Source organism: Emticicia fluvialis (assembly GCF_024793945.1).
GTDB classification, from domain to species: domain Bacteria; phylum Bacteroidota; class Bacteroidia; order Cytophagales; family Spirosomataceae; genus Emticicia; species Emticicia fluvialis.
Genome location: NZ_JANUSD010000004.1, coordinates 56,534 through 114,204 on the forward strand (window position 1 = coordinate 56,534; position 57,671 = coordinate 114,204).

45 protein-coding genes (2 of these 45 running past the window's edge) are annotated in these 57,671 nt (G+C 40.9%); 27 read left to right on the plus strand and 18 right to left on the minus strand.

The window, feature by feature from the left end; translation table 11 throughout:
• A protein-coding gene (locus NZ848_RS05785; protein ID WP_259014724.1) for an IMPACT family protein crosses the window boundary here: on the minus strand, nucleotides 1-433 show its 5' portion. Its footprint begins 182 nt before the window's first position; 433 of the gene's 615 nt are visible here — the first part of the coding sequence; the start codon lies at nucleotides 431-433; the stop codon falls past the left edge of the window.
• A gap of 169 nt (nucleotides 434-602) precedes the next feature.
• Between NZ848_RS05785 and clpB the strand changes: the two genes are divergently transcribed.
• On the plus strand, nucleotides 603-3,221 hold the full coding sequence (gene clpB, locus NZ848_RS05790) for an ATP-dependent chaperone ClpB (RefSeq protein WP_259014725.1): 2,619 nt from the start codon (nucleotides 603-605) through the stop codon (nucleotides 3,219-3,221).
• Between the two features lie 74 nt (nucleotides 3,222-3,295).
• Here clpB and NZ848_RS05795 read toward each other — a convergent pair whose 3' ends face one another.
• Entirely contained in the window at nucleotides 3,296-4,273 is a 978-nt protein-coding gene (locus NZ848_RS05795) for a bifunctional helix-turn-helix transcriptional regulator/GNAT family N-acetyltransferase (RefSeq protein ID WP_259014726.1), read from the minus strand.
• Between the two features lie 85 nt (nucleotides 4,274-4,358).
• On the opposite strand from NZ848_RS05795, the gene NZ848_RS05800 reads away from it, so the two are divergent.
• Entirely contained in the window at nucleotides 4,359-4,874 is a 516-nt protein-coding gene (locus tag NZ848_RS05800; protein WP_259014727.1) for a GNAT family N-acetyltransferase, read from the plus strand.
• Here the strand turns inward: NZ848_RS05800 and NZ848_RS05805 are convergent.
• Both NZ848_RS05805 and NZ848_RS05810 read right to left on the minus strand, forming a co-directional pair.
• Complete coding sequence (locus NZ848_RS05805) at nucleotides 4,871-5,443, minus strand: pentapeptide repeat-containing protein (protein WP_259014728.1); 573 nt, start codon at nucleotides 5,441-5,443, stop codon at nucleotides 4,871-4,873. The genes NZ848_RS05800 and NZ848_RS05805 overlap by 4 nt on opposite strands.
• Before the next feature lie 8 nt (nucleotides 5,444-5,451).
• The gene (locus NZ848_RS05810) at nucleotides 5,452-6,201 is read right to left on the minus strand and encodes a TrmH family RNA methyltransferase (protein ID WP_259014729.1); all 750 of its coding nucleotides are present in this window, start codon (nucleotides 6,199-6,201) and stop codon (nucleotides 5,452-5,454) included.
• Between the two features lie 13 nt (nucleotides 6,202-6,214).
• Between NZ848_RS05810 and tamL the strand changes: the two genes are divergently transcribed.
• Nucleotides 6,215-8,722 (plus strand): translocation and assembly module lipoprotein TamL, encoded by a 2,508-nt coding sequence (gene tamL, locus NZ848_RS05815; RefSeq protein ID WP_259014730.1) that lies wholly within the window; start codon nucleotides 6,215-6,217, stop codon nucleotides 8,720-8,722.
• Here tamL and NZ848_RS05820 read toward each other — a convergent pair whose 3' ends face one another.
• Nucleotides 8,723-10,039 carry a GntP family permease gene (locus NZ848_RS05820; RefSeq protein WP_259014731.1) on the minus strand — a complete coding sequence of 439 codons (1,317 nt, stop codon included), beginning with the start codon at nucleotides 10,037-10,039 and terminating at the stop codon, nucleotides 8,723-8,725.
• 225 nt (nucleotides 10,040-10,264) lie between these two features.
• Here NZ848_RS05820 and miaB point away from each other — a divergent pair, with 225 nt between their 5' ends.
• The 8 genes from miaB to NZ848_RS05860 all read left to right on the plus strand — a co-directional run bounded on the left by miaB (nucleotide 10,265) and on the right by NZ848_RS05860 (nucleotide 21,521).
• Complete coding sequence (gene miaB, locus NZ848_RS05825) at nucleotides 10,265-11,713, plus strand: tRNA (N6-isopentenyl adenosine(37)-C2)-methylthiotransferase MiaB (protein WP_259014732.1); 1,449 nt, start codon at nucleotides 10,265-10,267, stop codon at nucleotides 11,711-11,713.
• 8 nt (nucleotides 11,714-11,721) lie between these two features.
• Nucleotides 11,722-13,035, plus strand: a complete 1,314-nt coding sequence (locus tag NZ848_RS05830) for a sigma-54 interaction domain-containing protein (protein WP_101728462.1) — start codon at nucleotides 11,722-11,724, stop codon at nucleotides 13,033-13,035.
• Nucleotides 13,028-13,576, plus strand: coding sequence for an LptE family protein (locus tag NZ848_RS05835; protein ID WP_259014733.1), 549 nt, complete (start codon nucleotides 13,028-13,030; stop codon nucleotides 13,574-13,576). Before NZ848_RS05830 ends, NZ848_RS05835 begins: the two co-directional genes overlap by 8 nt.
• 173 nt (nucleotides 13,577-13,749) lie before the next feature.
• Nucleotides 13,750-16,593 (plus strand): carbamoyl-phosphate synthase large subunit, encoded by a 2,844-nt coding sequence (gene carB / locus NZ848_RS05840; protein ID WP_259014734.1) that lies wholly within the window; start codon nucleotides 13,750-13,752, stop codon nucleotides 16,591-16,593.
• 185 nt (nucleotides 16,594-16,778) lie between these two features.
• Nucleotides 16,779-17,768 (plus strand): aminopeptidase, encoded by a 990-nt coding sequence (locus NZ848_RS05845; protein WP_259014735.1) that lies wholly within the window; start codon nucleotides 16,779-16,781, stop codon nucleotides 17,766-17,768.
• Between the two features lie 31 nt (nucleotides 17,769-17,799).
• Nucleotides 17,800-18,591: a DUF3108 domain-containing protein gene (locus NZ848_RS05850; RefSeq protein WP_253534427.1), complete on the plus strand. Its 792-nt coding sequence runs from the start codon at nucleotides 17,800-17,802 to the stop codon at nucleotides 18,589-18,591.
• A gap of 63 nt (nucleotides 18,592-18,654) precedes the next feature.
• Nucleotides 18,655-20,577, plus strand: coding sequence for an acetoacetate--CoA ligase (locus NZ848_RS05855; protein ID WP_259014736.1), 1,923 nt, complete (start codon nucleotides 18,655-18,657; stop codon nucleotides 20,575-20,577).
• Nucleotides 20,578-20,960: 383 nt separating this feature from the next.
• Nucleotides 20,961-21,521 (plus strand): thioredoxin family protein, encoded by a 561-nt coding sequence (locus NZ848_RS05860; RefSeq protein WP_259014737.1) that lies wholly within the window; start codon nucleotides 20,961-20,963, stop codon nucleotides 21,519-21,521.
• A gap of 67 nt (nucleotides 21,522-21,588) precedes the next feature.
• Here NZ848_RS05860 and NZ848_RS05865 read toward each other — a convergent pair whose 3' ends face one another.
• The 4 genes from NZ848_RS05865 to NZ848_RS05880 form a co-directional block, all read right to left on the minus strand.
• On the minus strand, nucleotides 21,589-22,956 hold the full coding sequence (locus NZ848_RS05865; RefSeq protein WP_259014738.1) for a Gfo/Idh/MocA family protein: 1,368 nt from the start codon (nucleotides 22,954-22,956) through the stop codon (nucleotides 21,589-21,591).
• Nucleotides 22,957-23,234: 278 nt separating this feature from the next.
• On the minus strand, nucleotides 23,235-24,605 hold the full coding sequence (locus tag NZ848_RS05870; RefSeq protein WP_259014739.1) for an HmuY family protein: 1,371 nt from the start codon (nucleotides 24,603-24,605) through the stop codon (nucleotides 23,235-23,237).
• Nucleotides 24,606-24,644: 39 nt separating this feature from the next.
• Nucleotides 24,645-26,927, minus strand: coding sequence for a TonB-dependent receptor (locus NZ848_RS05875; protein ID WP_259014740.1), 2,283 nt, complete (start codon nucleotides 26,925-26,927; stop codon nucleotides 24,645-24,647).
• Between the two features lie 275 nt (nucleotides 26,928-27,202).
• A complete protein-coding gene (locus NZ848_RS05880) occupies nucleotides 27,203-27,586 on the minus strand; it encodes a hypothetical protein (RefSeq protein ID WP_101728472.1) in 384 nt (127 codons plus the stop codon).
• A gap of 430 nt (nucleotides 27,587-28,016) precedes the next feature.
• On the opposite strand from NZ848_RS05880, the gene NZ848_RS05885 reads away from it, so the two are divergent.
• From NZ848_RS05885 to NZ848_RS05895, 3 genes are read left to right on the plus strand one after another with little or no spacing between them, the layout of a single operon-like run.
• Nucleotides 28,017-28,646 (plus strand): ABC transporter ATP-binding protein, encoded by a 630-nt coding sequence (locus tag NZ848_RS05885; protein WP_259014741.1) that lies wholly within the window; start codon nucleotides 28,017-28,019, stop codon nucleotides 28,644-28,646.
• Nucleotides 28,643-29,743, plus strand: a complete 1,101-nt coding sequence (locus tag NZ848_RS05890; protein WP_259014742.1) for a hypothetical protein — start codon at nucleotides 28,643-28,645, stop codon at nucleotides 29,741-29,743. The genes NZ848_RS05885 and NZ848_RS05890 overlap by 4 nt, the downstream gene beginning before the upstream one ends.
• Nucleotides 29,744-29,748: 5 nt before the next feature.
• A complete protein-coding gene (locus NZ848_RS05895) occupies nucleotides 29,749-31,146 on the plus strand; it encodes a TlpA family protein disulfide reductase (protein WP_259014743.1) in 1,398 nt (465 codons plus the stop codon).
• Nucleotides 31,147-31,148: 2 nt separating this feature from the next.
• On the opposite strand, the gene NZ848_RS05900 is transcribed toward NZ848_RS05895, so the two are convergent.
• Nucleotides 31,149-31,898 (minus strand): LytR/AlgR family response regulator transcription factor, encoded by a 750-nt coding sequence (locus NZ848_RS05900; RefSeq protein ID WP_259014744.1) that lies wholly within the window; start codon nucleotides 31,896-31,898, stop codon nucleotides 31,149-31,151.
• A gap of 1 nt (nucleotide 31,899) precedes the next feature.
• A complete protein-coding gene (locus NZ848_RS05905; RefSeq protein WP_259014745.1) occupies nucleotides 31,900-32,928 on the minus strand; it encodes a sensor histidine kinase in 1,029 nt (342 codons plus the stop codon).
• Between the two features lie 231 nt (nucleotides 32,929-33,159).
• Here NZ848_RS05905 and NZ848_RS05910 point away from each other — a divergent pair, with 231 nt between their 5' ends.
• The 4 genes from NZ848_RS05910 (at nucleotide 33,160) to NZ848_RS05925 (ending at nucleotide 37,252) form a co-directional block, all read left to right on the plus strand.
• On the plus strand, nucleotides 33,160-34,260 hold the full coding sequence (locus NZ848_RS05910) for a DUF5694 domain-containing protein (RefSeq protein ID WP_259014746.1): 1,101 nt from the start codon (nucleotides 33,160-33,162) through the stop codon (nucleotides 34,258-34,260).
• A gap of 240 nt (nucleotides 34,261-34,500) precedes the next feature.
• On the plus strand, nucleotides 34,501-35,385 hold the full coding sequence (locus tag NZ848_RS05915; RefSeq protein WP_253534448.1) for a YicC/YloC family endoribonuclease: 885 nt from the start codon (nucleotides 34,501-34,503) through the stop codon (nucleotides 35,383-35,385).
• Between the two features lie 91 nt (nucleotides 35,386-35,476).
• Nucleotides 35,477-36,754, plus strand: coding sequence for a phosphopyruvate hydratase (gene eno / locus NZ848_RS05920; RefSeq protein WP_253534450.1), 1,278 nt, complete (start codon nucleotides 35,477-35,479; stop codon nucleotides 36,752-36,754).
• 168 nt (nucleotides 36,755-36,922) lie between these two features.
• Nucleotides 36,923-37,252 (plus strand): FtsB family cell division protein, encoded by a 330-nt coding sequence (locus NZ848_RS05925; RefSeq protein ID WP_259014747.1) that lies wholly within the window; start codon nucleotides 36,923-36,925, stop codon nucleotides 37,250-37,252.
• Between the two features lie 43 nt (nucleotides 37,253-37,295).
• On the opposite strand, the gene NZ848_RS05930 is transcribed toward NZ848_RS05925, so the two are convergent.
• From NZ848_RS05930 to NZ848_RS05955, 6 genes are all read right to left on the minus strand, one after another.
• The gene (locus NZ848_RS05930; RefSeq protein ID WP_253534454.1) at nucleotides 37,296-38,399 is read right to left on the minus strand and encodes an Mrp/NBP35 family ATP-binding protein; all 1,104 of its coding nucleotides are present in this window, start codon (nucleotides 38,397-38,399) and stop codon (nucleotides 37,296-37,298) included.
• 394 nt (nucleotides 38,400-38,793) lie between these two features.
• Entirely contained in the window at nucleotides 38,794-39,774 is a 981-nt protein-coding gene (locus NZ848_RS05935) for a GSCFA domain-containing protein (RefSeq protein WP_259014748.1), read from the minus strand.
• A gap of 371 nt (nucleotides 39,775-40,145) precedes the next feature.
• Nucleotides 40,146-40,802, minus strand: coding sequence for a DUF2490 domain-containing protein (locus NZ848_RS05940; protein WP_259014749.1), 657 nt, complete (start codon nucleotides 40,800-40,802; stop codon nucleotides 40,146-40,148).
• 22 nt (nucleotides 40,803-40,824) lie between these two features.
• Complete coding sequence (locus NZ848_RS05945; RefSeq protein WP_253534466.1) at nucleotides 40,825-41,433, minus strand: DUF4956 domain-containing protein; 609 nt, start codon at nucleotides 41,431-41,433, stop codon at nucleotides 40,825-40,827.
• Nucleotides 41,399-42,226, minus strand: coding sequence for a polyphosphate polymerase domain-containing protein (locus NZ848_RS05950; protein ID WP_259014750.1), 828 nt, complete (start codon nucleotides 42,224-42,226; stop codon nucleotides 41,399-41,401). Before NZ848_RS05950 ends, NZ848_RS05945 begins: the two co-directional genes overlap by 35 nt.
• 84 nt (nucleotides 42,227-42,310) lie before the next feature.
• Complete coding sequence (locus tag NZ848_RS05955; RefSeq protein ID WP_259014751.1) at nucleotides 42,311-43,762, minus strand: CotH kinase family protein; 1,452 nt, start codon at nucleotides 43,760-43,762, stop codon at nucleotides 42,311-42,313.
• 368 nt (nucleotides 43,763-44,130) lie between these two features.
• Between NZ848_RS05955 and NZ848_RS05960 the strand changes: the two genes are divergently transcribed.
• The 8 genes from NZ848_RS05960 (at nucleotide 44,131) to NZ848_RS05995 (ending at nucleotide 56,861) form a co-directional block, all read left to right on the plus strand.
• Nucleotides 44,131-45,222 (plus strand): sensor histidine kinase, encoded by a 1,092-nt coding sequence (locus NZ848_RS05960; RefSeq protein ID WP_259014752.1) that lies wholly within the window; start codon nucleotides 44,131-44,133, stop codon nucleotides 45,220-45,222.
• Entirely contained in the window at nucleotides 45,219-45,953 is a 735-nt protein-coding gene (locus tag NZ848_RS05965) for a LytR/AlgR family response regulator transcription factor (RefSeq protein ID WP_259014753.1), read from the plus strand. Before NZ848_RS05960 ends, NZ848_RS05965 begins: the two co-directional genes overlap by 4 nt.
• Before the next feature lie 123 nt (nucleotides 45,954-46,076).
• Entirely contained in the window at nucleotides 46,077-48,830 is a 2,754-nt protein-coding gene (locus NZ848_RS05970; protein WP_259014754.1) for a TonB-dependent receptor domain-containing protein, read from the plus strand.
• Nucleotides 48,831-48,841: 11 nt separating this feature from the next.
• Nucleotides 48,842-49,693, plus strand: coding sequence for a DUF4249 domain-containing protein (locus NZ848_RS05975; RefSeq protein ID WP_259014756.1), 852 nt, complete (start codon nucleotides 48,842-48,844; stop codon nucleotides 49,691-49,693).
• 192 nt (nucleotides 49,694-49,885) lie between these two features.
• Complete coding sequence (locus tag NZ848_RS05980; RefSeq protein ID WP_259014757.1) at nucleotides 49,886-50,728, plus strand: endonuclease/exonuclease/phosphatase family protein; 843 nt, start codon at nucleotides 49,886-49,888, stop codon at nucleotides 50,726-50,728.
• A 312-nt stretch (nucleotides 50,729-51,040) separates the two neighbouring features.
• Nucleotides 51,041-52,924 carry a DUF3857 domain-containing protein gene (locus NZ848_RS05985; RefSeq protein WP_259014758.1) on the plus strand — a complete coding sequence of 628 codons (1,884 nt, stop codon included), beginning with the start codon at nucleotides 51,041-51,043 and terminating at the stop codon, nucleotides 52,922-52,924.
• 64 nt (nucleotides 52,925-52,988) lie between these two features.
• Entirely contained in the window at nucleotides 52,989-54,959 is a 1,971-nt protein-coding gene (locus tag NZ848_RS05990; protein WP_259014759.1) for a DUF3857 domain-containing protein, read from the plus strand.
• A 6-nt stretch (nucleotides 54,960-54,965) separates the two neighbouring features.
• Nucleotides 54,966-56,861: a DUF3857 domain-containing protein gene (locus tag NZ848_RS05995; protein WP_259014760.1), complete on the plus strand. Its 1,896-nt coding sequence runs from the start codon at nucleotides 54,966-54,968 to the stop codon at nucleotides 56,859-56,861.
• Nucleotides 56,862-56,884: 23 nt separating this feature from the next.
• Here the strand turns inward: NZ848_RS05995 and hpt are convergent, their stop codons facing one another.
• Nucleotides 56,885-57,424 carry a hypoxanthine phosphoribosyltransferase gene (gene hpt / locus NZ848_RS06000; RefSeq protein ID WP_253534486.1) on the minus strand — a complete coding sequence of 180 codons (540 nt, stop codon included), beginning with the start codon at nucleotides 57,422-57,424 and terminating at the stop codon, nucleotides 56,885-56,887.
• A 138-nt stretch (nucleotides 57,425-57,562) separates the two neighbouring features.
• Between hpt and NZ848_RS06005 the strand changes: the two genes are divergently transcribed.
• Nucleotides 57,563-57,671 carry the beginning of a tetratricopeptide repeat protein gene (locus NZ848_RS06005; protein WP_259014761.1) on the plus strand. The gene runs 1,106 nt beyond the window's last position, so only the first 109 of its 1,215 coding nucleotides appear in the window; the start codon lies at nucleotides 57,563-57,565; its stop codon lies off the right edge, out of view.

Consider the following 57,671-nt stretch of genomic DNA (forward strand, 5'->3'; position numbering starts at 1 on the left):
CAAAACTTACTTCGTAAATATCATTCACGGTTTTTTCAATGGTTTCGGCATTGTCCAGGGCTTCTGCCGTGGCCGACTTATAGGCATTTATCAGACCTGGTACACCCAGCAAAGTGCCACCAAAATACCGAACCACCACTACCAGTAAATTGGTAAGGTCTTTAGAAAGCAAAACATTCAGTATGGGTCTTCCGGCCGAGCCGGAAGGTTCGCCATCATCATTAACTCTGAACTGATTGCGGTCGGTACCAATTCGGTAAGCATAGCAATGATGATTAGCCTTTGGGTGAAGGCTACGGAGTGTGTCCAGATGTTTCTTTATTTCCTGCTCGCTCGTGATAGGATACGCAAAAGCCAGAAATTTACTTCCGCGGTCTTTATAAAGCCCCTCGGTTGGTTTAGCAATGGTGGTGTAGGTGTCTTCGAAAAGCATACTGTCAGAATGAGACCTCAAAAATGCTAAAAATCTTAAACATAAATATAAAAGCGGTCGTTTTGTCTTTGTTTGAATTGGGTTATTGGTTGTTTTCTGTCAATTTTTCCGGAAATGCAGGGTCTGCATATTTTTTGTGAATTAAGAATTATACAAAATTTGAAAACAAATGAATTTCAATCAATATACCATAAAGGCACAGGAGGTTATCCAGAAAGCGGTGCAGATAGCCCAGGGAAATATGCAGCAGGCTGTAGAAACCGGGCACTTGTTGAAGGCCATTTTAGAAGAAGATGCCGACACTTCATCTTTTATGCTCAACAAACTGAACGTAAATCAGCAATTGCTTGTCAGTCGTTTAGAGGCCATAGTAAACGGTTATCCGAAAGTAAGTGGGGCACAGGCTTATCTGGGTAATGAGCTTTCTGCCGCATTGGCTAAGTCTCAGAACTATCTGAAAGAATTTAACGACCAGTTTGTGAGCGTAGAATTGCTTTATCTGGGCCTGTTGTCGGGTAAAGACCCGGTTGCTGCCTTGATGAAAGAAGCAGGCTTTAAAGAAAAAGAACTAAAATCCACCATACAGGAATTGAGAGGAAAAAATAATCCAGTGAAAGACCAGAACGCAGAAAACACTTATCAAGCCCTTGCTCGTTACAGCAAAAATCTGAATGATTTGGCTCGACAAGGCAAAATTGACCCCGTAATTGGCCGTGACGATGAAATCAGGCGTGTGCTTCAGATTTTATCGCGCCGTACCAAAAACAATCCTATACTTTTAGGTGAGCCGGGCGTTGGTAAAACCGCCATTGTTGAAGGCCTGGCGCAAAGAATAGTGTCTGGCGACGTGCCTGAAAACCTGAAATCAAAAACCATAGTATCGCTTGATATGGGTTTACTGATAGCCGGTGCCAAATATAAAGGCGAGTTTGAAGAACGCCTGAAAGCAGTGATTAAAGAGGTAACGGATTCGGAAGGAGAGATGGTGCTTTTCATTGACGAGATTCACACGCTGATTGGTGCAGGCGCCGGTGGCGAAAGCGCAATGGATGCCGCCAACTTATTGAAACCTGCCTTGTCTCGTGGCGAATTACACACCATTGGTGCAACCACACTGGCCGAGTACCAGAAATATATAGAAAAAGATAAAGCCCTTGAGCGCCGTTTTCAGTCGGTAATGGTTGATGAACCCAATGTGCCTGATGCCATTTCTATTCTAAGGGGTATTAAAGAAAAATATGAATTGCACCACGGCGTGCGCATTCAGGATGATGCCGTTATTGCCGCAGTAGAGTTATCTGACAGATATATATCAGACCGGTTTCTGCCCGACAAGGCCATTGACTTGATGGACGAGGCGGCTTCTAAATTGCGCCTTGAAATGGACTCTATGCCGGAAGAACTGGATGAGCTGAACAGAAAGATTATGCAGCTTGAAATTGAAAGAGAGGCCATCAGGAGAGAGAGCAATAAGGATAAAGAAAGTATTCTGAATAAAGAAATAGCCGATTTGAGCGAAAGACGTAACGAACTAAAAGCCAAATGGGAGAACGAGAAAGGGTCTATTAATGAATTACGTTCATTAAAAGAGCAGATTGAGCAGCTGAAACTGGAAGCTGAGCAGGCCGAACGTGCCGGTGATTATGGTAGGGTAGCGGAGATTCGTTATGGTAAACTGGTAGAAGCAAACAACAGACTTAACCAGATTCAGAAAGAGGCCAACAACGGGCAGGCTACTTTATTGAACGAAGAAGTATCAGCAGAAAACATTGCAGAAGTAGTAGCTAAGTGGACGGGCATACCAGTAACTAAAATGTTGCAGAGCGAACGTGACAAGTTACTGCATCTGGAAACAGAGTTGCATAACAGGGTTGCCGGGCAGGACGAAGCTATAAAAGTGGTGGCCGATGCCGTGCGTCGTTCTCGTGCCGGTTTGCAAGACCCAAAACGGCCAATAGGCAGCTTCTTGTTCTTAGGGCCAACGGGTGTAGGTAAAACAGAATTGGCAAAAGCACTTGCCCAGTATCTTTTCAATGACGATAACGCACTGGTAAGAATAGATATGAGTGAGTATCAGGAACGCCATGCAGTAAGCAGGCTGGTAGGGGCTCCTCCCGGATACGTAGGATACGATGAAGGCGGGCAGTTAACCGAGGCAATACGTAGAAAGCCTTACAGTGTGGTACTTCTTGACGAGATTGAAAAGGCGCACCCGGATGTTTGGAATATTCTGCTGCAGGTATTGGACGAAGGCCGCCTGACAGACAACAAAGGCCGTGTGGCTAACTTCAAGAATACGATTATCATCATGACATCGAACATGGGTAGTAACATTATTCAGGAAAAGTTTGCCGAAAACGAAGGCTGGAATTATCACCTGATTCTGGAAGAGGCCAAAAATGCAGTGCTTGACCAACTGAAGGCCTATGTGAGACCTGAGTTTCTGAACCGAATTGATGAAATTGTTTTGTTTGAGCCATTAAGTAAACTGAATCTGCAAAAAATTATTGGTATTCAGTTTAAACAGATTCAGAGCCGAGTAGCTGAGCAAGGAATAACATTGGAAGCCACCGATGAAGTATTGGCCAAACTAGGTGAAGAAGGGTATGACCCAAGCTTTGGCGCCAGACCTTTGAAACGTGTATTGCAGCGCAAGATTCTGAACGAATTATCTAAAGGTATTCTATCAGGGAAGGTCCACAAAGATTCTGTGATTATGATGGAATTGGGGGATGATGGAGAAATAGTGTTTGAAAACGTTGGAAACAGTGAATTTGAGATTGAATAATAGCTAAATGATTAAGAGCAATTGCCGCCGATTTTTTCAGCGGCAATTTTTTTTACTCTCATGGCTGGCCGGCCCTACAATTTTAGTCGGTATATTTTTAATTCTATTCCCTTCGGAAGTATATAATTTTCCGGCACGGCATCATTGCTGATCAGCTCAAAGCCATTGCGCTCATAAAAGCGATGGGCGGCGTGTGTAACCAGTGGGGTATCCAGCAAAATTTCTTTAAAATGTTGCTTACGGGCTTCAAGTACCAAAATTTCAAAAAGTCTTTGCGCAAGCCCCAGTGCTTTGCCTCGGTATTCCTGCTTAATAAACATCTTTCTTAAAACAGCCTGCGTTTCGTTCAGTCTTTCTAAACCAATGGTGCCTACCACTTCATCTTTGTTGTTTGTTGCCACCCAGAGCAAATTTCCCCTGTCGTTATAGAACGCTTTCAGATTATGTAAATCCGGTTGGCGCTGTGCTGTTAAGCCCAGGTTAAATTCGCCGTTCTGGATACCCAGTACCATATCTTCAACCTGTGTCTGGTATTTTTCATCAAACAATTGAATGTCAATCTTCGACTGTCTCATTTCTTCAAAAGTTTCATAATACTGGCGTTTAAAGTCATTCTTGTCCAGAAAATCTTCTATCTCCTGCATAGCCATAAGAATGTTATGTTGAGAGGCGCGAATGATTTTTTCATTGTTTTCCTTAAAGCTTACCCACATTTCTTCTAGTTGAGGCAAATTCTGGTAGGCTTTCACAGTAAGTTTCAAGTGCCTTTTGCGGCCGTCTGTTCCTGATTTTACTGATGTTATCCAGCCCGCCTTTTCCATCTCCCGGGCTATCTGTATAACACCCGGGTGCGTAATATTTAATATTTCAGCAATTTCCATAATGCCCTTTTCTCCTTCTTTACTTAAAACGTAGAAAATAGGAAACCACTTCGACTCAAAATCAACACCTGAACTTTTATAGATTTCTGAAACCGATTTCATCATGCGGTCGCTTAATCTTTTTAACCGGCTTCCTAGTGCCAGTGCACCCAAATCAGATATTAAATCCATTTTATGTAAGTAGTTACGTAATTAGTTACGCAAATATTTGGATAATAATTTTTCTTTGCAAATTTTTACAAAAAAATAGATACACATGCAGATAGTAAATGCCGGAATAAACGATTTGGACACCTTAATGAATTTTTATGATAATGCCATTGCACATCAGAAAGCCGTTAGTAATCTGGTTTGGAAAGGCTTTGACAAGCAAGTAGTGGTAAAGGAAATTGAAGATGGCAGACAATGGAAAATAATGATTGATGGCCAGATAGCCTGTGTGTTTATGACCGCCTTTAATGACCCCGACATCTGGGATGAAAAAGACAAAGATGCAGCCATTTACATCCATCGTATTTGTACCAGTCCGGATTTCAGAGGTAAAGGATTCGTTAAAATTATTACTGACTGGGCAATTAATACAGCAAAAAATAAAAACTTAGACTTTGTAAGACTTGATACCTGGCAAGACAACGCCCGCCTGCATCAGTTGTATTTACATGCTGGCTTTCATTATGCAGGCATGAAACTGATTGACGCCTCCGGTAATCTGCCAAAACACTATTGGGGTGTTACACTGGGTTTATTCGAAATCAGCATAAATGAACTTTAACTGATAACAATACCATACTTATCTAACAACCCGCCTAAGCCTTGCAGTGAAAATCTAGCCTTTTTCAATTTGTTGCGTTCAGGGTCTATGGAGTAATTATAGGCAGACCGAAAGTCAGCTTTTTCCAGGTTAGTATTACTGAAAACGGCACGGGTTAAATCGCAATTATCAAAAATAGCCGTGCTTAAATCAGCATCAGAGAAGTCAACCTCGTGTAGTGTAGTATCTTTAAAAGTGGTTTTCTTAAGATTTAAACCCAGAAACGTTGAAAGATTAAGCTGGCAATTCTGAAATCCTACTTCAAAAAGAAAAGGATTACACTGGTCAAAGTGCACGCCTAAAAGTTTGCAGTCTAAGAATTTAACGTTTTTTAGCGATGTCCCCCTTGTGTGAGCCATACTCAGGTTACAATCTTTAAAAACGCAATCAGAGAAGATACAGGTTGAGAGGTGCAATTCAGCAAAATTGCAGTTACTGAAAGTACAGTCTTCATATTCGCCTTTTGGTAAAGGGTTAACTCTAAAATCAATTTTTTCGAAGGTTTTGCCTTCAAAGTACCTGATACTCATAAAATCAGTTATTGGGTTCGCATTAAATTATCTAAAACAATGGCGGTGGCAATGCCTACATTTAAAGACTCCGCATGGCCAAACCGCGGTATAGTAACCTTGTTAGTTACAAATTGCTCAACACCCGCGCCAATACCGTTCGATTCGTTACCCAAAACAATATAGCCTGACGCAGGAAATGCAAATTGATGCAGGTTAGCACTGTTCAGAAAAGTGCCAATAACGGCAACTTTATTATTATGCTGGTTTTCTTTAAAATATTCTGTTAGGTTTGTATAAAAGGCTTTAATACGGGTAAAAGAACCCATTGAAGCGGCAATTACTTTTGGGTTGTACAAATCAACGGTGGTTTCAGAGCATATCAATTTTTTTATACCATACCAGTCGGCAATGCGGATAATGGTACCCAGATTACCGGGGTCACGGATATCATCCAGAACCAGAACAAATTCATTCTCAGCAGCACGTAATGATTCATTGGGTTTCATTTGTGCCACTGCAACGGCGGCATCATTACTTTGCAGGGTACTTATTTTCTCCAGTTCGGTCTGTGAAATTTGCTCAACCGATATTTTTTTTAGTTTTTTTTCGTTTTCATCAAAAAACTTAGTTGTGCATAGCAGCAGCTCAATTTCAAAATCAGAGTTTACCAACTCTAAAACACTTTTAGCGCCTTCTACTAAAAAAGACTGGTGTTCTTGCCGATATTTTTTGATTTGTAAGGATTGAACGTATTTTTGTTGCTGCTTTGAAAACATACCCTTAATATTTATGCGTTTTAATTATTTTTCGTCAGGACATACACCAGATAAAAAAAAGCCAGGGATTGTCTTGTCTGATAAAATAAAATTTCTGCCTTTACTTTTTCTGATTTTTACTGCTTGTTCAAGAAAGGTACAGTTAGCGCCAGACGAATACCGTTTGCATAGTCTGACCATCAAAGGTAATAAACAAATTCCAACTGAGGAATTAGAGTATCTCATTCCTCCGGCACAAAAGCCGAACCGACGCCCATTCAATTTACCGGTTACTCCTTATGTGGGCCTGTATAACTTTGGTAAAAATTTTTATAGCCAACAGAAAATCAAGGCACGACGCGACCGCTGGGACAGCAAACTGAAAGCTTTGCCAAGCCCGGTTAATTTTGATGCTGAGATTGAGAAAAAAAGAAAGCGATACCAAAAAAAAGTAGCGGTTTATCAGGACAGGCTGGATACCGGTGAAAACTGGTGGATGAAAAACGTCGGCGAACCCCCGGCAAAAATTACCGAGGCGGCTATTAAACATACCACAGATAACATACAAAAATATATCTATAACAAAGGCTTTTTTGACAACACCGTTGTATATGACATTGACTCAGCTGCCAGCAAAAGGGGTATAAAACTAACCTACCACGTAGAGGAAAAGAATGCCTACTACATTGACACCGTCAATTATGCCATTGAAGACCCACGTATTGATAGTATTCTGCGCCTTAATACGAACGCCAGATTAATAAAAAGTGGCCAAAGGTTAGATATGAACAACATAACCCTTGAAAAAGCCAGAATAGAGCTGACTTTAAAAGACGAAGGTTATTACAACTTTGTAGCCAAAAACTCAATTGCTGCCGAAATTGACACCACAGACTACATCAAACGTAATTACAGGGTTAATGTTAAAATGCTGGTTAGTAACCCGCCTTTCAGAAGCCGGCATGAGCAGTTCAGAATTGAATCAGTTTATTTTGTTTCAGCAGACCCGTCGGGCGAAGCCATCAGCAAAGGCGATACCACCCGCGTAAGCTACAACAACATTGATTATTCATTTATAGGGAAGCGCTTTCCGTCCAGGCTGCTCGATAAAAAGATTCTGATACGGCAGGGCCAGCTTTTCAGGATTTCAAAGGTAAACGAAACAAACAGGCAATTATATGGGCTTGACCAGTTTGCTTTTGCCAATATCAGGTTTACTCAATTGCCCGATAACAAGCTAAGAACAGAAATAATTGCGCCAACTAACCCAAAGTACACGGCATCCTATAATTTTGATGTAAACAATATAAACGGAATTTTAGGTGGCGGGGCCAATGTGTCTTTAAGAGCCAGAAATTTACTAAGTGCGCTTGAAACCACAGAGCTCGGCCTGCGTGCTAACCTTGAAGGCCAGCCGGGGCTTGATACCACCGTGCAGCGCAGCCGTGAGCTAGGCGCCAACCTTGCTTTTAATTTCCCGAAAATTATTTTTCTGAACAAAGTTGCCAATTTACTAAGCCTGAAAAGCCCACGCACGCAGGTGGCATTGAGCTATAATAACTCTTCGCAGCAGTTATATCGCCGGCAGGTATTCAGGTTAACAGGTAACTACTCATGGCTGAAATCAAAATATGAAACCATTCAGATATCTCCATTTGATATCAACCTTATCAATACGCCCTATAAAAGCAGAGCATTTGACTCTATCCTTACCTCAGAGGCCTTGCGGGGCAACAACCTGAAAGTATTGTTTGACCCCCAGTTTGTGTCCAGCATCAGCGGTAGTTATATCTACAACAATCAGGTACAAGGCAAAAATATCAGAGCTAAATTTCTGAGAATTTTTGTTGAATCCGGTGGTACGGCCATCAACTTTTTCCCGGATAAAAATAAAATCAGATTCATAGACCGGTTGTTTCCTATTGATACCAACCAGCGGGCTTATTTCAGATTTGTGAAAATTAACATAGATTTCAGACGGTATATCCCGATTAACTCCCGTGATTCATGGGCTTACCGGATTAATGTAGGAGTAGCCCATCCGTATGGCGATAATCAGGCGTTGCCTTTCGAAAAGAACTTCTTTATCGGTGGGCCCAACAGTATCAGAGCCTGGCGACCCAGAGCTTTAGGGCCGGGGTCGGCACAGGGTGTAACCGTGGGTAACCGTTTCTTTCAGCAGCCGGGTGATATTCTGATGGAAGGCAGTTTAGAGTACCGCAAATTTATGTTCAGGTTTATTGGCAACTGGAACGCCGGATTCTTTATAGATGCCGGAAACGTCTGGAAGTGGTACCAGATTAACTCTAAATTCAATGAAGCTAATTTTAACTGGGAGCGTTTCTATAAAGAATTCGCTGTTGGCACCGGTGCGGGTATCCGACTGGACCTTGACTATTTCATTGCAAGATTTGACTGGGGTGTAAAAGTAATTGACCCGTCAAGAAAAGAAGGCGACAGGTTTGTACTCGACAAAACACGCCTGGGCCGTAGCAATGAGTATTATCCGGTATTTCACTTTGCTATTGGTTATCCGTTTTAATCAGCCAATAAAAGCATTTAAAGCCATTACCCCGGCCAGCCCCGATACTGAAACCAATGTTTCCATAACCGACCAGGTTTTCAGGGTATCTGCCATTGACAGCTGAAAATACTCTCTGAAAAGCCAGAATCCGGCATCATTCACATGCGAGAACATCATACTACCTGCGCCAATACTTAACACCATTAAATGGGGTTCAGTGTGGGTGGCGGCAAGCAATGGCGTCACAAAGCCAGCAGTAGTGATGCCCGAAACAGTTGATGAACCAACGGCCACCCTGATAATAGCCGCCATGCCCCAGGCAAGCACCAGCGGGTGCATTGAAGATGCCTGCATCATACCGGCTATTGACTGGCTGACACCGCCTTCTGTCAAAACCTGCTTTAGGGCACCTGCCCCACCAAAAATAAGAAACAGCATGGCCACTTCTTTTACCGAATCACCCATCAGAACCGTTACTTCTGCCATTTTCTTATGCTGTTTTATGCCCAGAAAGTATGCCGCAAACAGAACAGAAATAAACATACTTACAATAGGGTCGCCAACAAATGTGATGGCATGAGCGCTAAAAGAATTTTCCGGAAAATAAGGAATTAGCAGGGTTGAAATACCGATTAACAATATTGGTAACAAAACAGAAGCAAAACTGATAAAGGTGGATGGCATCACTTTTTCTGCCAGATCAGGGGCAATAAATGCTTTATTGGGCAGGGTAATATACTTTTTTACTGTTGCGCCAAATAGCGCTCCGGAAATCAGAATGGCAGGTATGGCTACAATAATACCATAGAAAAGCGTGATGCCCATGTCAACATTAAACTGTTTTACCAAAGCCAATGGGGCAGGGTGGGGCGGCAGATAACCCTGCGTAACAGAAAGCGAAGCCAGCATGGGTAAAGCAATATAAACCGCAGGTAGCTTGTAACGATATGACACCGTAATAACCAGCGGTGCCAGCAACATGAAGCCTACCGAATAAAAAAGCGGCAGGCCTACTATAAAGCCTGTTATCATAAACGCCCAGCGCACATATCCTGTACCGATGATGTTCATCATTTTTACTGATATTCTTTGGGCTGCGCCGCTTTGTGCTACCAGCTTGCCCAGCATAGCACCTAGTGCAATAATAGATACGATTGAGCCCAATGTGCTGCCCATGCCATGTTGTATTGCCTGTAAAATTTGCGAAGGTGCCATTTGCAGGGCCAGGCCTACGCCTAACGAAACAACCAGAAAAGAAAGAAAAGTATGCAGTTTAAAGTAGGATATGAGCAGAATAAGCACCACAAGCCCAATAACGGTAATGAGCAACGGCATAAAGCAATAGTTTTAAGGTTGAAAGTGAAGCAAAATACAAAGGATTATTTAAAATTGATAGGGTTTAAACCGGTATCAGGCCTTTTAACATAAATTATTTCTTTTATTGCTGACAATCTGTCAGTATTATCTTAATTTTGTGTCTGAATTGAGCGGCATTGCTGATATGCAGTAGAACTTTATTTTTATCAGCAGGGTTGTTTTTTATAAATCAAGGTAGCAATCATGGAATTAGTAACAGGCAGATTAGAGATTCTGAAAGAAGAAGATAAGAAAGATTTGGATATAGCCCGCATCAGCGTAGATGAAAATGGCGAAAACAAGCGCAAGCTGTATATAGAAAGCTACGGATGCCAGATGAATTTTGCAGACAGCGAAATTGTGGCGTCTATCTTAAGAGAAAACGGATTTGCCACTACTTCTAAAATTGAAGAGGCAGAACTGATTCTGCTGAACACCTGCGCTATCAGAGAAAACGCCGAACAAAAGGTGCGTAATCGTTTGCAGCACCTGGTGCCTATGAAGAAAAAGCAAAGCAATGTAAAAATTGGTGTGCTGGGTTGTATGGCTGAACGATTGAAAACCAAGTTTCTGGAAGAAGAAAAAATTGTGGATATGGTGGTAGGCCCTGATGCCTACCGGGATCTGCCGAATCTGATAAATGAAGTTGAAGACGGCCACAAGGCTGTTAATGTGTTTCTTTCAAGAGAAGAAACCTATGCTGATATTACCCCTATCAGGCTTGATTCAAATGGCGTTACTGCCTTTATCAGCATTATGCGTGGCTGCGACAACATGTGTAGCTTTTGTGTAGTGCCATTTACCCGTGGCCGTGAGCGCAGCCGTGACCCGTTCTCTATTGTGAAAGAAGCCAGAGAATTGTTTGAACAGGGTTACAGGGAAGTAACGCTACTGGGCCAGAATGTTGACTCTTACAAATGGAAAGGAACAGACGAAAATCAGACTGAAAACACTACCACCTTTGCTAACCTGTTGGAAATGGTAGCGCTGATACATCCTGATTTGCGCGTGCGTTTCTCAACATCGCACCCTAAAGACATCACAGATGAGGTACTATACACCATGAAAAACTATGGCAACATCTGTAAGTACATTCACCTGCCTGCACAAAGCGGTAGCAGCCGGATTCTTGAGCTGATGAACCGTACTTACGACCGTGAGTGGTACATGGGCAAAATTGACAGAATTCGTGAAATACTGGGTGTTGAGTGTGGTATCTCTCAGGATATGATAACCGGTTTTTGCACTGAAACCGAAGAAGACCATCAGGAAACACTCTCTTTGATGGACTACGTGAAATATGACTACGGCTATATGTTTGCCTACTCTGAAAGACCCAACACACCAGCGGCCAAAAAACTGGTTGACGATATCCCGGCCGAGGTTAAGAACCGTCGTCTGACAGAAGTGATAAACAAACAGCAGCAACATTCGCTTGAACGTAACCAGATGGCCATCGGTAAAGTGCACCGCGTGTTGGTAGAAGGCTTCTCGAAACGTTCGGCTGTGCATTTATGCGGTAGAAATGACCAGAACAAGATGATTGTTTTCCCGAAAGAAAACTTTAAAAAAGGTGACTACGTAAATGTGCTGGTAACTGAATGCACCGCAGCTACCTTGATAGGAAAGGCAGTGGAAGAAGTTTTAGCTTAGAATTACAAATGACCAACAACTCAGAAATACAATCAGTTAAAAATCGGTTTGGTATTATTGGCAATGCCCCTGCCTTGAACTATGCCCTGAGCATAGCTATACAGGTAGCTCCTACTGATTTGACTGTACTAATAACCGGAGAGAGCGGAAGCGGGAAAGAATCTTTCTCTAAAATTATTCATGCACTCAGTACCCGTAAACACGGGCCATTCATTGCCATAAACTGTGGCGCTATTCCTGAAGGAACAATAGACTCTGAATTGTTCGGACACGTCAAGGGTTCATTTACAGGCGCTATTGACGACCGCAAAGGTTATTTTGAAACCACCAATTCGGGTACCATATTTCTGGATGAAATTGCCGAGCTGCCAATTGGCACGCAGGCGCGCCTGCTTCGTGTATTAGAGAACGGCGAGTTTATACCGGTGGGGTCGTCTAAAGTCAAGAAAACAGATGTGCGCGTAGTGGCTGCCACCAACGTTAATCTGATTGATGCGGTAGAGAGAGGCAAGTTCAGAGAAGATTTGTATTACCGTTTAAATACGGTACCCATTTATGTGCCGCCGCTGAGAGAACGAGGCTACGACATAGACTTGCTTTTCAGGAAATTCTCTGCCGATTTTGCAGATAAAAACCATATCCAGCCCATTGAGCTCACCGAAAGTGCCACGCAGTTACTCATGAATTTTCGTTTTCCGGGTAATATACGTCAGCTTAAAAACATAGCCGAACAGATTACCATTCTTGAAACAGAAAGACTGGTATCGGCTGAGATTCTGGCCAAATATCTTCCGCGCGAACAGGCGAGTGGTTTACCTGCGCTTCTGCGAGGCATGAATGGTGGCAACGATTCTGGTATTTCTGAAAGAGACCTGCTTTATAAAGTTCTTTTTGATATGCGGAAAGACATGACCGACCTCAAGAAACTGGTTTTGTCGTTAATGCAGGGCGGGCAGGTTAACCCTGAAATGATGAAGCAGCACAGCGAACTGTTTAATGGTATCCATTCAGACGAAAACGTATCGCTGGTGCCGCAGACGTTATACAGCCCCATGCCTGCTGCTCCGTATCAGCCATATCAGCCGGTTGATAAAGACGGGTTTATCAAAATTGATGAAATACAGGACGACAGAAATAATATAGAAGACATATCTCACGAAACCCAGGAAGATTCGTTCTCTTTAGAAAAACAGGAAAAAGAAATGATTATTAAGGCTTTGAAGAAAAACGGCTTTAAACGCAAATATGCCGCTTCAGACCTTGGTATTTCTGAACGAACACTTTACCGGAAAATAAAGCAATACGATATTGAAGATGAATAGGCCTTTTGAGATAAAAAACAGGAAGATTACGGTTTTTAGAAAGCTGATTATGATGCTTTGTATGGTGGGCCTTGCTTTGCTGACAGGCTCTTGCAAAATTTATTCGTTCAGCAGTGCCAAACTGTCTGAAGACCTGAAAACCATTACCATTCAGAATTTTGTGATGAATACCGCAGGTGGCCCTGCTAACCTTACGCTTACCTTTACTGAAAAGCTAAAGGAATACTACCAGCGTAACTCTAATCTGAAACTGAAGCCGGTTGACGGCGATCTTTACCTGGAAGGCTCTATTGTAGGTTATGAATTAACCCCGGTAGGTGCAACCGCCAGCGACAAGGCAGCCCAGAACCGCCTGACGATAAGGGTAGAGGTTAGGTTTGTCAATACCAAAAATGAAGATGAAAGTTTTGAAAAGGAATTTTCTTTCTATCAGGACTTCTCGCAAGAGCAAACCCTCACCCAGGTAGAGTCGGCTTTGGTGCCAAAAATACTTGACCAGCTGGTGCTGAATATCTTCAATGACACCGCCGCACAATGGTAGGGTTCACTGTAATTACTGTTTTTCAGAAACCAAGATTAAAATAGATTTAATAAGATAATTTCGCTTTTCAGTTGTACTTTTTTAAGTTATTTTAGTTAATTCGTCGTTAGAATAAAATTTCTGTACTACCTTTGTTCTTCGATTAACGAATCGAAACCCCTTCACGAAAAAAAATGCCAAAAAATCCCAATCTTAAGTCAGTTCTTATCATAGGCTCTGGGCCAATTATCATAGGTCAGGCGTGCGAATTCGATTACTCAGGTTCACAAGCAGCAAGGTCATTAAAGGAAGAAGGTATTGAGGTAAGTTTGATAAATTCAAACCCGGCCACCATCATGACCGACCCCATTAACGCCGACTATGTTTACCTAAAACCACTCGAGAAAAAATCAATTATTGAAATTCTGGAAAAACACAAGGCAATGGGTAAGCCCATTGACGCGGTTCTACCAACAATGGGTGGTCAGACAGCCCTTAACCTGGCTATTGATTGCGACAAAGGCGGTGTCTGGAAAAAATACAATGTGCAGATAATTGGTGTAGATATCAAAGCCATTGAAACTACCGAAGACCGTGAGAAGTTCCGCCTGAAAATGTTGGAATTAGGCGTAGGTGTTTGTAAGGGCCGCACAGCACGTTCTTTTCTGGAAGGAAAAGAAATTGCACAGGAAATTGGTTTTCCGCTGGTTATACGCCCTTCATTTACGCTTGGTGGTACAGGTGGCGGGTTTGTACATAATCCTGAAGATTTCGACAAGGCGCTTAACCACGGGCTACACGCCTCGCCGGTGCATGAGGTATTGGTTGAACAATCAATTCTTGGCTGGAAAGAATACGAGTTGGAGCTTTTGAGAGACAACAAAGGCAATATTGTAATTATTTGTACCATCGAGAACTTTGATCCGATGGGTATTCATACCGGTGACTCCATCACTGTGGCGCCTGCCATGACACTCCCAGATACAATATATCAGCGTATGCGTGACATGGCCATCAAGATGATGAACGGTATTGGTCAGTTTGCAGGGGGCTGTAATGTGCAGTTCTCGCTTAATCCTGATACAGACGAAATCATCGCCATAGAAATAAACCCTCGCGTAAGCCGTTCATCTGCACTTGCTTCCAAAGCAACGGGCTACCCGATTGCAAAAATTGCAGCCAAAATGGCTATCGGGTACAATCTGGACGAACTGATTAACCCAATAACAGGCAGTACCTCTGCTTTCTTTGAGCCAGCCATTGACTACGTAATTGTAAAAGTGCCAAGATGGAATTTTGATAAATTCCCGGGTTCAGACCGTTCGTTGGGCTTACAGATGAAATCGGTTGGCGAAACCATGGGTATAGGGCGCAACTTTCAGGAAGCGCTTCAGAAGGCCTGCCAGTCGCTTGAAATCCGCAGAAATGGTCTGGGCGCTGACGGTAAAGAATTGAGAGATCAGGAAGCGTTGAAAAAATCGCTGGCCAATCCATCATGGAACCGTCTTTTCCATATTTATGATGCTTTTAAGGCGGGTCTTTCGTTCAAAACCATTCAGAATCTTACCAAAATTGATAAGTGGTTTTTACGTCAGATTGAAGAATTGATTCTTCTTGAAAAAGAAATTGAGAAATTTACAGTTGACGAGATACCAAGAGAATTATTACTGACAGCCAAGCAAAAAGGTTATGTTGACCGCCAGATTGCTCACCTTTTGAATTGCAAAGAAAGTCAGGTTTTCAATAAGAGAAATGAAATGGGTATCAAGCGTGTTTATAAATGCGTTGACACCTGTTCGGCTGAATTTGAAGCCAAAACACCATACTATTACTCAACATTCAATGCCAATCAGGATAATCCTGAAAATGAGTCTGTTAGTTCAGACAGAAAGAAAATTCTTGTTTTGGGCTCAGGGCCAAACCGCATAGGTCAGGGTATAGAGTTTGACTACTCTTGTGTGCATGGTGTATTGGCGGCCAAAGAATGCGGTTATGAAACCATTATGCTTAACTGTAATCCTGAAACGGTTTCTACTGACCCTGATATATCGGATAAGCTATATTTTGAGCCTGTTTTCTGGGAACACGTATATGACCTGATTCTGCATGAAAAACCGGAAGGAGTAATTGTACAGTTGGGTGGCCAAACAGCCCTTAAAATGGCTGAGAAACTAACCAAATACGGCATTAAAATAATTGGTACCTCTTATGATGCCCTTGACCTGGCTGAAGACAGAGGAAGATTCTCTGAGCGTTTGAGAGAATTGAACGTTCCATATCCGTTGTTTGATACCGTACGGTCTGCCGACAGAGCAGTTGAAGTTTCGCGTGAGTTAGGCTTTCCGTTGCTGGTTCGTCCGAGTTATGTATTGGGTGGGCAAAGCATGAAAATTGTAATTAACGAGCAGGAACTGGAACAACACGTGGTGAAAATCCTGAACGATATTCCGGATAACAATATTCTGATTGACCATTTTCTTGAAAATGCCATAGAAGCAGAAGCTGATGCCATTTGCGATGGAAAGGATGTGTACATTATTGGTATTATGGAGCACATAGAGCCTGCGGGTATACACTCAGGCGATTCTTACGCTTTATTACCACCTTTCGACCTAAGTGAAGGTGTAATTGCACAAATTGAAGAATACACCAAGAAAATTGCAGTAGGGCTCAATACAGTAGGTTTAATTAATATTCAGTTTGCTATTAAAGATGAGAAGGTGTACGTAATAGAGGCCAATCCGCGAGCCAGCCGTACGGTGCCATTCATCTGCAAGGCATACCGTGAACCTTACGTAAACTATGCCACCAAGGTAATGTTGGGTGCCAAAAAAGTGAAAGACTTTAAATTTAAGCCTTACAAGAAAGGGTACGCTATCAAGATACCTGTGTTCTCGTTCAATAAATTCCCGAATGTGAACAAAGAGCTTGGGCCTGAAATGAAATCAACCGGAGAAGGGATTTACTTCATTAAGGATTTAACAGATGATTTCTTCCTGAAAGTTTATGCAGAAAGAAACCTGTACCTAAGCAGATAATATTTAATAATTGTTAATGATAAAGCCATTCTGAACAGAGTGGCTTTTATTTTTGTTACAAATCAAACAAAAGGTAATATTTTGAGGGAGTCTTGCTGAACAGATCTAATTATATGTGGTTGAAAATCAAAAGGTTGTTAAAATACTTTTTTCTTGTAGTTGTCGTTCTGGTTGCAGCATTCATTATGCTTAACTTTGATGCAGCTTTGTATGGTTTCAGGCAGGCCAAAGGTCAGATGAAAGTTATTTTCAATACCAGGCCTGTTGCTGAAGTAATGGCTGACAGAAGTTTTCCTGATTCACTCAAAAAACGAATCGAATTAATTCAGGAAATTAAGCAATTTGCAATTGACTCTTTGGGCTTAAATCAGTCTAAGAATTATACCACTTTTTATAACCAGCATAGTAAACCTATTTTATGGGTAATAACAGCCAGCGAACCATTTGCACTGAAAGCAAAAAAATGGCATTTCCCGATTGTAGGCACATTTAGTTATAAAGGATATTTTGAAAAACAGCTGGCTGATACCGAGATTACTGAACTAAAAAAAGAAGGTTTTGATACGCAATTGAATGAGGTATCGGCATGGAGCACACTCGGGTATCTGAAAGACCCCATATTAAGTTCAATGCTTTATTATTCTGATGGCCGGCTTGCGGCTTTGATTATTCATGAGCTGACGCATGGAACACTTTTTGTTAAGGATAATCTGGAGTTTAACGAAAACTTGGCCGATTTTATAGGTGATTACGGCGCAATACGGTTTTTAACATACAAGTATGGTAAAGACGCTCAGCAGTTAAAGGATTATGAGTTTTCAAAGAAATATAATGATGCCTACAGCAGGCACCTGCTTAATGGCGCAAAAAAATTAGACAGTTTGTATAACGGTTTTAGTAAAAAGCTATCTAAAGAACAAAAAACAAGTCTTAAGTCGGGTTTAATACAAAGAATAATATCATCAGCCGATACCTTAATGCACGGCACTTTGAAACCATTAAGAAGAAAACCAAAACCCAATGCCCAAATCAATAATGCCTATTTTGTGGGTTTTATGACATACCAGAGTAAACAAAACCAGTTTGAAGAAGAGTTCAGAGTCAAGTACAACAAAAACTTTAAATTGTATCTGAAATATCTGAAAGAGAAATATTCCGGAAGCCTGGTGTTTTAAAAGCAGGCACGATTTTTTTGCTTAAAGAATTATGATGAAAAACCTTTTTAAAATATTAACTGCCGGTTTTGTGGTGTTAGGGTCATCTTTCATTGTGGGCGACTCCTACCGGTTTGTGCCGAACTCAAGCTTTAAAGCCGGTGAGTACTTTGAGTATAAAGTAAAATTCGGCATTCTGCCGGTTGGCGAAGCAACTGTTGAAGTAAGCCCCCAGATATATTCAGTGAATAGCCGTGCCTGCTACAGGGTTAATGTTTTTGGGCGCACAACCGGCATTACTGATATTTTTCATGTAAGAAACACGTACAGAAGTTATTTGGATACAGCGGCAATGCTTCCTCAGAAATTTCTGATGAGCTTGCAGGAAAACAGTTATAAAAAAGACCAGGTAATTTTATTTGATCATTCCGGCAACTCGGCTCTTCGCGAGCAGAACAATGATAAAAAATCTTTTAACCTGCCCAATAATATTCAGGATGTGGTGTCGGGATATTATTTTCTGCGTACACTTGATTTCTCAAAAATGAAGGTGGGCGATGTGGTGGAAGCGCCAATGTTTTTTGATGACGAAATTTACAAAATGAAGGTTAAATATACCGGTAGGGGCGTTGTGAAAACAAGATTCGGGAAGATTGAAGCTATTAAGCTGAATCCTGTTTTACCCAAAAATGATATGTTTAAAGGAGAAGAAGGAATAAGAATCTGGGTGTCGGATGATAAAAACCATGTGCCTATCAGAATAGAAATTGAGTTTGCCATTGGTAGTGCAAGCATGGAAATTAAAGACTACAAGAATATCAGACATGCTTTTGAGTGGCGTTAAAATAATTGTACTGCCAATTATTTTATAAAATATCTGTTTAATATTGTCTAAAAAAAGACAGTCATGAATTTACCGTTGTGGACTCCACCCGCCAGCTATATTGAGCAATCTAACCTGAAAAAATATGAGTCGTGGCTTTTGAATCGAGAGAATCTGACTTTTAAGGATTATGAAGCACTGTGGAAATGGTCGGTTACTAATATTGAGAAGTTCTGGGAAACGCTATTTCATTTTTTCGACATAAAAACGCACACAGACTACCAGTCTGTGCTACGCCAGCCCAATACCGAAATGATTGGCACCCGCTGGTTTGAAGGGGCAACTTTAAACTATTCAGAGCATATCTTCAGGCACAAAACCTCTGCCAGACCAGCCATTGTTTTTCAATCTGAGACCTATGAATTAACCGAAATAACCTGGCAGGAGCTTGAAACCAAAGTTGCAGCAATACAGAAATACCTTCAAGAAAACGGAATTGAAAAAGGAGACAGGGTTGTTGGGTATCTGCCTAATACCCCCGATACTATTGCCATATTTCTGGCAGTAAATGCTTTAGGGGCGGTGTGGTCTTGCTGCTCGCCGGATTTCGGACTTGAAAGCCTCGTAGACAGATTTCAACAAATTGAACCCAAGGCCTTGTTTGCATGCCACGGCTACCAGTATGGCGGAAAATATTTCGACAAGTCTGATATTACCTTGGCGTTGTCAGAACAACTAAGCTCTCTTAAAACCACCATTGTGGTAGATAGTACCCAGTGGCTTAATATTGTTAACAGTATATCTGAAAATTCCATTTTTTTTACACCGGTTGAATTTAATGACCCTATCTGGATACTGTATTCGTCTGGCACTACCGGAAAACCCAAAGCCATAACGCATAGCACAGGTGGAAACCTGATTGAACACCTGAAAGCATTGGCGCTGCATCAGGACGTACAGCCGGGTGAGCGGTATTTCTGGTATTCCACAACTGGATGGATGATGTGGAATTTTGCACTCTCTTCTTTGGCATGTGGTGCTACACTTTGCCTCTACGATGGCTCGCCTGCCTACCCGGATGCCCATGTATTATGGCAATTTGCACGCGATGCAAAGGTTGACCATTTTGGTGGCGGCGCCGCGTTTTATATTAATTATATGAAGCAGGGTGCAATCTATCTGGCCGAAAATCCTGTAAAAATCAAAACATTAGGTTCTACCGGCTCTCCATTACCTCCGCAGGCTTTCGAATGGATATATGAACATGTTTCTAAAACCGTACAATTGATTTCGTTGAGCGGCGGCACCGATGTTTGTAGTGCATTTATGGGTGGCTGCCCGTATCTTCCGGTTTATTCAGGAGAGATTCAATGCCGTATGCTGGGTGCTGCCATAGATGCCTGGAACGATGAGGGGCAGCCCGTATTTAATGAAGTAGGGGAGCTGGTAATTCAACAACCTATGCCTTCTATGCCCTTGTATTTCTGGAACGATATAAATAATGAAAAATACAGAAGTAGTTATTTTGAAAAATACCAGGGTATTTGGTGCCATGGAGATTGGATAAAGATTACTGAAAATGACGGAATTATAATTTATGGCAGGTCTGATGCCACCTTGAACCGGGATGGCGTAAGAATCGGAACAGCAGAAGTTTACAATGCAGTAGAGGCCTTATCTGAAATAAAAGACAGCCTGATTATTTGTGTTGAAAAGGCAGACGGCAGCTTTTTTATGCCGCTTTTTGTGGTTTTGAATGAAGGGCAGATATTGGATGATACCCTGAAAAACAAAGTTAAAGCGCAGCTACGTAAACAATACAGCCCAAGGCATGTGCCGGATATTATCTTTCATGTGCCGGATATACCCTACACCATCAGTGGAAAAAAAATGGAAATGCCCATCAAGAAAATCCTGATGGGCACTCCTGTGGAAAAAGCGGTTTCGCTGGATGCAATGAGAAACCCGCAGTCTATTGAATGGTTTAAGAATCTGGCAGTTGATTAACGATGGCCCCGATGATGGCCATTGTCCCGGTGATGTTTATAATAATGGTGTCTGTGCTTCTCATATCTTGGCACTACCACAACCCTTGGTTGTACCCTCACATAATGCCTGTGTGCGTAAGGTGGTCTGTCATAATAACGAACCGGACGACCAGTGTAAACGCAACTTGAAAGTATTGTTGCTAACAATACAAAAACGCCCAGAAGGGTTAATGTGCGAAATTTCGAGTGTTTTTTCATAAGTTTATGTGATTTTTACTCTTTGATACTTAAAACGAAAAATAGTTTAAACCAATTGCTCTTATGACAACCGAAACCAAGTTTTCCCCTATTGGTTTAATTGTAAGCTGAACAATTTACTACGGTTTAATAATTAAGATAGAAATGGCCCGTACAGAATCAAATATGCTTCCGCTAGGAACAAAAGCGCCTGAATTTACTTTGCCTGATACTGTTTCAGAAACAAATCTGTCTTTGAGAGATTTGCCGTCTGCCAAAGCTACCGTTATTATGTTTATATGTAATCATTGCCCTTATGTGTTGCATGTTAAAGAAGAGCTTGTCAGATTGGCTAAAGATTACCAACCCCTGGGGGTAGCATTTGTGGCAATCAGTTCTAATGACGTGGTCAGTTATCCGCAGGACGGTCCTGATAGAATGAAGGTCTTTGCAGAAGAAAACGGCTTTACCTTCCCTTATTTGTTTGATGAAACACAAGAGGTAGCCAAAGCTTATGATGCTGCCTGCACACCAGATTTTTATGTATTTGATAAAGATTTGCGTTTAAAATACAGAGGTAGACTGGACGAATCTCGCCCGAGAGAAGAAAACCCGAAGCCGGTTACTGGTAGAGATGTAAGAATTGCCTTAGATGCTATTCTTGCAAACCAGCCGGTATCAGAAATGCAATATCCGAGCATGGGTTGCAATATCAAATGGAAGTGATACATGAATAATAAAAAAATGGAAGAGGTAAGCATCAGCCAGCCTCTCCCATTTTTTTATGTTATTTCTAAACGCGGGTTGGGTCCGGGTGTTTCCAGGGTTGGCGATATTGACGCGCCAGAAGTGCGGTGGCTTCGCGGTCGCTAACAACTTCGCGTTTCACCGGGTCATATTTTACAGGTCTGCCTACTTTCATTGATATATTAGCTAATATGCAGCTGGCTGTTGAAATGTGACCTTCCTGAATATCTGCCACAGGTCTGCTTTTATTTTCAATGGCCGACAGGAAGTCGAGCATGTGCAGGCGCGTAGCAGGAGCTGCGTTCAGCTCTATTCGTTCTTCTTTTAAATCTTCAGGGTATTTCTCTTTTTCAAAAACCACATCTTTGTGTATTTTTTCGCCCTTACCCTGCGGAATAAAATCATAAGACATAGTACTTGCCCAGAGTGTTCCCTTTTCTCCATACAGTGTAAAAGACCAGGGGTAGTCTGGGTTATTGGGCGTTCCCCAGCTTCGGTGCTGCCATACACAATTCAGCTCATCATATTCAAAAATCGCCGATTGGGTATCCGGAATGTTAGATTTGCCATCTTTTTGTACATAAATACCACCCGTAGAAGATATTTTGTTGGGCCAGCCCAGTTTCAGCATCCAGCGTACAGTGTCAAACATGTGTATGCACATATCGCCCATAATACCGTTGCCATATTCTTCAAACGTGCGCCACCATCTGATATGCGGCAGGCCGTCATAAGGCCTCATCGGGGCAGGGCCTGTCCACATTTCATAATCAAAATAGTCTGGCACTGCCTGTAACGGAGGGTTACCGTTATTACGCATGTGGTAATAGCAGCACATTTCAACGTGCGATATCTTACCGAGTAATCCGGCATCAACAATATTCTTCTTGGCGTCTATCAGATGAGGTGTGCTTTTGCGTTGCGTACCTACCTGCACCACTTTGTTATATTTACGGGCAGCTGCCACCATGGCCTCTCCTTCAATAACATCTACACTAATGGGTTTCTGTACATAAACGTTGGCTCCTGCTTTTACTGCATCTATCATTTGCAGCGCATGCCAGTGATCGGGTGTTCCAACCAGCACAATATCAAGCTGGTTGTCGGCCAGTAATTTGCGGTAATCAGTATATAGTTTGGGTACTTTGCCAGACTTCTGCCTTTGGCTTACCAGCTTTCCGGCTTCATTAAGCATATTTTTGTCAACGTCGCAGAGCGCTACTACTTCTACCGGCGCTACCTGAATCAGGCGGAACAAGTCGCTTTTACCGTACCAGCCGGTACCAATTAACGCTACTTTATATGCACTTGGCGGATTGATGATGTCCATGCCTCTTGCGCCGAATGTGGACAATGCAAGCGTGGCTGACGCTCCGGTAATAAATTGGCGCCTGTTAATGTTAAAGTTATTCATTAGTAATTGTTGGGGTTGGTTCTGATGGGTTTAAATTCTACCAAGTTTAAGAAAATTTCTAAATATATTGATAGATTTCAGTAGATACTTACAAAACAAGTAGTCAAATATAAACAGTACCCGGGGGTATCCAAGGTCTTAACAGGCAATGAATGACAGAATGTAGACTTACACAAACTATTGCTAGACCAAACCAAGATTATTACTGATAAAGGGTATAAAAAGAAAAAGGCCACAGATGCCCGTGACCTTTTTCTGAACCAATTCTAACTCAGTACTTATTTTTTCTTCACTATCTTGTACTCAATTACAGGTTTGCCCCGCTCACCGCCATCAGCTCCAAGACCCATGCTTACAAACTTCAGTTTATATACATTGCCCAGCGGGTCTTTTATCACATAAAAGCGGTCGCGTTTTATACCTACCGTGCCTGTGGTAGCACGCCATTTGCTGCCTATGGCATCTCTGGTTTTAACAAATGTTGTGGTAGCAATATTTGCTTCAGCGTATGCATCATAGCTTACAGTGCTGGTAAGCACTTCGGCGGCCTCGGCTCCGGCTGCGTAGTTCAGCATTATGAAATCCTGAAACCAATAGGGCGTAGGCGGTACCGTTCCGGCATTTGAAGTACTGTATCCCCAGGCAATGTCCCAGTTAATTTTGCGAGGCTCTACTGACACCAGATTACCGCTTTCTAATGAAAGGAAGCTGAAATTTACATCAGCATTTTTAGGAACATCAATTGTTTTGATACTTGTTTCACCAATTCTGGCATATTGAACTTTGTATCCATCGCCGTTGCGGTTTACTTTTACCTTATACCATTGCTCTTTGCTTTTGTTTCCTTCAAAGCTAACCAGATATACTCTATTGTTGGTTTCAGTAGCCGATACTTCCGCAAATACAGTTTTGGTAAGGTCTCCATCCCATGAATCGGCCAAAGCAGCAGAACCCTCGGCACCGGCAGTGAAGTTGAGGTCTGGTACTAAATCGGCATCTGCCAGGGTTACTGCTGTAATGTCGGTTTTAGCCGTGGCAGTTGCTGAAGATTGATAACCCGGATTAAGAATTACACGGTATTGCCCTCCCTGATAGAAGCCCAGGTTCCAGCTCTTACGATTCACGGCAGTAGTGGCATTAGCGCTTAAATCGGCATAAACCGTGTTGGTATAGTTGGATTCAGACGTTTTACCTTCCAGCGTTAATGTGCTTCCGGCAGACGTAATAGCCGCAAAGCTCAATTTCATTTCGGTGTTTTTGTTAGATAAAACAGGGTTGCCGATTGCAGTAATTTTAAGTGTGAGGGTTTCATCACCATTCAGAAAAACGTTTGACTTTTTCTTTACCTTAAACGATACGCCAGACTGCCCGCTTGGCACAGTTAAGTTCAGTACATTGTTTACGGAGGCAGGTTCGGTAACAAATTCTTTATCATATGTAACCAGTGCTGGTGTAAGCTGAATGGTTATAGGCACTGATACATCAGTGGCACGGCTTAAAGCTATCTGAACAGTGGTTTCGTCTCCTTCAATTCCTTGTTGTGTAGTTGTAAAGCCGGCCAGGTTATCTGGTAATTCTACTTTTTCTTCACATGCGCTTATCACTACAATACTGCATGCAATCAGAAATTTGTTAAAAATTCGATTCATTTTTATTTTGGTTAAACTGTTGTATGTATAAAGAAACTATTAGTGCTGAGTAAGTTGTGCTGTTAAGCCCACAAAATAAGAACGCCCGTAAGACATAGGCACTGCGCCACCGCCTGCGCTATGTGCACCGCCGGTTTCAACAGCAGAGTTATTAACCCGGGTAACATTGAATAGGTTTTTAACCCCGGCCAGTAACGAGAAATTCTTAAACACAATTTTATTAAACGTCAGGTCAGAGGTATGAAAACCAGAAGTTTCTGCCAACCGGGCCTGCGGGCCGTTTTCGGTATTTACTGTCTGATACGCCGGCTGCTTACCTGTGAACTTGTAGAAGAGACTCACACTGGCATTGATTTTCGGGAATGTGTACCGGATGTTTGAATTTACTTCACTTGACCACACAAACGCTGGCAGGCTTTCGGAGGTAGAGAAGCGGTTAAAACGCCCGATGTATGAATATCCCAAGGTAGCCTGAAAATTCTCCCAATAGAAGGTGTTATTCCAGGTGGTTCCTGTGGTTTTATACTTGTCAACATTTATATAGGTAGATACCTGTGGGTCATTCGGGTCAATTCCAATCGAAATAAGGTTATTAAATACGTTATAGAAACCGCCGATTGTTGAGTTTAACCTGAGTTTTGGTTTTTCAATGACCTGATACGACAAAAAAGCATTGAAACTATTGCTGTATTCGGCTTTCAGATTCGTATTCCCTTTGATAGAGTGGTTACTGTCAAAAAAAGTAAAGTATAATTCGCGCAGGGCAGGCGAGCGGAAGCCCCTGGCATAGGCCATGCGTAGGTCAAGGCCTTTGGCCAGTGTAAATTTGGTGTTAACCGAGGGTATAAGCGGAGGCGCATCATAAACCGAATTCTTAATGAAGCGCAGCCCCGGGCGTATGTTTATGTGCGGATTTAGTTTGAATTCAGCCGAAGCAAAATAAGCATACTCGCTAATGGCGGGTGTACCCTGAATACGCGCGCCTGAACTTGAGTTTAGGTTGATTTCAAGCCCATGCTGTAACGAAACCGAAGGTAACAACTTGTGTTGGCCTGTTAGCCGCGCAAAAGCGGTCTGGAAAACGGCTTTATCCTGCCCGCCTTGTGTTAATGACAACGTACGGCGGTTGCGTATCAGGTCAATATCGGTAGTTTCGGTTTTACGGCTGTAATCAGTGTAAGATAAGGCAGCGGTGAAGCTGTTTTTTTCATTTACCTGATACTCACCCTGCGCCTGATGAAACCACCGATTGGTGATATAATACTGGTCGGTGGCCGAAAGGTTACCCGTTTGATTGTTTGTGTAGGTGTTGCCTAAACTTTTTAGGGTTTCGTTAGTACCGTTGAAACGATACCAGCCATTAAATTTTTGTGTCTGGTAGGCAATGCCGGCAGTAGTAAGATACTGTTCTTTGGGCATCCATTCTTTGCTGCGCGTAGTAGATAAACCCTGCCAGCCTCCAAAAAAATTACGGGTAAAATTGCCGTTTATTTGCAGGCCTTTTCTTTGCCAGGCCACACCCAGAAACTCATTATGCGTACCTTTACCCTGAAAAGCCTCATACTCTTTGCCGGCTGATTCTTCCTGCACACGAGCCGATAGTGTCCAGGTAGCATCTGTTTCTGCTTTTTTGGTAATAATATTTATTACGCCCGCCAGTGCGTCGGTGCCGTAACTGACAGACATGGGCCCTTCTACTATTTCTATGCGGTCAATAATGTTAATATCTATTTGGCCTATGCTTTCGCGGGTAGAGCCTCTGTCAACTAACGGAACGCCATCCAGCAATACTTTTACATTCTGGCCCGACATCCCCATCAGCTGTACATCTGTTGTACCCAGGGTAAGGTCGTTTGAAAAACGCATTCCCAGTTCTGTATTTAAAACGGTCTGTATATTGGTTGCCCCTCTTAATCTTATTTGCTCATTTGTAATTGTTCTGACCTGATAAACAGAGTTTCTTACAGATTGCGGCCCGAATTGGCCCGTAATAACCACATCCTGAAGTATGTTGGTTTTTTCAATCAGATGAATGTCTCCGGTATTTAATGTGGCTTTAGGCTGTACCTTCACCCGCTGCTCGGCAGTTTCATGCCCAATAAACTGTATCAGTAAAACCTGATTACCCTCCGGAGCCAATATGCTGAAACTTCCGTCGGCTTGTGTTAGTGTGCCAATGCCCGTGTTTTTTATCAGCACTGACGCTCCTGCCAGCGCGGCACCATTACTGGTAACCCGGCCAGTAATTTTTCCGTTGGTTTGTTGTGCATGTGTTTTATTAAGAATTAGTATCAGAAACAGTGTTAGGTAACAATATCGCATTTTAATTTTTATTTAGACTGAATAAAAATAATGCACAAAGTTAAATCTTTATTTAGACTAATTCCAAATAAATAGTTATATTTCTTAATCTTTTAAATGTAAAAGGAGGTAGTTACAGCCGGTAGGAGCAATAGTTTTGGCAGTGTTTCAGCTTGAGAACCTTATGGAAGGAGCAAAAAAAACAGCATCATCTCAATTTTGAAATGACGCTGCTTATGACAAAGGTTTTTGTGGGGACTGCTAGTTTCTGTGTATTAGACAGCATTTCACAGAGATTAACGATTACTTGCTAAAATAGCGCCACGATTAATTTCTGTGCGGATTACAAAATTCTTCGAAACTTTCTCAGTTGGAGTTTCAACGATAAAAGTATATTCGCCGTCTACCAGATTGTTAAGGTTAAATGCTTTTGAATATTGTGCATCACCTGAGGCGTATTCATTGAAATATACTGTACGGTTGTTGTCTACTAAAATTATCTGCGCTTTTTGTTTAGTCGGATTCTCGAATGACAATTTGAAACGCAGACCACCCAGGTTTTGAACGCTAAGGTTTGCTACTTTCTCTGTTGCACTTACTTTACCATTTGAAGTGCTTTGTGCTAAGCTGATGCTTGCTGATGACGCGATGATTGCGATTGCTACAACTAGTGCTTTCATAATTTTCTTTGTTTTTGTTTTCTGTTGGAGTAATTAATTAAAAGAATAAACTCAAAAAAGTTATACCTGTTATTGTCTCCGTGGAAAACCTTTGTTGATGCAAATTTACGTAACTTATTGAATACAAGTCAATTAGTAATTTAAAAAATTTTAAAAATTGTTTTAATAATATATCCCAATATTTGAATAGTACAACGAATTGAGGAAAATTGCAAGAGAAAGTTTAAAAAATCCTACAAAAAAAGTAGACTAATTTTTGTCCCGAATTTTATAGATGTTGAAATGATGAAAACGTAGCTAAGAATAATACAAGAGGGCAATTCAGCCAAAAAAAAGATGGTTTGTAGTGCCTCTCAGTAAATAAATATTTAATCAGGAATAATTCATAAAAATTTATTTCTTTCGTATAAAAATTGAGTAACAGAAAATCATGCTAACAATCAGTAATTTCCTAAAAAGCTATAACAATCATAAAATTTTAGAAATACAGCATCTGGATATCCCGGAGGGTATACATTGGGTAAAGGGTATTAATGGTTCGGGCAAATCAACACTGTTCAGATCAATTGCAGGTATGGTACCTTTTGAGGGAGAAATCAGTTTCAGGAATTTAAGTTGCAAAAAGGATACGGTCGCCTACCGGCTAATAGTAAACCTTAGTGAAGCCGAACCCATGTACCCCGATTATCTGTCAGGATACGACCTCCTGAAATTTATTGCCAATGCCAAGCAAGATAAACCGGGGAACCTGAACACACTGGCTGAGAGCCTGGGTGTAAGCCAGTATTGGAAAACCCCGTTAAGCACCTATTCAAGTGGTATGCTAAAGAAAATTTCATTGGTATCGGCCTTTTTAGGCAGTCCAAGGTTAATTATGCTTGACGAACCCCTCATTACCATAGACGATAGAAGTGTTGAAATTATATATGAGCTGGTGAAAGACACTTATGAAAACAAGGGAGTTAGTTTTTTAATGTCATCTCATCAGGACTTCCGTTTCGAGAAACTTCCTATAAAAAATGTTTACCTGGTACAAAACCAGGCCGTGAGCCTGTTATGAAAAGCCTTTTCAGAATTTTTAACCAGACCATCGTAAAGGAGTATTACAGGCAGAATGCAGTTTTTGTTTTTGCAGTACTTATGTTTGCTTTTGGGTTTTTAAGAGCCACAGAACATATCACAATCATAAAAAATACCCTCCGACACCCTTCTTTACTGGCATTGGCATTTGCCGTTTGGGCTTTGCATGCCCTGAAAGTAACACTATTTACACTCAGGTTGCTTGAGTCTCGCCAAAACGAATTTCTATACCATGCCCGTTTATACCCGGCCATTCAGAGATTTCTCGCATTTTGTGGCTTACAGTTAAGCCTTATTCAGTTAACATTTTTGTATGCACTGGCTATGGTAAAATTCGGAATTGAAGAACAAAACTGGCAGGCCGTAGTTTATATAGTACTTTTTAATGTTTTTTTGGTGGTTGCAGGGGCAGTTATCTATGAGTACCGCATACAAAGACCCAATGCCGCACAAGTACGTAATAGGGCAGTCTGGAGTTTTTTTGCCGGCTACACAACCCCGCCATATCTGTTTTTTATCAGATATCTTTTTTCAAAACAGCCGGTATTGTTACTGCTTACCAAGCTATTTGCTTGTCTGGTTCTGATGGGTGTGTGTAATTTGTATCCGACAGATGATTATGACGAGCGATTGCTGGCTTTGGGAGGTCTTTTTGCAGCCGCCGGGCATACGGTTATTTGCCAGCAATATCTTGAATTTGAAAACAGATTTATGAGTATTACCAGAAACCTGCCCTTAAGCAACTGGCAAAGGTTGTTTCAGTTCGGCCTATCCTATTTCATTTTGGTAATCCCAGAGTTGGTGGTAGTGTTGCGTAATCTACCGCATGAGGTGAACTACGGGTTTTCTTTGATACTCATTATTTTTATTTGGTCTATCGTATGCCTTAACCATCATGTGCAATACATAAACGGAATCAGCTATGATACCTTCATGCAACGGGTATTTTTTGTAGGTGTTCTATATTTGTTGTTGATTATGTTCAGGGTTCCGTTATTTTTAATAGCTTTGGTAAATACCGCTACCGCCGTTTTAGTTTTCAGGAAACACTACTTCAGGTCAGAATTTAATCCTTAATACCAATGATACGGATTCTATGCTTTTTACTTCTTGTCTCACCGTGTGCATGGGCTCAGGCAAATTTCAGATTAACCGCTGAAGTTGAAAATCCTGTTGAGCGTAAAGCCACGATTGTTTTGTATCGCGATTGGGTAAGCGACGAAGAAGAATATGATCTGGTTTTAAACGACAACAACCAATTTAGTTTTGCCACCGCTTTAAAAGACATTGCTTATATAGATTTCTTCTATGGTAATCAGAGCTTTCATTTCTGGATTGCAGAGCCTGACGACGACATAAAACTAAACTTTGATGCCGCAGATTTCTGGCAATCCCTGCAGGTTTCAGGCAACGGATCTGGAAAATTTGAATATTATATAGATTTCAGGAAGAAATTTGAGGAAACACGCGATTGGCAGCAACAAGCTGAAAAATGGAAAAAACAACCCGCCGGTGTTTATTTTAAAAAACTACAGCAAGAGCAGGAAATTCAACTGGGGTTTCTGAGCAAATATGGCAATGTTTCAGCGGCATTTCGTGATACCCGTAAAGCAGATATTATCGGAGCAATTCAGAACTATAAAATTGAGGCATTGTCTGAATTAAAAATGCCGCTTTGGACCAGTGAAAACATTCGGAAAAATATGCAGACCGATGTTATTCCGCCAATGGCACAGGCGGCATCGCTTGAATACGGTAATGCATTTTTAAACCTTGCTGATTTGTTTATTGCCAGAGAAGGTCAAAGAAGAAAGAAAATGCTTTCAGAAAACCAGGAGTACCAGTACATTAAAACCATGCGGGTTAATAAACTTGTTACAAAGGAAATGGCTGAGCGTCTTCTGGGATCGAAACTAAAAAATAGTATCAATGCCAATGGTCTTACTGCCCAAATAAAACAGAACGCCATCGATTATTTGAAGTTTACCAACCACACCGGATTCAAAAATACCATTAATCAATTGGTTTTTTTGCAACAAACGCTTGTAAAGGGCGCACCTGCCAAACTTTTTTCGCTGGCCGATAGCTCCGGTAAAGTCATAAATCTGCAAGACTTTAAAGGTAAAGTGGTATTGCTTGATTTCTGGACAAGCTGGTGTGGGCCTTGTGTGCGTGATATACAGTTTTCCAGCAGAATAAGAACCCATTTTGAAAACAAAGATGTTGTTTTTATCCAGATTTCGCTGGATGGGGAACATGCTTGGAAAGAAGCGCTTACTATGTATAAAATTGGTGGAATAAATGTGAGAACAGCCGAAAACAATTCTATCTTAAAGGATTACGGCATTTCCGGCGTTCCTGCATATTTTCTGATAGACAAAAAAGGTAACTTTGCATTCACTAAAGTGGCGTATCCGAGCGATAATAACACAAAAACGCTTACAGACCAAATTGAAGAAGCACTGGCAGAGTCACCCTAGTATTATCCGGTGCCTATTTGTTTTATAAAGTCTTTATAATAGCTTTCTCCGATGGGTATGGTGGCGCGGCCAACAAAAATTCGTTGGCGTTCAATTGAGCTGATTTTTTCCAGCGATACAATGTATGACTTATGTACCCTCGCAAACCTGCCAGACGGCAACAGTTCTTCCATTTTTTTCATGGTTTGAAGTGTCAGAATCCTTTCTTCGCCTGTGTAAATGGAAACATAGTCTTTTAAACCCTCTATGTATAGGATATCGGCCAAATCGAGCTTGATTATTTTGTATTCTGTTTTTACAAACAGAAAATTAGGTTGAGGCTCATGTTGTAACAATTGTACCTCAGGCACACTAATTGCTTCGGTATTTGCAATGGCAGAAGTGCCATTTACATGAAACCTGTTAACTGCCTTCTGAACTGCTTTCAGAAATCTTTCGAACGATATTGGTTTTAATAAATAATCTATTACATCCAGTTCATAACCTTCCATAGCATATTCAGAATAAGCAGTGGTAAGAATAGCCTTGCATTTGCCATTCACTACCCGTAAAAATTGTAAGCCGGTGAGTGCAGGCATCTGAATATCCAGAAAAACCAAATCAATTTTTCCCTGCTGTATAAGGCTCAGTGCCTCCAGTGCGTCAGTAGAGGTGGCCACCAGGGTCAGTGAAGGCGTCTGGTTAATGTAATTGGCTAGAATATCTAACGCCAGAGGCTCGTCATCAACCACCAGGCAGCGTATCTTTTCCATGTTAAAGTATCAGATTTAGTTCAGATAAATAGCTATTTGAATTGATTTGTATATCAAGATTATGATTACCGGGGTAAATCAGCATCAGTCTTTTTTTGATGTTCTCTAATCCAACACCGCCGTACGGGTCTTTGTTCTGATTGGCTTGCTGGTTTTGCACCGTAAAGCTCAGTTGATTTTGATTGACCGATAAATGAATCAGCAGTGGGTGTGCGGGGTCTTGTACATTACCATGTTTAAAGGCGTTTTCAACAAACGGAATCAGCATAAGCGGAGCAATCAATTGTGTTTGTACATTGCCACTAACCCTGAAATCAACATAAGTTTGGCCTGAATATCTGAGTTTTTGCAATTCAATAAAATTTTTCAAGTATGCCAGTTCGGTTTCAAGGCTCACTTTATTCTGATTAGACTCATATAGCATATATCGCATCAGCTCAGATAATTTCATAACCGCCTCCGGAGCCTTTGGAGACTGGTTGAGCGTGAGGGAGTAAATATTATTGAGCGTATTGAACAAAAAGTGCGGGTTTAGCTGATTCTTCAGGAAAGCGTTTTCAGCATTTAGTTTTTCGCCAAGAAGCGTGTTTTTCTCTTTTTCGTTTACAAAGAAATCCTCAATCATTTTTAGAAAAACAGCATTGAACAGGTAGCCGATTACATTATACATATTATCAGTAATATAGAAAAGCAAACGCCTTGACTCCTCAGAATAATTATGTTTTCCCAGCCAATGCCAGATTAGTACCTCTTCAACCATGTAGCGTGTAAAAATGTATGTAGCGCTGACTGCTACCAGACCAATGCTCAGCTTCAGGTATTGCTTGGTAGAAAAATACCTGTTCAGCACATAAAGTAACAGATAAGTAAACAGAATGGTAAAAGTAATGGAGGTCCAGACAAATAAGCTCTGGAATCGCTCCCAGGCAAACTGGTAGTTTTTTTTACCAATCAGGCTTAGAATATCTCCATTAAAATAGAAAAAAAGCCAGAAAAGTACGTGAAATATTATCTGCTGACGTCTGCTCATGTTGCGCTCATTAAAATTTGGCTTGAAGGTAGCTGGTAAGTTTAATATCTCAAACATTTACCGACAAACGCCCTTGAAATACCGTCAAACAGTATTTTGAGGCTTCAGGGAGGCTTGTCGAGGCTGTAACCTGTTTGACGGTAAAAAAAGTGTTTGCGACGATTTAAGAATAAAGCTCAGCAGGCAACACTATATTTTTGAGCCATAATCAAAAAAACAAACAATAAAATTATGAAAAAGCTATTCGCAATTTTGTTTCTCAGCGCTGTATGCACCAATTTATTTGCACAAACACCCACCAGTAATTTAGAGGTATTGATGATTGGCGCTTCGCATCAATACAGCCCGCAGCCGGCTCAGGATCTGACGGATATTCATACCAAAATAAGAGTTTTTAAGCCTGATGCAGTTTTTGGCGAATGGTTGTCGCCTGAAGATGAAAAAGCCATTAAAACGTATTGGAACAAACAAAATGTGCAGAACCGTATTGACCGTTTAAAGAAAAAAACTACAATTGCAGAGAAAGATTTACCCGCAATGCTTACCCGTTACGAAAAGGTACTAAGCGATAAACCGGGCGATATGAAAAACCGTATTGATCTGGCGGTGGCTTATTATTTAAACCATGATGCCGGTAACGGATATTTTCAGATGTGGAATGTGGCAAAGCACTTGCAGAAGAACCCCAAAGATACGGCCGTGTTTAATTATGCCCGTCTGAAGTACTTTAGTGCCGCTGTTGATTCTCTGCATGAGGCCATCAACCCCTATATTGATGATGAGTATGATTACGTGGCGCATCCGATGATGGTAGAGTTTGGCATGAAAAAGATATATGCAATGGATTCGCAACGTTGGGATAACGAATGGAGCGAAGCCTGGGGAAAAGCGGATTCTGTTTTTTATGAACGGCTAAAGCTGTTAAAAAAAGATTCACTGTCGGCCGAAGGAAAGAAAGCATTAGAGATAGATAAATACATAAAAAACAGAATGAACTATCTGCAGAATGATGCTGTAAAGATGTATGGTAACGAACATGTAACAGAAATTCTGAATGGTCCACAACTGACAGAATGGCTTTTTAGAATTAATCTGTATTCAGACGAATACCGGCAGTTGTCAATTTTTCCGGCAGATTTATATGCATGGAAATTTCATTGGTGGTGGCATAGAAACAACGATATGTGCAATAACACCATAGAACGCGCCAAAGCCAATGGTTTTAACAAGGTAATGATTGTGGTTGGCGCCAATCATGCGGCCATAATGACAAAGATATTCAGAGAAAAGGGAGTTAAAGTAACCAGCATTCTGGATTCTCCTCTGAAGTAAGCAACATTGCTTAAATATCATTCAGGGTAGATACACTGGTTTAGCCACTGTATCTACCCTTTGTTAATGTGGGCAGGCCAAATCTGAGCATGCCTGTTTTTAAAAACATTTTCAGAAATTAGACATTATGGAAACCCACAGAAATGCTTTTTAATTTTTGAAACAATTTTGCCTGGCAATCATCAATTAATCGCGATTTTTTGTCGTTCTTTGCAACACTATACCCGTAATACCTTTTGTATGCTACAATCAATGACCGGTTTTGGTGCTGCAACTTTAGAAAACACCAAAATATCTGTAACTGTCGAAATTAAATCTCTCAACTCAAAATTTTTTGATATCTATTGCCGGATTCCCAGAGGTTATTCAGAACGTGAGGTAGAAATCAGAAATATTCTTACCCAGGAACTGGAACGGGGCAAGGTTGAGTTTATGATGGCTATTACCCAGAAAGATGAATCAACTGTTTCAACTGCCGTAAACCGGGCACTGGTAAAAGCCTACTTTAAAGACCTTCGGGAAACTTCGCTCGAACTTGGTTTTGAGCCAAGCCCTACTGAACTTCTGAGAATGGCCACCATGATGCCTAATGCTTTTAACACAGATGCGCTGAGCGAGTCTGATGCTGCACAGGAGTGGGACCTCATTAAAAGTGTTATTACACTTGCCATTGGTAAATGCAAGGATTTCAGGATTCAGGAAGGTAAAAATACTGAACTGAAATTCAGAGAATATATTGATAACATTGGGGCATTGCTTGTGCAAATAGAAGAGCAGGCTCCCAAACGTATACCACTGGTTAGAGAACGTATAGAAAAAGCTGTTTCGGAGTGGTCACAAAATGAAAATTTTGATAAAAACCGTTTCGAGCAGGAGCTGATTTATTACGTTGAAAAGTTTGATATTTCAGAAGAAAAAGTACGTCTGAAAAATCACCTTGAATACTTTATCAAAGAGCTTAAAACGGCTTCGAACGGAAAGCGTCTTAATTTTATTGCCCAAGAGATTGGCCGTGAGGTAAACACCATCGGTTCAAAAGCCAACGACTCTGTTATTCAGCGTCTGGTTGTGCAAATGAAAGACGAACTGGAAAAGATAAAAGAACAAACCATGAACATTGTTTAAGATTATCTGTATTTTTGCACAGAATGTTTCAAAACAATCTACTAAAGACTTTATTTTATTACCAATAACTCTAAATTTTTATTTTTGAATTATGAGCCAAATTGTTAGAGTACACGCCAGACAAATTCTTGATTCAAGAGGAAACCCTACCGTAGAAGTAGATATCCTAACCGACAACGGTTATTTGGGACGTGCCGCTGTACCTTCAGGCGCCTCTACAGGTGTACATGAAGCAGTTGAACTAAGAGATGATGATCCTAAAACTTACGTAGGTAAAGGTGTTTTAAAGGCCGTTGCCAATGTAAATAATACAATAGCACCTGAAATTTTGGGCGCCAATGTTTTTGAGCAGGGTTTGATTGACAAAATCATGATTGAGCTTGACGGCACACCAAACAAAGGAAATCTGGGAGCTAACGCTATTCTTGGTGTTTCTTTGGCGGTTGCAAAAGCAGCTGCTTATGAAGCAGGTTTGTCTTTGTTCCGCTACCTGGGTGGTGTTAATGCCAATACATTGCCGGTGCCAATGATGAACATCCTGAACGGTGGTTCGCATGCCGATAACTCAATTGATTTTCAGGAGTTTATGGTTATGCCAGCTAAGGCTGACTCGTTCTCGCAAGCGTTGAGAATGGGAACCGAGATTTTCCATAACCTTAAAAAAGTATTGAAATCGAAAGGATACTCAACAAACGTGGGTGATGAAGGTGGTTTTGCACCAAACATCAAATCGAATGAAGAGGCTATCGAAATCGTATTGCAATCAATTGAAAAAGCCGGCTTCAAACCGGGTGAAGATGTGTTCATTGCTATGGACGCAGCCGCATCTGAGTTCTACAATGCAGAAACCGGTCTTTATACTTTCAAAAAATCTGACGGCAAACAGCTTAATTCTGATGAAATGGCTGCTTACTGGCAAACATGGGTTGATAAATACCCGATTGTTTCAATTGAAGACGGTATGGCAGAAGACGATTGGGCAGGTTGGGCAGAACAAACCAGACTTATCGGCGGCAAATGCCAGTTGGTAGGTGATGACCTTTTTGTTACTAACGTAAACCGCTTGCAGGAAGGTATTGATAAAGGTATTGCCAATGCTATTCTTGTGAAAGTGAATCAGATTGGTTCTTTGACAGAAACTATCAATGCCGTTAACCTGGCGCACAGAAACAAATATAAGAGCATTATGTCGCACCGCTCTGGCGAAACTGAAGATTCAACCATTGCAGACCTTGCAGTTGCGTTGAACACAGGCCAGATAAAAACCGGTTCGGCTTCACGTTCAGACCGTATGGCTAAATACAACCAGTTGCTTCGTATTGAAGAAGAATTGGGTGAGTTGGCTTACTTCCCGGGCTTGAAATTCTGATAAAGAATATTAATTCTATAAAAGGCGCTGCGCATAAAATTGTTGCAGTGCCTTTTTGTTTTTTATTTCATTATTTCTATTTTTGATACATAAACGTGCAATTAACATTCCTGATTGATTGAAATGGCCAAGCTCCGGCCTTCTTTCTTACAAAATTCTGTATAGCCAATGAAAATTTATGTACCTGCTTTTCTGCATAAATATCGTTTTTATGTACTTACCGCAACCGGTTTACTTATTTGGGTTGCTTTTTTTGATGGCAGTAATCTGGTATCTCAATTCAGGCTCTGGCAAAAATACCGCGAGCTTGAAAATCAGAAAGAATATTATGCCGAAGCCCTAAAAAAAGTGAAGCAAGAAGAAAAAGAAGTAATGGGCAACGCTGACGCAATGGAGAAATTTGCCCGCGAAAAATACCTGATGAAAAAAACAGACGAAACCGTTTTTGTGATTGTAGATGAAAACGACCAGTCAATAGAAAAAGAAGAGCAAGAGTAAAAATTAAAGGGCCCTTTGTATTCACTAAAGGCCCTTTGATTTTTTATCTGATTTCTACTCTTGCCGTTTTTTGCCCTGAGGCATTTCTGATGGCTACCTGTTGAGCAAGCGCCTCAGCAGTAGATTTAAACGCTTCGCTGGTAATGGGTTCGTCGTCCATCATAATTGGTCTTCCTTCATCGCCGCCTTCTCTGATACTCTGCACTATCGGAATCTGCCCAAGTAAAGGCACATTATACTTCTCGGCTATGGTTTTTCCGCCATCTTTTCCGAACAGATAATACTTGTTGTCTGGTAGCTCGGCGGGTGTAAAATAGGCCATATTCTCTACAATACCCAAAATTGGCACATTTATCTGAGGCTGACGAAACATGGATATACCCTTGTTTACATCTGCCAGTGCTACTTTTTGTGGGGTAGTAACCACCACGGCTCCGGTTAAAGGCACTGTTTGCACCAGTGTTAAATGAATATCGCCTGTTCCGGGCGGCAGGTCAATAAGTATATAATCCAGTTCACCCCAGTCTACATCACCAAAAAACTGACGCAAAGCCTGGCTGGCCATAGGTCCACGCCACACAACGGCACTATCTGGGGGTGTCAGAAAACCGATAGATATCATCTTTATGCCATACTGCATAATGGGCGAAATCATATTTTTGCCGTTTTTCTGCGAAATCAACGGCTGCATGTTTTCAGCGCCAAACATCAGTGGAATAGACGGCCCTGAAATATCAGCGTCAATAATACCAACCCTGGCTCCGGATTTTTTCAGAGCCATTGCCAGATTAACCGTAACCGTTGATTTACCCACACCACCTTTACCCGACGATATGGCTATTATGTTTTTTACACCATCAAGTAGCGGGGCATTGTTCCTGATTGAGGTAACATCCGCCGTCATGTTAATGTTTACTTCTATGCCATTGCCAAAATGACTATGTATGGCATCTGTACAGTTTTTTTTGATTAACTCTTTAAGTGGGCAGGCAGGTGTAGTTAAAACAACTGTAAAAGTTACCTGATTAACACCTACGGTTATATCTCGTATCATGTTAAGGGTTACCAGGTCTTTCTTTAAATCCGGCTCCTCAACTGTACTCAGGGCTTGAAGTATTTTTTCTTTAGTGATAGTAAATTCTCCCATGCAATGGTATATAGTTCGTAAATACTTTTGTCGTACTTGTAAATGCAACAAGTATAACTACTTTTTAGTTTACTGCTTGGCCATTTATTGAGCCATTTTAAAAGCAGGTTACTGCTGCTTTTAAGGTTGAAATCCTCAATAGCAACGCTGCAAAGTTCACAAAAAAAGCGCTGCAAATCAACTGTCAGAATAGATATTACAAACAGTCGGGCAACGCTTCTTACTTATAATGATATTGCTTTTATGGCTGCTTACTTTCTTTTTCAACTGCCCGGGCAAATACTTTCAAACCTGTAAATGTAGCAGGAATTATAACCGGGGTAAGCAGAATGCAAAAGCAGAATGAATCGAGCAGAACATTAAAAGTGTGGATGTTTCAAACAGAAATTACTTATCAGGCAGCTACTAATTGAGACAAAACTTTTTCTCTTTCACTTGATACATCAAATTTATCACTATAACCATCTATTTTTTTTAATAAATCAGCCAGGAACTTCTGGTGCGCCGGAGTGTCGGTCTGAATCGGCCTGTGATTAAGAGACATTTGTAACTTATGCCATTCCTGCAAAAAATTGTTGAGGTCATCTGTAAAATAAGTCTCAGAAAACTTCTCGAATATATATTTTTCGGCCTGTTCATTCGGGTGAATCATGTCTGCTTTATAAAACCTGTAGTCGCGCAGGTCGTCCATCATGATTTCATAACTCGGAAAATAATGAACATCGTTAAACTCTTCTTCAATGTCATAGCAGGCGGTTCTAAGAATACTTTTGCTTACCGAGTTTAGCTGAAGTGTTTCGCGGGTGTGCCTGACCGGACTAACCGTTAGCAGAATTTTAATTTTATTATTGTACATTTTCAGGGTTTCATACATGGCCCTGAAACGCAGAATAATATCCTTCATATTCAGCATTTCTTTTTTAAAATTCGCGGGAGGTGCTTTGTGGCAATTGGCAACTATTGCGCCGTTTTCTTTTAGCTGATGCACAATGGCTGTACCAAAAGTAATGATCAGCAGATTAGCCTTTTTCAGAAATTGCTGCGATTTGCTGTTTGTTTCATATAAAAGCTCTTCCAGTTCTTCTCTTGATGAGCCAAAAAATCTGGAATGGTAATCATAATGCTGCCAGATACCGGCGTTTTCAACCATTAAATGCTTAAAAATTGGTTTACTTTGAAGGCTATTGCTGATTAATTTAAAGATAGACAATGGGTTGAAAACAGTGCCGTAAGGATTGCACAGGCATTGAATTTTATTTTCCGAGAGCTGACTTCCAATGACATCAGAAAAGCATGAGCCAACAGTCATTATTCTGGAGTCTGTGCCGATACGGAAGCTGGACGGGTTAACTTCTATTTCAGTACGAAAATCCATTTCTTTGGTTTTTAAAATGTTTTTTGGTATTATTGATAAGTTGCTGATAATCAATAATTTGCGAATTTAAACTTTTCAACTGACACTCACAAACTTTTTGTTGAAAATTGATTAAACGTAATGGCTGCACTGCGGTTTTCAGCTTTAGATTTTTGCACTAAACGAAAGTTATCATCCAGGTATTTAGGCCCAGCCAGTACGCATATATTGCTTAAACAACCGCTATATTTACGCACTAATTGTAAATTAAAACGGGCGCTTATTTATTTAATAGCGAGCCAGGAAGTAAAATATTGTATTAAAATCTCTGTTTTAACTAAAATGGCTATTCAAGCAAACCTGAATAGCCATTTTTTACGGTATTTTATTAATCAGAACTTTACTTTGTATGTCAGTAAAAGAGTTAGGTTGTTAGTAGTAGCTTTATCGAATTCGTGCGAAATAAATCCACCGGCACTGAGCGTATTCTTTTTGTTTATTTTGTAATTAACTTCTGCCTTGTAACGCAGTTCATCAAATTTCTCACCCATGCGGTAAAACAAATCGGCCGAGATAGCCGGAGTAAATTTTGTTTTATTGGGGTAGGCAACTTCCAGCTTATTTCTTAGATAGCTTTTGTCGTTTTCAAAGTTGCCATTATCGTCTTTAAACTGATTTTGGTATCTTAAGCGGTAGTCAAATTTCAGAAAACCAATCTTTCGGTCATAGTTCAGGTTGGCATAAAACCTATGATAAGGCTTGTAAACCCACTCCTGGTCTCCTTTATCATATTTTCGACGGCTTATAAATCGGTAATATCCGCTTACCTCCAGATGCTTATTAAATTTATAAGCAAAGCCCAGTTCGCCAATGTAAGCGCCGGCAGTTTTAAGGTTATTGGTTAGCCGCCATTGGGCATCAGCCTCAAGCGATATCTTTTTTGTTATTGACTTACTCAGGCTTAGTCCTGTCCACAGGTTGGTGGTTTTGTCCTGAGCCAGTCCTAAAACGGGCAACATTAAAGCTGCCAAAAAGATTATTTTTTTCATAAGGTGGTTTTCATATTGGCAATCAATAATAATAAATGGTTATAATGGCTGAATCTTTTAGAAAATCAAATTCAATAATCTCAACCCGGTGGACATCCAATCCTGTACGGTTTTTTAAGTCTTCAAGCAGTTCCTGCTTATGATTCGGTGTAACCAACCGGATATTCTCATAGCTTACCTGTTTTGAGTACTCTTTTTTTATCAGCCAGCCGTTTTCAAGCAGAAAAGTTACAAATAACACAAGTGTGGCAAATATAGCCAGCAATGGCCAGTTGTTCTGGCTGATAGCAGCTATAAGGCCAATGGATATTACCAGAAACAGGTAGGTCATGTCTTTGGCCGAAATACCCTCTGTTCGGTATCTTAGCATAGAAAAAACAGCAAATAAACCAAAAGCTGCGCCCATAGACATCTCTACTTTGTTGAGCAGATATGTGATGAGAAAGATAATGAGATTAAAAGCAAAAAAAGTAAGAAGTAGGTCTGTTTTTTTGTAATTGGGTAAATAAATGAATCTTATGAGAATAAAAACGGCAAACAGATTAATGCTCAGCCTTGCCAGTAGTCTGAGTGTGGCATTATCCGGCCATTCCAGCCTAAGCGTATTGATTAATTCCTGAAGCAATGTCATATTGGTTATTTAATTTATGGATTCTTAAAAGATGAGGTTTAAATTGATTACAGGGTATGTTGTCAAAAGTGCTGATAACGGCCAGGCAGTATTTACTGATAGACCCCTGCCTTATTTGAGACTTTTTCATGATGTCAATAAACGCTGAACCTGTTGCCTTGTTTTGTTTTACCTCGGCGATAGCAATCTTGTCAAATGCGCTATGCCTGTCACCGGCCCGGAAACTTAAGTTCAGGTCAATTGTTAGTCGTTCCTGCGATTTTCTGCTCACCAGGGTTATACGGGTATAATCTACCCACACCATGCCTTTAAATGCTGTGGCCATCAGCGGGGTTGAGTGTTTAAGAAAGTTTGCCGATGTTTGGTCAATTTCAGCACCAATGGTTTCTTGCCTGATACGCGTCTTTATTGTTCTGCCTTTGTTGTTACGCAATTTTATTTCAAAAAATTTCAGGTTTGAATCCACATAATTTCGCGACCTGATTTTGTATCTGTTTGCCCTGTTTTTAAGATGCGTGTTATACAATTGCAAATCAGGCGTATCATAATACAGTGTTTCGTAATGGCACAATCTCTTGTTTTCTACTTCCAGAATCCGGTAATGGCTTTGAGCATCTGCTAAAATTTGCGGTAAAGCCTGCAGAGGTAGTATGTACTTTACATCTACGCGGTCCATCAGTTTTACGTTATCCATTTCCGCAAGCGTTATAGGCTCAAAGGTACTGGTCAGGTGTTCTACTTTCTGTAAGATGAAGTCCTGGCTTGTATATTGGCTTTTATTTTTGGGTAGCATTGAAGTCAGAATGGTTTTAAGTTCTTTAAATTGCTATTCAGAATGTGGTATGCCCTTGAGGGCATACACACCCTGGCGGCCGGGTTATTTAAGGTAAGCATTCACTGCCTCCGTTCTGCTGGCTACATGCTGTTTTAACTGGCTGACGGCAGAAGTAAACGCCGAGGCATTTGCAAGAAAAGTATATTTTGTCTGCTCGGGTTCAGCACCAATTACATAAGGCGCAATAAGGTTATAATGCTTGTCTATAATGGTGTTCATTTGCGCGCTGGTAAAGTAGGTAGACGCAAATTCTTTTACATAACTTTTGTATTTAGCCAGGTACACGGGGTCATCGGCCAGATAGCGTATAAGCGGCCAGTTATTGGCTACCTCTGTCATTTCTAATGATACCGCTCTACCGTTTGCGCCGCCACCTTGCTGGCTGCCGGCGCTGGTGGTCATAGATAAGTTAAAGTCCCACGGAATCCAGGTTACTTTTCCTGTACTGGCAGGTGTATACAGGTAATAATTGTGGGCCATTGCACCGTAGGCGTCCCAGTTCACAATTGTATTATTTATAGCCAGATACTTAAGGAAGTGGTCTACATTAAAACTTTTTTCAAGATTAGCCCGCCATTGTGCGGGGCTTGTGGTGCGGTCGGTGCTGTTTAATGCGCTTACTACATTTTTTACGTCTGTATAATCGGCTGCTTCCTCGTTATTTTTCTTTTCAAAACCAGACTGGCTAAAAGACTGGAATGTTGATTCCGGCTTATAGATGTTCCCGCTTTCTTCTCCAAACTGATTGGCTATCATGGTGTCGTCAACTACCTCAATCATGGTATATACCCCGCAATATTTCAGACCTTCGCCAAAGTTGATATAAACCTTGCAAAACGATGTTCGGGCTGCCGGAATACCGGCCGACCTGAATAGGTCTGAGACCAACTTATCGCGCATTAATGAGCTGTCGTTATGCCCCGGCGCCATTGAAAGCTCTTTGAAACCATAAAACCGCTGGTTCTTTATTTCGGGGTAGTCGTCCTCAAACTCATCAAATTGCAATTTGAACGGTAATTTGTATATGCCCTGCGACCACGCCTGCGACAAACTGCTATTACCCTTAAGCCTGAACCCAACCTTATACCATTCTTTTCCGTTATGTTTCAGCGCAACCGGAACGTAAATGGGGTCACCGGGTATAATGTCAAGCCCGCCTCCGCCATTACCACCTGGTGGCGCATTGCCTCCACCGGGCATCTGGCCTCCGCCTGGTTGGCCGTTGCCGCCTGTACCAAAGTCTTTTCCTGCCTTTGCAACCATGTCTGTGCGTATTGCTGCCCAGTTCTCGGCAGTTAATGTAATCTCAACGGTGTTAATTTTGTCTTGCGGAAACACTACCTCATAGTCTGGGCTTACTTTGTTGCCATGCGTTTCAGCGGTCCAGTCAATTAGTCCGGCCTTACTTGGATCAATGTCATCGGCTGATGTTTTGCATGAAACAGTTGCCCAGAGCAAAAAGCCCATGAGCAACCGTGTTATTTGCCTCTTCATATTGGTGGTTCAATTATCTTTGTTTTTCATTGGCATAGACGCAGCGTGCATAGAATTGGAGACATTGTGTATAAAAGTGTAGTGAATGTGTAGACTGTATTAAAAAATTGTTAAATTTTTTGCACTTGTAGCTATCATAAAAGAAATAAACTTTTAGCCTTATACTGTTGTATAGGAGCCACCATCCACCTGTATTAATTAAGTTTCTTTAGCAGAATATTTTATTTTTAAGTGTATGTTCAATCAGTGGCTGGTTAAATTATCTACACAATCAGGTAGAATTTATACAAAGTCAACCATGTTCTCATTAAATTAAATCTTTTGTGAGTAGTTTTTGGTTTGAATTTCAATACCCACAATTAAAATCAATGAATTTTCTTAAACGCTACTCCGTCTGGCTGCATATTATAGGTTGGATTATCTTCATTATTATGCCTTTTCTAACTGCGCCCAGCGGTAACTTCGGTTTCTGGAAACAACCATATTTCAGGTCTTTTGCTTTATCGCAGCTGGTTAGCGATTGTATGCTGATAGCCGTATTCTATGTGAATCTGCACTTTTTAACCCCCAATCTGATTATCCGTAAAAACATACTGGCATTTGTTTTTGTGCTGGCCACTATATTTATTCTGATGCTGCTCCTGAATAAATTTACATTTGATACTTTCAGAAGACCTGATTTAGCCAGAATGTATCCAAAAGACTTTACCAGGTTCAGAAGAGATTTTCCGCCGCCGTTTCCATCTTTTATACCTTTTCCTTTGTTGTTCAGAACCGTGGCTTCTTTTTCGTTGGTTATTCTGGCCAGCTCATTGCTTGCGCTGATTAAAGAAAGGGGTATTCAGAAAGAAGAAAAACAGCAAATGGCACTTGAAAAAACAGCGGCCGAACTGGCAGTGCTAAAGTTGCAGATAAGCCCGCATTTTTTGTTCAACACCCTTAATAATATTCGCTGGCTGGCCAGGCAGAAATCAGATTCAACTGAAGATGCCGTTGTTAAACTTTCTCAATTGCTGAGGTACATGATATATCAGGCCAAGCAAGATAAAGTACCTCTAGAACAAGAAATCGAGCATCTGAAGAATTACATTGAATTGCAAAAAATGCGGCTCTCTGAGCAAAATTCTGTCAGTTTTAATTTTAGTGGCGATATCAGCCGCTGGAGCATTGAGCCATTACTCTTTATTCCGTTTGTTGAGAACGCCTTTAAGTACGGGCTGCATAGCCAGCATGAAAGCCGGATAGAAATTAATCTTTCAACTGATAGCAATAGCCTGAGGTTTTTCGTGAAAAATCCAATATTTACCAATAACTTTCCGGAAAGGGCAGAAGATTCAGGAATCGGCATTCAGAATGTTGAAAAGCGGCTGATGCTGCATTATCCTGACAGACATGAATTGAACATCAGAAATATAGGAGGCTTTTTCAGTGTTGAACTAACCATTAATTTACTTGCATGAGTACCTACCCATCGCGCGACAAAATCAGGTGCATAGCCATTGATGATGAGCCTTTTGCACTGGAAATTATAGCTGATGACATCAGAAAGATTCCATTTCTCGATTTAAAGGCCGTATTCAGCAACGCGCTTGATGCAGCAGCATATCTGGACGAAAATACGATTGACCTTATTTTTCTGGATATTCAGATGCCTACACTTACAGGAACACAGTTTTTAAGAAAACTGGCCGAGCCGCCTCTGGTAATATTTACTACTGCTTATGAGCAATATGCACTGGAAGGATACGACCTTAACATTACAGATTATCTGTTGAAACCCATACCTTTTGAGCGTTTTTTGAGAGCAGCCAACAGGGCTTTCGAACTTTTTATGCTGAGAGCAAAAGGAGCCGATTCTTTACTGCCTGAAAACCGACAGTTTTTCTTTATACATTCAGAATACAAACAGATTAAACTCTTTTATGACGACGTGCTTTATATTGAAGGTCTGAAGGATTACGTCAAAATATATGTCAGAGATACACCTAAGCCTTATTTAACGCGTTTAAATCTGAAAACGATAGAAAGTAAGCTGGCCGACAATCGCTTTTGCCGTGTGCATCAGTCGTTCATTGTGGCATTAGATAAAATTACTTCATTTCAGAAAACCAGGGTGTTAATTAACCGGCAGGAAATACCCATCGGCCGTACATTTCTGGAAGTTTTTAAGTCGAAATATAAAGAAATTTAGATGCTGTTTTCTGCTATATTTCATACATCTACACATAAGCGTTAATTCTCTACACTTGCAAACAGGCCGGCATCCCCTTAAGCAGCAGCCTCGTCATTGACTGTGAACAAATCCTATGCCTGTATGTCAAATAAACATTTCCGTATTATTTTTCTTTTTATACTGATTGGCCTGACGGGGGAAAGCTTTGCCCAAAAGGCTATGAAACCCACACCTGGTAACCCGCTTATAAAAGACGAGTTTTTCAATAACATACCGCTTGTAAATGTGCTTGCCGTTATGGAAAAAAAGTATCAGTTAAAAATAGACTATGACAAAGAAGAAGTGAAACCTTACACTATTACCTACTGGTTTACCAACGAGACCTTTCTTGACGGTCTTAAAGCCGTTTTTAAGAAAGTGCCGCTTAAGTTTTATCTGGACGAAAACGATGTAATACACATAGCAGGTAAGAATAAAAAGATTGAAACCGTTGTTGACAGAAAATTTGACGGGCAACCAACCAGGGCTGATTTTACGCTCACGGGTAGAATTGTTGATGCTACCAGTGGAGAAAACCTCCCATTTGCCACGGTGGCTATTAAAGGCGCTAAGGCTGGCAGCCAGACAAATGTCGACGGGCACTTTACATTGCTAAAGGTGCCGTCAGACACGGTAACGCTGGAAGTAAGTTATGTTGGTTTTGTTACCAGATTATTTCATCTGAACCCCAAATTAAATCTGGAAGACTTAAAAATTGAAATTGAACCTGCCATCGGCACCCTTGAAGAGGTTACTGTAATGGAGAAAAAAACGGAGGTACTTAAAGCAAATGAAATTGTCGGGATGATAAAAATGACACCCCGCAACATTGCCCGGCTACCCAATGTGGGCGAAAGAGACCCTTTCAGGGCATTTCAGCTCATGCCAGGCGTAAGTGCCTCAAATGAGTCGTCATCAGGCTTGTATGTAAGAGGTGGCACGCCCGACCAGACTCTGGTTTTATATGATGGCTTTACAGTATACCATGTCGACCATCTTTTCGGATTTTTCTCAGCTTTTAACTACAATGCCATAAAAGACATTCAGCTTTACAAAGGGGGCTTTGATGCCCGGTTCGGCGGGCGCATCTCTGCAGTGGCTGAAATTACAGGAAAAGAAGGAAACAAAAAGGAATTTAATGCCGGAGTCGACTTAAGCCTGCTAAGTACAAACGCCTACATTGAAACCCCGCTTGGAGAAAAGTTTACATTTTTGGTTGCTGGCCGCCGGTCGTGGAAAGGGCCATTATATAAAAAGCTTTTTGAGCGTTTTACTTCAGAAAACAGCAATCAGAATCAACCCGCTACCGGTTTGCCGGGTGGAAGTGGCAGAAACCCCTTCGGTTCTTTTGGTCAGCAACAGGTAGCCAGCTCGTATTTTTATGATTTAAACTCGAAACTCACTTACCGCCCAACCAAAAACGATATTGTGTCGCTGAGCCTTTATAACGGAACCGATAATATGGATAATTCCAGCAGCTCAAGCCTGACAGGTTTTGGCAGGCCGGGTGGCGGCTTTGGCGGTGGCCGTGGCTTTAATACAGCCACCAATGATGTTTCAAACTGGGGTAATCTGGGTGGAAGCCTGAAGTGGTCTAGGCAATGGGGTGACAAGTTTTACAGCAATGCTTTAATAAGTTATTCTAATTATTACAGTAACCGCGATAACAGCCGCCTGATGACCATAACCAGAGACAGTGTAAACCGGGATGTACGTATAGGCCAGATAGAAGACAACAATTTGTCTGACGTAACAGCCAAAATGGATTTTGAATGGAAACTTCTTCCCAATAATCAGCTTGATTTCGGATGGCAGGCTACCCGCAATAACATTAAATATACATACAGCCAGAATGACACCATCAAGGTGTTAGACAGAAACGATACAGGCAGTACTTACACCGCTTATGTGCAAGACCAGATAAAGATTTTTGGTTCGCGCTTGCATATCAATCCGGGTATTAGAATGACCTATTTTGATGTAACTCAAAAAAACTATTTTGAGCCCAGACTCTCAGCTAATTTTAACGTAACCCAAAAACTGAAACTTAAAGGAGCAGCCGGTATTTATTACCAGTTTGTGAAGCAGATTAACCGCGAGGATATTTCACAGGGTAACCGGAATTTCTGGGTGTTGTCTAATTCTTCAACACTTCCGGTTACCCGCTCCAAACATTTAATTCTGGGAGGTAGCTATGAAACGTCAGACTACCTCATCGATGTAGAGTTCTATCAGAAAAAAAGTACCGATGTTACAGAATATACACTAAGGTTTGTACCGCAGCTTAACCGCATGTTGGCAGCCAGTGAAACATTCTTTAACGGCGACGAAACCATTAATGGTGTGGATGTACTGATTCAGAAGAAATTTGGTGATTTTAATGGCTGGATTGGCTACACCCTGGCCGAGGCAAAGCGCAAAATTTCGGCTTTCTCAGATAAACCGTACTATTCAGATCAGGACGTACGCCATCAGTTCAAGATAGTGGGTTCTTATAAATACAAAAAGTGGGATTTTGCTGCAACCTGGATTTACTCTACCGGCAGGCCATATACCTCTATACTTGGGGCATATCAGGTTACTCTTCTTGATGGCACCGTCAGAAACTTTACGAATCCGTCAGATAAAAACGCCAACCGGTTTCCTGCGTATCACCGCATGGATGTATCGGCCACTTACAATTTTAGCCCGAGGTTTAACGTAGGGTTCTCGGTTTTCAATCTGTATAACCGAACCAATGTCTGGTATAAGCGATTCCAGGTTATTACTGACGACGACCTGACGATTCTTCAGACCACCAATGTAAATTATCTGGGTTTTACGCCTAATGTCACCATAACCTGGAAACTTAAATGAGAAACACAAAGATGAAAAAGATATACCAATTAATAGTGTTTACTACACTGCTTACCACCGTAGTAAGTTGCACCGACACCAATACTGTTGTAAACCCCGGCGAAAAACCAATTGTAGAGGCTTATCTGGCACCGGGACATCGGGTAAGCATGAAAGTATATACCGAGATTCCGTATGCCGAGACCTCTGAGGGTGTCTCGGAGCCTATCAATGACCTAAGCATCAAAATTACAGGTAGTAACGGGAAGGTCTTTATACTTAAATCAGAAGGCAATGGGGTGTACACCTCCGCAGACAATGAATTAATTCAAGAACCCCCCGTTAAGTATAAAATGGAGTTTGATTACAAGGGCAGAACAATAAGTGCAGAAACAGACATACCCGAAAAGCCGGTTGGGATGGCTATCAGTACAAATGAAATTTCCAGAACGCAGATAAACTTATCTGGTGGTGGGTTCCCCGGCGGCGGTGGCTTGGGCGGTGGTTTTAATAACACACCTATAGAGTTATCATGGAGCAACCCCGATAACGTTTATCATTTTATTGCTCTGGAAAACACCGAAACTGAGCCCGTTCAAATTATTATTCCGCCGTCCGGGTCAGAGTTTTCGACTATCCGTTTTAGAATTTCAAATGAACCAGTCCTGGGCACCCATAGCAATATTCAGCCCCAGAGCCTCGAGTACTTCGGCAATTATGATGTAATACTTTACCGTATCAATCCAGATTATTCGGCTTTGTACCAATCAAGCGGAACAACCACTCAGAACCTGAGCACACCGCCTTCAAGTATTACCAACGGGCTGGGCGTATTTACCGGTATAAATGCCGACACCCTTAAGTTATTAGTAAAGAAGAATTAAAATGGTTACAGGTTAGATAGTCTATGAAAGGGTTGGCATTGGTTTTGCCAGCCCTTTATTTTATGTTATTGTTAAGCAATTACTATTTTGGGTTGGTTTGTTGCCTTTTCTGAAAATCTATTATTTACTTTGCGCTGTCAGATATACAATTTCTGAAACATTCAATTTTCAACAAAACCAACACCATTAACTATGAGACTCAGTTGTTTAGTTCTTTTTTTTGGTATGCTTGCCACATCAACAAGCTTATCGCAAAAAAACACCCCGCTTGTAATAGCCACTTATAATCTGCGTTATAATACACCAAACGATGGCGTTAATGCCTGGCCTAACAGAAAAGAGTTTGTTAAGGCGCTTATCGGTTTTCATGAGTTTGATATTTTCGGAACACAGGAAGGTTTAAGAGGACAACTGGATGATATTGCCGAAATGAAGGATTTTGCCTTTATCGGCAAAGGCCGCGATGACGGTGATAAAGCAGGAGAACACTCGGCAATTTTCTATAAAAAATCAAGATTCAAAGTGTTGAAATCTGGTGATTTCTGGTTGAGTGAAACACCTGATAAACCCGGAAAAGGCTGGGATGCCACCTGCTGCAACAGAATATGCTCATGGGCCAAGTTTCAGGATTTAACCACCCGGAAAAGCTTTTATTTCTTTAGTGTACACTTTGACCACCAGGGGGTTGAGGCGCGCAGGCAGTCAGGCAAACTAATGGTTAAAAAAATTAAGGAAATTGCCGCCGACGCACCAGCCATTTGTGTAGGCGACTTTAATTCAACCCCGGAAACGGAACAAATTAAAGAAATACAAACCCTTTTGAACGACGCCCATAATGTAACTATTATGCCTCCGTACGGCCCTGAGGGTACATTTAATGCATTTAAGTTTGATGCCCCAATGAATAACAGAATTGACTACATTTTTGTAGATAAAAAAATAAAGGTGCTGAAATACGGTGTACTTACCGATGCCAAAGAACAACGGTATCCGTCAGACCACCAGCCTGTAGTTATAAAGGCACTTATTGACTGAAAAACCAATATCGTCGGAAAAAGAGGTCATTCCCTGCAAGGGTCAATGACCTCTTTTTTCAATTCCGCGATTAATTTTTCCTGCAATCGTTAGTTTTGTGATGCCTGAAAATAAAAAAATACGGATTCTTTTGATGTCTTTGGATAATTACCTGATATTTGCCGCATGCTAATGACTAACCACCCATTATCCTCAATTTTTATGAAGCGCATTGCTGTTTTACTACTGCTTTCTACTTTTTCACATTTAGTTTTTTCGCAGATCCAGGTGCCCAATGTTAAATTTGGGGTTTATAGTTTACCTGAACTGGAAATGAAAACCTATGCAAAGGACTCAACAGCTGAGGCCGTTGTACTTTATGATTTTGCCGACTATTCCTACACATTTCAGGACAATATACCAGTAGTGGCTTATAATTTTCATAAGCGCATAAAGATTCTAAAGAAGTCAGGGCTTGAAAGAGGCACAATGACAATTCCTTTCAGATTTGAATCATCAATGGAAAGGCAGGAGCTGGTGCGGAATATTAAAGGCATGACCTACAACCTTGAGAACGGCACAGTTCAAATTACAGAATTGACCAGTAAGTCAATCTTTGAGGAAAAAACATCCAACAATACCCGTGAAATGAAAATCATATTTCCACAGGTAAAAGAGGGTTCGGTTATTGACCTCAGCTATTCCATCGAATCTCCTTTATGGTATTTTTTACGTAACTGGTCATTTCAGCAAGACATACCAGTGGCATGGAGTGGTATTAAAGCTACAATACCGGGTTATTTTGATTTCAAACTTACCTACTTTGGTTATCATCCTTTTGCCATTAAAGAAGTAAAAGAGGGTAAGTCAGTCTTTATTACACGAGTTACGCCTTTAGGTGAAGAAATAAAAGACCCTTATCTGGCATATCATTTTGCCATGAAAGACCTGCCTGCCTTAAGACCTGACGATTTCATGACTACCGTAGAAGACTACAGGAGTTCAATTGATTTTGAGCTTGCCCGGACGGTTTTCCCAACCACCGGAGAGCGTGTTTATTCTGTAACCTATAAAGACCTTACAAAAACACTTTTGGAAGAAAGTAATTATGGCGTAGCTATCAGGAAATTTGGTAAAACTGCCAAAAAAATTGCCGCCGAAATAACAGCAAAAGCAGCTTCAAAAGATTCAATGGCAATTATTGGTGCGGCTTATGATTATATTAGAAACACCGTCAATTGGAATGGCGAAAACCGCATTGTTGTTACAGCAAAACTAGACCAGATATATGAAAAAAAACAGGGCACATCAACAGAAATAAATCTTATTCTGGTTGCTGTGTTGAATGAGCTGGGCTACGACAGTAATCCTGTATTGTTAAGCACCAGGGCACATGGTAAAGTGCTTACCGAAATAGCGCTCATAGACCGTTTTAATTATAGCGTTGCTCATATTATGGTTAATGGCAAAGATTTTTTGCTTGATGCCAGCGACAGATACGTAAAAATGAATATGCTGCCTAAACGATGCCTGAACGAACGTGGCTGGCTTGTATCAAAAAATCCAAAATGGGTTTCACTGGCTCCTAACGGACGAAAGCAAAGTACCATTGAATTAGTATTTGATATAGCAGAAGACCAACAGTTGAAAGGTTACTTTACTGAAACTTTTTATGGTTATGGAAGTAGTGAAAAGAAAGCCGAGATTGATGGAGAGGGTAGTGAGAAATACATAGAAAAACTAAAATCTCAATTTACACAGTTTGAGAATCCGGCCTTTTCAGTAAAGGAAAGTGAAAATGGAGACGCCAGAGTACATTGCAAAACCACCGTTAACGAGGCCTACACAATTGCCGGTGATAGGATATTCATGCAGCCACTTTTATGGAAAGCCCAAAGTAAAAACCCGTTTATGCAGTCAGAAAGACGGTATCCTGTTGATTTTGGATACGGTATTCAGGAGACAATTATGGCAAGATATACCATTCCTCAGAATTACACAGTAGAAAGCCTGCCCACTTATTTGAATATCTATCTGCCTAACAATAAGGGAAAATATCTTTTTATGATAAAGGCCGAAAACGGAGTAATTGAATTAACAAGCCAGTTGTTGATTGCAAAGTCAGTTTTTTCTTCGGATGAGTACTTTGAGCTGAAAGAGTTATTTACTAAAATGATGGCTAAACAGGGCGAGCAGATTGTTTTAAAGAAGAAGTAAAACCGGCAGGTTTTTCAAGGGGCTTTATTACATTTTGTTTCATTTTTTATTACCGCAAACTTTTATGAAGAAATTACTATTACTGCTGGTAACTAGCTGTGCAAATCTGGTTTATGCGCAAAAAAATACAGAACCTGTAGTGAAATTCGGCGAGATAAGCAGAGCCGAAGTTGAAATGAATGTGTACCCGGCAGACTCAACGGCCGACGCCGTTTTTCTATATGACCACGGCACAACCACTTTTGATTTGCGCAGTAACATGATTCAAACCAGATTTACCTACCACGGAAGGATAAAAATTCTGAAAAAATCTGCCTTGGATTTAGGAACCATCGCCAGGCAAATCTACAAAGACGGCGCTGATAAAAGCGAGTATATCAACGATATTAAAGGTTATACATATAATCTTGAAAACGGTGAAATTAAAAGAGACAAGCTTACCAAAGAATCTATTTTCTCAGAAAAGCCGGTTGGTAATGTACAGGATGTAAAAATAGTTATGCCTAATGTTAAGGTGGGGTCAGTAATTGAATATTCTTTCAATATTGAAACACCTTTTTCTATATCCAATAACCCTAAGCCCTGGTCTTTTCAGGGGCTGTATCCTGCATTGTGGAGCATTTATGAAATTACTATTCCTTCGTTTTTTCATTACCGCATTCTGATGTCAGGCTATTTAGACCTGACAGATAATCAGACAAAACCTGTGAATGTATCATTCGGGACACAGACGGAAAGTGGTTTGTTTCAAAGGTTTATAATGAAAGACGTGCCTGCTTTCAGGAACGAGGCTTTTATTACCACATCGAGCGACTATGTAACGAAGATGGATTTTGAACTGGCATCTGTCAATTGGCCCGGGTACCTAATAAAAGATTTTTCTTTAGACTACCCTTCGCTTAACAATACAATGCTTGAGGCCTCTATTTTGGGGGGGCAGTTAAAACATACTGGTTTTTTATCTGGGGTAGCCAAAGATATTTCAAAAACCTATGCTGATTCATCAAGCCGAATAAAAGCTGCCTGTGAATATATTCAGAAAAATATTAAGTGGAACAGGATGGACGGTCTGTATTCAAACAGTATCCGGAAAGTATTTGATTCACGGACGGGTGACGCCGGCGACATAAATCTGTTACTGATTGCCTTACTAAGAGAACTCGGGTTTGATGCCAATCCTGTTATTTTAAGTACCAGAAGCCATGGCAAAATTCATGAGCAGTTTGCACTGCGCAAAAGATTTAATTATGTAGTTGCACATATTGAGCGTAATGGTAAAGATCTATTGCTGGATGGCACTGATGAATACCAGAAACCAGGGATGCTACCGGTTCAGTGCCTGAATGGCAAAGGTTGGTTGGTGCATCCAGAAAAGCCGCGGTTTGTTTCATTGGCACCTGCTGAGAAAGAACTTAAATTTAAAAAGGCAGATCTTTCGTTGAGTGAAGACGGCGAATTGCAGGGTGTAATTACGAGGTCTTACGGAGGGTATGGCGATTTAACAGCTAAAAAAGATTTTAACAGACTGGGCGCTGATAATTATCTGGATGAAGTAAAAAAGAAGCAGGAGTCGTGGACAATTGAAAAAGCTGATTATGCCAATACAACCGCAGTCAATGAATCTTTTGAGGCAAAATACCAGGTAACGCTAAATAATTATGCTACCAAGGCGGGTAAAATGCTTCATTTCAAGCCGATGCTATCTGAAGGGTTTGAAGAAAACCCTTTGAAAACCAAAGACCGGGTTTATCCTATTGACATGGCTTACCCGAAAGAAGAAATATTTATTGGTAATTTTGAAATACCGGAAGGTTATTCAGTTGCCGAATTACCCAAAAATACAGTAATAAGCCTGCCCGGAAACGGAGGCAGGTTTATGTATTCAGTTGCAGTAAACGGAAAAAACATGATGGTTTCCAGCCGCGTACAATTTCTGAAACCAGTATATTATGCAGAAGAATACCCGATTCTGCAAGAGTTCTATGACAAAATAGTTGCCAAGCATAATGAGCTAATAACACTCAAGAAAAATTAGTAAGTAATGAAATACCTCATTGTATTTTTGATAAGTTTTCAAGCAATTGCGCAAGACTTTTCTGCTGCATTCATACCGGCAGAGCTAAAAGAAAAAGCCCATGCGGTAGTGCGTAATCATGAAACTGAGTTCTATGTAAAAAATCCCGGAGAAGGCGTTACAAAAGTAAAAGGCACAATTACTATTCTGGACGAAAAAGGTAATGGACATGCCAGCATTGTCATGTACTTTAATAAGTTTACGAAGATAAACAGTATTGAGGCAAGTATATACGACGCCTACGGTAAAACAGTAAAAAAGCTGAAGAAGAGCGACTTTGATAGCTTTAACACTGCATCCGGGCAAAACTCTATTGAAGACAGCTACGTAAAAGTGGCTTCACTTGCGCATACGTCATTTCCATATACCATTGATTATTCTTATCAGATTACAGAGAAGAATATGATGTTTTACCCTGCCTGGGATGCAGTAGTTGACAACGCTGAGTTTACTTCAGTGGTTAAATCATCGTTCAGGGTTTCAATGCCAAAGGATTTAGCGCTAAGATACAAAGAACAGAATATGCCTGGAAAAGTATCCATTACTCAGGACGATAACCGCACAATTTATAGTTGGAGTGTGAATAACCTGCAACCAATAGAACGAGAAACCAATAGCCCTGGATACGCAGAAATAATGCCCAGGGTTTATACCGGCCCGACACAATTTGAAGTAGATGATTATAAAGGCAGTATTAAATCATGGAGCGACATCGCCAGGTTTTATGGTGAGCTTAATTTAGGTAGAGATAAGCTGCCTGCTGATTTTACGTCTAAGTTAATGCTCCATGTAAAAGATGAACAGGATGTAACCAATAAAATTAAGAAAGTGTATGAATACCTGCAGGCAAATACAAGGTATGTTAGCATACAATTAGGTATTGGTGGCTGGCAGTCTATGAAAGCCACTGATGTGGCCACCAAAGGCTATGGCGATTGTAAGGCATTAACCAATTTTACAAAAGGTATGCTGAAAGAACTCGGCATTAACTCTTATGAGGCGCTGGTGCTTGCCGGTGAAAAGAAAGCCGATATTCAGACAGATTTTCCTTCTTTTCAGTTCAATCATGTTATTTTATGTGTACCCATGCCTAAGGATACACTCTGGCTTGAATGTACAAGCCAGAATAACCCGTTTGGCTATCTGGGTAGCTTTACCGGCGACAGGCACGTCCTACTGCTTGCCGAAAACGGCGGCAAGCTGGTAAAAACACCAACTTATAAACCTTCTGATAACCAGCTTTTAAGAACTGCCTTTGTAAATATCAATGAAAACGGCGAGGCTGATGCCGACATAAAAACCGAGTATACCGGCTTACAACATGAGATTTTTGCTGAGGTTGCCAATTCTTTAAATACCAACGACCAGAAAAAGTGGTTGTATAAGAACCTGAGTTTGCCAAGTGTAGAAATTATCAGTTTCTCATTAAAAGAGAAAAAAGATAAACTACCTTCTGTTGAGGAAAAACTGAATCTGCACCTGAGAAACATAGCCAATAAAAGTGGCACACGTACATTTATTACTGCAAATATGTTTAATCAGCAAGGAGGGATTCCTCTGGTTTCGGCAAGCAGAAAAACTGAACTTCAACTCAACAACAACTACCAGGATATCGATAAAATATCTTTTAAAGTACCTAAAGGGTATGCAGTAGAATATTTGCCTGAACCTGTAAAAATTGACACCCGCTTTGGTACCTATATTTCGGAGGCCCGCTTAAAAGGCGATACCATTTACTATGAACGAGACCTGAGCATCATTAAAGGCCGCCATGCGCCGTCGGTATATAATGAATGGGTCAATTTCAGAAAAAAGATTGTTAAGGCCGATAAAAATCAGATTGTGTTAATCATGAAACCGTAAGGGTATTGGTGCTTTGGGCTAAACTATTCGTCTGCTGGTTGTAGAACATAAATGGCGTCCAGGTTTCTGCCCTGGCCGTCATAATCAAGACCGAAGCCCACCACAAATTTGTTTTCAATCTCAAAGCCTGTATAGTCTACCTTTAAAGGTACTTTCAAGGCATCTGGTTTCAGCAGCAAGGTCATTATTTTTAATGAGGCTGGCTTTTGGGCTGCCAATTGCGCCAGCACTTCATGCATAGTAAGACCGGTGTCAACAATATCTTCTACAATTATTACGTGTCTGTATTTTACGTCTTCTGTAAGTCCCAGGATCTGTTTTACCTGCCCGGTCGATTCAGTTTTCTGATAGGAGGCCACCCGTATGAACGTAATTTCGCAATCAATTTCAATAGACTTGAACAAGTCGCTCACAAACATAAAAGAACCATTCAAAACACCGATCAGTAATGGATTCTTTCCTTCATAATCTTTGTTTATCTGATGTGCCAGGGCTTTGATTCTGTTCTGTAATTGTTCTGAATCAATAAACTGAACAAAGTTTTTATCTTTTATATGTTTCATATTATTTGGCGACAGAAGGCCGGAGGTGTATTTTGGCAACAATTTAGTAATTTTGGGTCAGAAAATTAATTTTAAGAAAATTTTAAGTTTTGCAATTTTATTTTTGTTCCTTTCGTTAATCTGGAAAATCTGAATAAAATGAGAGTAAAATATAGCTGGTTGATTCTTTTACTTGTATCGCAGGCTGCTGTTGCGCAGTTTTCGTGGTTTGGTGGCACTACCAAAAAGAAGCAACATGAAATATTAT

What these genes read in the sequence shown, in the direction of transcription:
- clpB (WP_259014725.1), top strand. Translation starts at nt 603, where the DNA reads ATGAATTTCAATCAATATACCATAAAGGCACAGGAGGTTATCCAGAAA.
- NZ848_RS05795 (WP_259014726.1), bottom strand. Translation starts at nt 4,273, where the DNA reads ATGGATTTAATATCTGATTTGGGTGCACTGGCACTAGGAAGCCGGTTA.
- NZ848_RS05800 (WP_259014727.1), top strand. Translation starts at nt 4,359, where the DNA reads ATGCAGATAGTAAATGCCGGAATAAACGATTTGGACACCTTAATGAAT.
- NZ848_RS05805 (WP_259014728.1), bottom strand. Translation starts at nt 5,443, where the DNA reads ATGAGTATCAGGTACTTTGAAGGCAAAACCTTCGAAAAAATTGATTTT.
- NZ848_RS05810 (WP_259014729.1), bottom strand. Translation starts at nt 6,201, where the DNA reads ATGTTTTCAAAGCAGCAACAAAAATACGTTCAATCCTTACAAATCAAA.
- tamL (WP_259014730.1), top strand. Translation starts at nt 6,215, where the DNA reads ATGCGTTTTAATTATTTTTCGTCAGGACATACACCAGATAAAAAAAAG.
- NZ848_RS05820 (WP_259014731.1), bottom strand. Translation starts at nt 10,039, where the DNA reads ATGCCGTTGCTCATTACCGTTATTGGGCTTGTGGTGCTTATTCTGCTC.
- miaB (WP_259014732.1), top strand. Translation starts at nt 10,265, where the DNA reads ATGGAATTAGTAACAGGCAGATTAGAGATTCTGAAAGAAGAAGATAAG.
- NZ848_RS05830 (WP_101728462.1), top strand. Translation starts at nt 11,722, where the DNA reads ATGACCAACAACTCAGAAATACAATCAGTTAAAAATCGGTTTGGTATT.
- NZ848_RS05835 (WP_259014733.1), top strand. Translation starts at nt 13,028, where the DNA reads ATGAATAGGCCTTTTGAGATAAAAAACAGGAAGATTACGGTTTTTAGA.
- carB (WP_259014734.1), top strand. Translation starts at nt 13,750, where the DNA reads ATGCCAAAAAATCCCAATCTTAAGTCAGTTCTTATCATAGGCTCTGGG.
- NZ848_RS05845 (WP_259014735.1), top strand. Translation starts at nt 16,779, where the DNA reads ATGCTTAACTTTGATGCAGCTTTGTATGGTTTCAGGCAGGCCAAAGGT.
- NZ848_RS05850 (WP_253534427.1), top strand. Translation starts at nt 17,800, where the DNA reads ATGATGAAAAACCTTTTTAAAATATTAACTGCCGGTTTTGTGGTGTTA.
- NZ848_RS05855 (WP_259014736.1), top strand. Translation starts at nt 18,655, where the DNA reads ATGAATTTACCGTTGTGGACTCCACCCGCCAGCTATATTGAGCAATCT.
- NZ848_RS05860 (WP_259014737.1), top strand. Translation starts at nt 20,961, where the DNA reads ATGGCCCGTACAGAATCAAATATGCTTCCGCTAGGAACAAAAGCGCCT.
- NZ848_RS05865 (WP_259014738.1), bottom strand. Translation starts at nt 22,956, where the DNA reads ATGAATAACTTTAACATTAACAGGCGCCAATTTATTACCGGAGCGTCA.
- NZ848_RS05870 (WP_259014739.1), bottom strand. Translation starts at nt 24,605, where the DNA reads ATGAATCGAATTTTTAACAAATTTCTGATTGCATGCAGTATTGTAGTG.
- NZ848_RS05875 (WP_259014740.1), bottom strand. Translation starts at nt 26,927, where the DNA reads ATGCGATATTGTTACCTAACACTGTTTCTGATACTAATTCTTAATAAA.
- NZ848_RS05880 (WP_101728472.1), bottom strand. Translation starts at nt 27,586, where the DNA reads ATGAAAGCACTAGTTGTAGCAATCGCAATCATCGCGTCATCAGCAAGC.
- NZ848_RS05885 (WP_259014741.1), top strand. Translation starts at nt 28,017, where the DNA reads ATGCTAACAATCAGTAATTTCCTAAAAAGCTATAACAATCATAAAATT.
- NZ848_RS05890 (WP_259014742.1), top strand. Translation starts at nt 28,643, where the DNA reads ATGAAAAGCCTTTTCAGAATTTTTAACCAGACCATCGTAAAGGAGTAT.
- NZ848_RS05895 (WP_259014743.1), top strand. Translation starts at nt 29,749, where the DNA reads ATGATACGGATTCTATGCTTTTTACTTCTTGTCTCACCGTGTGCATGG.
- NZ848_RS05900 (WP_259014744.1), bottom strand. Translation starts at nt 31,898, where the DNA reads ATGGAAAAGATACGCTGCCTGGTGGTTGATGACGAGCCTCTGGCGTTA.
- NZ848_RS05905 (WP_259014745.1), bottom strand. Translation starts at nt 32,928, where the DNA reads ATGAGCAGACGTCAGCAGATAATATTTCACGTACTTTTCTGGCTTTTT.
- NZ848_RS05910 (WP_259014746.1), top strand. Translation starts at nt 33,160, where the DNA reads ATGAAAAAGCTATTCGCAATTTTGTTTCTCAGCGCTGTATGCACCAAT.
- NZ848_RS05915 (WP_253534448.1), top strand. Translation starts at nt 34,501, where the DNA reads ATGCTACAATCAATGACCGGTTTTGGTGCTGCAACTTTAGAAAACACC.
- eno (WP_253534450.1), top strand. Translation starts at nt 35,477, where the DNA reads ATGAGCCAAATTGTTAGAGTACACGCCAGACAAATTCTTGATTCAAGA.
- NZ848_RS05925 (WP_259014747.1), top strand. Translation starts at nt 36,923, where the DNA reads ATGAAAATTTATGTACCTGCTTTTCTGCATAAATATCGTTTTTATGTA.
- NZ848_RS05930 (WP_253534454.1), bottom strand. Translation starts at nt 38,399, where the DNA reads ATGGGAGAATTTACTATCACTAAAGAAAAAATACTTCAAGCCCTGAGT.
- NZ848_RS05935 (WP_259014748.1), bottom strand. Translation starts at nt 39,774, where the DNA reads ATGGATTTTCGTACTGAAATAGAAGTTAACCCGTCCAGCTTCCGTATC.
- NZ848_RS05940 (WP_259014749.1), bottom strand. Translation starts at nt 40,802, where the DNA reads ATGAAAAAAATAATCTTTTTGGCAGCTTTAATGTTGCCCGTTTTAGGA.
- NZ848_RS05945 (WP_253534466.1), bottom strand. Translation starts at nt 41,433, where the DNA reads ATGACATTGCTTCAGGAATTAATCAATACGCTTAGGCTGGAATGGCCG.
- NZ848_RS05950 (WP_259014750.1), bottom strand. Translation starts at nt 42,226, where the DNA reads ATGCTACCCAAAAATAAAAGCCAATATACAAGCCAGGACTTCATCTTA.
- NZ848_RS05955 (WP_259014751.1), bottom strand. Translation starts at nt 43,762, where the DNA reads ATGAAGAGGCAAATAACACGGTTGCTCATGGGCTTTTTGCTCTGGGCA.
- NZ848_RS05960 (WP_259014752.1), top strand. Translation starts at nt 44,131, where the DNA reads ATGAATTTTCTTAAACGCTACTCCGTCTGGCTGCATATTATAGGTTGG.
- NZ848_RS05965 (WP_259014753.1), top strand. Translation starts at nt 45,219, where the DNA reads ATGAGTACCTACCCATCGCGCGACAAAATCAGGTGCATAGCCATTGAT.
- NZ848_RS05970 (WP_259014754.1), top strand. Translation starts at nt 46,077, where the DNA reads ATGTCAAATAAACATTTCCGTATTATTTTTCTTTTTATACTGATTGGC.
- NZ848_RS05975 (WP_259014756.1), top strand. Translation starts at nt 48,842, where the DNA reads ATGAAAAAGATATACCAATTAATAGTGTTTACTACACTGCTTACCACC.
- NZ848_RS05980 (WP_259014757.1), top strand. Translation starts at nt 49,886, where the DNA reads ATGAGACTCAGTTGTTTAGTTCTTTTTTTTGGTATGCTTGCCACATCA.
- NZ848_RS05985 (WP_259014758.1), top strand. Translation starts at nt 51,041, where the DNA reads ATGAAAACCTATGCAAAGGACTCAACAGCTGAGGCCGTTGTACTTTAT.
- NZ848_RS05990 (WP_259014759.1), top strand. Translation starts at nt 52,989, where the DNA reads ATGAAGAAATTACTATTACTGCTGGTAACTAGCTGTGCAAATCTGGTT.
- NZ848_RS05995 (WP_259014760.1), top strand. Translation starts at nt 54,966, where the DNA reads ATGAAATACCTCATTGTATTTTTGATAAGTTTTCAAGCAATTGCGCAA.
- hpt (WP_253534486.1), bottom strand. Translation starts at nt 57,424, where the DNA reads ATGAAACATATAAAAGATAAAAACTTTGTTCAGTTTATTGATTCAGAA.